Source organism: Mesorhizobium sp. 1B3 (genome assembly GCF_050958605.1).
Taxonomy (GTDB): domain Bacteria; phylum Pseudomonadota; class Alphaproteobacteria; order Rhizobiales; family Rhizobiaceae.
On the sequence record NZ_JBJHDO010000018.1, the window covers coordinates 57,523 to 104,961 of the forward strand.

The window sequence follows — 47,439 nt, forward strand, 5'->3', positions numbered from 1 at the left end:
TTGAGGGGGAGATGTCCGGCAGGACAGAGGGGGGTGCGAAGGAGTGCAGCCATCTCAAACAGATAAACCCGACAACCGCCCCGCACTACTTCCTCGCCTCCGCGCGCAGGCACTCAAGCGCCATCAGCACGCGTTCCGGGGTGGCTGGCGCGTCGAGGCGCGGGCAGATCTTGTGATCGGCCACGCTCGCCACGGCATCGGACAAAGCGTGCAGCACCGACATGGCCAGCATGAAGGGCGGCTCGCCCACGGCCTTGGAACGGTGGATGGTCGGCACGTGCGCCTCCGGCCAGTCGGCCAGCGTCACGTTGAAGATCTTCGGCCGGTCCGACGCGAGCGGGATCTTGTAGGTCGAGGGCGCGTGGGTCCTCAGCCTACCCTTCTCGTCCCACCAGAGTTCTTCCGTGGTGAGCCAGCCCATGCCCTGGACGAAGCCGCCTTCGACCTGCCCGAGATCGATGGCGCGGTTCAACGAGCGGCCGGTCTCGTGGAGAATATCGGTCCGCTCGACCATGTATTCGCCGGTCAGCGTGTCGACCGAAACTTCCGAGCAGGACGCGCCATAGGCGAAATAATAGAAAGGATGGCCCTCGCCCGTGTCGCGGTTCCAATGGATCTTCGGGGTCTTGTAGAAGCCGGCCGCCGAAAGCTGGATGCGAGCGAGATAGGCCTGTTTCACCAGGTCGTCGAACGCGATCTCCTGATTGCCGACGCGCACCCGGTTGGGCAGAAACACGATCTGGTCGGCGGGAACCTGATATTTGTCGGCGGCGAAGTCGGCGAGGCGCCTGCGAATCTGGCGCGCCGCATCTCTCGCGGCCATCCCGTTGAGATCCGATCCGGAGGAAGCAGCCGTCGCCGACGTATTCGGCACTTTTCCGGTCGTCGTGGCGGTGATCTTCACCCGGTCGAGGTCGATCTGGAACTCTTCGGCCACGACCTGCGCGACCTTGACGTAGAGCCCCTGCCCCATCTCCGTGCCGCCATGGTTCAGATGCACGGAGCCATCCGTGTAGACATGAACCAATGCGCCGGCCTGGTTGAAATGGGTCGCCGTGAACGAGATCCCGAACTTCACCGGCGTCAGCGCCAGGCCGCGCTTGATGAAGCGGCTGTTGTTGTTGAAGGACTGGATCTGCCTGCGCCTCCTCGCATAGTCCGAGCTTTCCTCGAGCTCAGCCACGATCCGATGAATGATATTGTCCTCGACCGTCTGGTGGTACGGTGTGACATTGCGATCGCCGGTGCCGTAGAAGTTCCGTTTGCGGATTTCGAGCGGGTCCTTACCCGTGGCGAAGGCCACCTCGTCGATGACACGCTCGGCGCCCACCATCCCCTGCGGTCCGCCGAATCCTCTGAACGCCGTATTTGACACCGTGTTGGTGTAAAGCGGTGCCGAGCGCGCATGGACGGCCGGATAGAAATAGGTGTTGTCGCAATGGAACAGGGCCCGGTCGGTCACCGGACCGGAAAGGTCCGACGAGAAGCCGCAGCGCGCCGCGTAGGTGTAGTCGACGCCGAGGATCGTGCCCTCGTCGTCGAAGCCCACCTCATAATCCACCACGAAGTCGTGCCGCTTGCCGGTTGCGGTCATGTCGTCGTCGCGGTCCGGCCTCAATTTCACCGGCCGGCGGAGCTTCTTGGCCGCGATGGCAGCGACCGCGGCGAACTGGTTCGACTGCGTTTCCTTGCCGCCGAAGCCGCCGCCCATGCGCCGAACCTCGATGGTCACGGCATGGCTCGGCACGCCGAGCGCATGGGCCACCATGTGCTGCACCTCGCTGGGGTGTTGCGTCGAGGAATAAACCGTCACGTCGCGGTCCTCGCCGGGCACGGCCAGCGCGATATGGCCTTCGAGATAGAAATGATCCTGGCCGCCGATCCGCATCCGCCCCTTCAGCCGGCGCGGCGCTTGTGCGATCGCCTGGGCGGCATCGCCGCGCCTGAGTGTCAGCGGCGGCGTGACGAGCTTGTCGTTGATGGGATCGAGCCCCTCTATCTCGATGATCGCCGGCAACTCGTCATATTCGACCACTGCGAGCCGGCAGGCGCGCCGCCCCTCCTCGCGCGTCCTGGCGACGACGGCGAAGATCGGCTGCCCGTGGAATTGGACCCTGCCTTCGGCAAGCACCGGCTCGTCATCGCGGCCGCTCGGCGAAATGTCGTTGTCACCGGGCACGTCCTCGGCGGTGAGCACCGCGACCACGCCTTTCGCCGCGCGCACGGCGGCAAGATCGAGTTTCCGGATCGTCCCGTGGGCGACGGTCGAAAGCCCGAGGCACGCATGCAGCGTGCCGGCAGGCTCCGGCATGTCGTCGATATAGACGGCCTCGCCGGTGACATGCTTATGCGCGGAATCGTGGCGCTGATCGGTGGCGACGCCGCCCCTGATTTTCGCGGCTTTCAGATCGGCGCTGGCGTGCTTGTTCATGATCTGACCCTCACGCCGGCTCGTAGCGCGACACCTGGATTGGCTCGCTCGTGCCGCTGGTTTCCGCAAGGAAACGGCGCAGCAGGTTCTTCGCCGCGAGCGCCCGGTATGCGGCGGTCGCGCGCATGTCGGTGAGCGGTGTGAAATCCTCCTCGTATCGAGGCAACGCGGCCTCGACCGTCGCTTCGTTCCATGGCCGGCCGATCAACGCCGCCTCGACCGCGGCCGCCCGTTTCGGCGTCGCCGCCATTCCGCCATAGGCAATGCGGACAGCGGCAACTGTGCCGTCACCCGCCAGCATCAGGTGAAACGCCCCGAGCGCCGACGTGATATCCTCGTCGCGGCGCTTCGACACCTTGTAGATGGCGAAATAGCTCGACTTGTTCGGCAGAGGAACACGCACCGCCTCGACGAATTCGCCGGGCTGACGGTCCTGCTTGCCATAGGCGATGAAGAAATCCTCGAGTGGGATCGTGCGGCGCGTCTTGCCCCTGCGCAGCGTGAGCATCGCCCCGAGAGCGATCAGGGGCGGCGGCGTATCGCCGATCGGCGAACCATTGGCGATGTTGCCGCCGATCGTCCCCATATTGCGGACCTGGTCGCCGCCGATGCGGTCGATGAGGGCCCCGAGCGCCGGGATCCTTCCCGACAACGCGGCAAAGGCTTCGGTGTAGGTCACGCCCGCGCCGATCGTCACCACACCGTTCTCCTCGGAGATGGTCCGCAATTCGTCGAGCCCGCCGATGAAGACGGCCGGCGAGATCGAGCGCATGAACTTCGTCACCCAAAGGCCGACATCGGTCGAGCCCGCGACGACGGTCGCCTTGGGCTCGGCCTCCAGCACCGTGGCGAAATCGTCGACATCAGCCGGCACGACGAGGCGTCGTTCGCCCGTGCCAATCTCGACGCGCGCACCATCCGCGAGCGCTGCGAGCCGCGACCCGACCGCCTGGCGCTCGGCGGCCAGCGGGTCCTTCTCGGTGTCGCCGTAGCTGGAGACGGCGCGCGCGGCGCGGATGATCGCCTCGTAGCCCGTGCAGCGGCAGAGATTGCCCTGCAGCGCCTTTTCTATCGCCTGATCGGATGGCCGAGGATTCTCCATCCACAAAGCATAGAGCGACATGACGATGCCCGGCGTGCAGAAGCCGCATTGCGAGCCGTGGAAATCGACCATCGCCTGCTGGACGGGATGGAGCTTTCCGTCGGCGCCCTTCAGGTGCTCGATGGTCACCACATGGGTGCGGTCGAGCGAGCCGAGGAAGCGGATGCAGGAATTGACGCCTTCATAAACGAGCTTGCCGCCGACAAGCTTGCCGACCAGTACGGTACAGGCGCCGCAATCGCCCTCGGCGCACCCTTCCTTGCTGCCACGCAGCGAGCGGCGCAGGCGCAGGAAATCGAGCAGCGTCTCGTCAGGCGCGACGTCGGTCAACGCAACATCTTCGCCATTCAGGATAAAATGCAGCTCGTTACGGATCTTGGCCATGGCTCAGCTCCCGCGATACGTCGAGTAGCCATAGGGCGAGAGGAGCAGCGGCACGTGGTAGTGAGCCCCTTCCGCCATACCGAAGCGGATCGGCACCACATCCAGGAAGGCCGGCGACGGCAAGTCGACACCCTGGCCGCGCAGATAGTCTCCGGCGGCGAAGACGAGCTCGTATTCGCCTGGCTTGAACTCGGCCCCCTGCAGCAGCGGCGCGTCGCAGCGCCCGTCGTCGTTGGTCGATACCGTCTTCAGATGTGTGCGGGTTTCGCCCTGCAGCCGATAGAGCGCAATGGAAAGTCCCGCCGCCGGCTTGCCCGACGCGGTGTCCAGCACATGGGTCGTCAGGCGCCCGCTCTTCTCCGTCGACATTCAGCCTCCCCATTTCAATCGCGAACGGTCAATCTTGCGCCATTTGGCGGCCGTGCATAAGACCCGGTGAGGCGAAGCGCCACAAAAAGACTTTCAAATTTTTTCGGGGGAATGCCCGTAGTCCCCTTTGATATCCTTCACCCTGCCTGTCGGGCATGGCCGAAACCCAGGGAATTTCATGCGTTACGTCAGAGACATGCGCGGCTACGGCGCCAATCCTCCCGATCCGAAATGGCCGGGGGATGCTCTCGTCGCCGTGCAGTTCGTGGTGAACTACGAGGAAGGCGGCGAGAACTGCGTGCTCCACGGCGACGCGGCGTCCGAAGCCTTTCTTTCCGAGATCGTCGGTGCCCAGCCATGGCCGAGCCTGCGCCACTGGAACATGGAATCGATCTACGAATATGGCGCCCGGGCCGGTTTCTGGCGGCTCTACCGCATATTCACCGAAGCAGGCGTACCGGCAACCTGCTACGGCGTCGCCTCGGCGCTCGCCCGCTCGCCCGACCAGGTGACGGCCATGCAGGAAGCTGGCTGGGAGATCGCCTCCCACGGCCTGAAATGGATCGACTATCGCGAGCACACGCCGGAGAGCGAACGCCGCGACATGATGGAGGCGATCCGCCTTCATGCCGAGGTCACCGGGGAACGCCCGGCGGGCTGGTATACCGGCCGCACCTCGGCAAACACGGTCCGGCTCGCGGCGGAGGAAGGCGGCTTCGCCTATATCTCCGACACCTATGACGACGATCTGCCCTATTGGCTGGACCATGACGGCCACGGCAATCCGATCGAGCCGCAGCTCATCATCCCCTATACGCTCGACGCCAACGACATGCGTTTCGCAACGCCTCAAGGTTTCAGCTCCGGCGACCAGTTCTTCTGCTATCTGAAGGACAGCTTCGACACGCTCTACGCCGAGGGCAAGGCAGGTCGCCCGCGCATGATGAGCATCGGCCTGCACTGCCGTCTGGTGGGTCGTCCCGGTCGGGCAGCCGCGCTCAGGCGCTTCATCGACTATGTAAAGAGCCACGACAATGTCTGGCTGCCGCGCCGCATCGATATCGCCCGCCACTGGCGGGAACATCATCCGTACAGGGCCCCGGGACTGCGCCCGTCGCGCATGGCCCGCGACGAGTTCGTCGCGAAATTCGGCGGCATCTTCGAGCATTCGCCATGGATCGCGGAGCGCGCCTACGAGTTGGAGCTTGGCCCGGCACATAACAGCGCGGGCGGGCTGCACAATGCGCTCTGCCGTGTGTTCCGCTCGGCCGGCGAGAGCGAACGGCTCGGCGTGCTCAAGGCGCATCCCGACCTCGCAGGCAAGCTTGCCCAGGCCAAGCGCCTAACAGCGGAATCGGCGAGCGAGCAGGCCTCGGCCGGTCTCGATGCGCTGACCGACCAGGAGCGCGAGCTCTTCTCAAAGCTGAACACCGCCTATGTGAGCACCTTCGGCTTCCCCTTCATCATCGCGGTCAGGGGAAAGACCAAGGCCGAGATCCTGGCGGCATTCGAAACGCGAATCGGCAACGACCGCGCCACCGAATTCGCGACCGCCTGCGGCCAGGTGGAGCGCATCGCGCTTCTGAGGCTTCGGGATATCCTTCCCCTCTAGGAATCTACCATGAGCTACTACGCGCCCAAGGGCGGACATCCCTCGCAGACCCAGCTGCTGACCGATCGGGCGGTGTTTACCGATGCCTACGCAGTGATCCCCAGGGGCACGATGCGCGACATCGTCACCAGTTGCCTTCCCTTTTGGGAAGGAACCCGGCTTTGGGTATTGTCGCGACCCCTGTCGGGTTTCGCGGAGACCTTCTCGCAATACATAATGGAAGTCGCGCCGGGTGGCGGCAGCGACCGCCCGGAACTGGACGATGGTGCAGAAGGCGTGCTGTTCGTCGTGGAAGGCGAGCTGACCGTCGCCATTTCAGGCAAGAAACATGTCATGCGGCCCGGGGGCTTCGGTTTCATTCCGCCGGCCAGCCGCTGGTCGGCGCGCAACGAAGGTCTCGAAACGGTTCGTTTCCACTGGATCCGCAAGGCCTATGAATTCGTCGACGGTCTCGATGCGCCCGAAGCCTTTTTCGTCAATGAGGCCGCCATCGAACCCTCGCCCATGCCGGGCACAGAGGGCAGATGGGCGACGACCCGCTTCGTCGATCCGGCCGACATGCGCCACGACATGCATGTGACGGTAGTCACGTTCCAACCGGGCGCCGTCATTCCCTTCGCCGAGACCCATGTCATGGAGCACGGCCTCTACGTCCTGGAAGGCAAGGCGGTCTACCGGCTCAACCAGGACTGGGTCGAGGTCGAGGCCGGCGACTATATGTGGCTGCGCGCCTTCTGTCCGCAGGCCTGTTACGCCGGCGGTCCCGGCCGCTTCCGCTATCTCCTTTACAAGGACGTGAACCGGCATATGAAGCTCGGCGGTGTCCGCAGGCCGGGGGCTTGAGCGCCATGCGTCGGGTCGTCGCAAAGCTCCTGACACGCGAGAACTTCACCGAATTCGGCGATGTCATCGACACCGACACCGATGCGCATTATCCGATCAACAACGGCAAGACCGAACGTTTCCACGCCCTTGCCAGACCCGAGGCCGCCGGGCCAAACGGTCATGTCCTGATCAACATCTTCAAGGGGACGCCTTACGACTTCCCGCTGAAGCTCACCATGGTCGAACGCCATCCTTATGGCAGCCAGGCTTTCATTCCGCTGTCGCCACGGCCGTTTGTGGTCGTCGTCTGCCATGACGGCCCGGATGGCCCGTCGACGCCGCACGCCTTCCTGACCAAACCCGGACAGGGCGTGAACTATCGGCGCAACCTCTGGCACGGTGTGCTCACCCCGGTTGGGGAGCCTCAGGATTTCATTGTGGTCGATCGCGGCGGCGACGGATCGAACGTCGAGGAGTTCCACTTCTCCCACCCCTATGAAATCAATTTGCCGGAGAAGTGACATGGCCGAAGCTTCGCTGATCGACCGGCTGTTCGATGTGATCGAGAAAGATATCGTGCCGAAGACGACCGAGGGCGTGGCCCGTGGCAACAAGCTGTTCGGTGCGGCGCTGCTCAGGAAGGACGACCTGTCGCTCGTCATCGCGGAGACCAACAACGAACTCGAGAATCCGCTCTGGCACGGCGAGATGCATTGCCTGAAGCGATTCTACGAGCTGCCGAAGACCGACCGGCCGGACACGAAGGACTGCATCTTCCTCAGCACGCACGAGCCCTGCTCGCTATGCCTCTCGGCCATCACCTGGGCCGGCTTCGACAACTTCTACTATCTGTTCAGCCATGAGGATTCGCGGGACTCCTTCGCGATCCCGCACGACCTGAAGATCCTGAAGGAGGTCTTCACCCTCGATCCCGGCGGCTACAACGCCGAGAACGCCTATTGGAAGAGCTATGCGATCCGCAAACTGATCCGGCAACTGCCGGCGGGCGAGCGGGAAAGGCTGGAAGGAAGGTCCCGTCGGATCGAAGAGACCTACGAACGCCTGTCGCAAGCCTATCAGTCTGGGAAAAGCGGGAATGACATCCCGTTGAATTGAGGCCATTTATCCGGCGTGTCATGCAACCGGCTCCAATGTTCAACGGACGGCTTCGCCCCTCACTGTCCTGCCGGACATCTCTCTCCGCAAGCGGGGCGAGAGACGCCGGCCGCTCGACTTTTCGCAAACCGGCAACGCTGGCGATTGCCGAAGCTGGAGACGACAGCGTCCTTCTTCCCGTCGTGACCTGTCGCATTCACACATCTGGAAAGGTGTCTTTCCTGATTGCTTGGAGGGTTTCCCCCTCTCCGTCTCGGCTTCGCCGAGCCACCTCTCCCCCACGCTGCGCGTAGGGGAGAGGAATCGTCGGCCGCACTCGGCGCCCTTCCTCTTCCCCACGAAGTGGGGGAGAGGTGGCTCGGCGAAGCCGAGACGGAGAGGGGGGCCTGCCGTCCGAGCCACGTTCATCTGCAGAAGATTGGCCGCCAAGCAACCGCGCAGGAAGTGTGAATCCAGTAGCCGTCGTGACGAGGAGAAGGTGCCGGCAGACGGATGAGGGGCCCGCCAAGAACGGCCCTGCCAGACAACCTACCCCGCATACCGCCTCAGGAACGGCATGAGATGCGCGAGCGTCTCCGTCGGGTTCTCCTCGACGACGAAGTGTCCTGCATCGATCCCGGCACCGGCAACGTCCTCGCACCAGTCGCGCCATGTGTCGAGCGGACCCGACGTTTCGCTGGGGAAGCCCATGTCACCCCACAACGCCAGCGCCGGGCAGGCGATCTTGCGATCCGCCGCCCGGTCCGCCTCGTCCGCCGCGCGATCGAAGGTCGCGCCGGCGCGGTAGTCGTTGCACATTGCGTGGATATGCGCCGGCGGGGCGAAGCTTTCGCGATAGGCGTCGAGTGCGCGCGGGTCGAAGGCAGACAGATCCTTCGCCTTCGACCAGCTCGCGATGGTGTAGTCGATCCAGGCAACGGGCGCCTTTTCGAGCAGCATTTCGGGCAATGGCGCGGGCTGCGCCAGGAACAGCCAGTGATAGGTCTTCATCGCGAAGTCCACGGTGAACTCGCGCCACATCACCGAAGTCGGCACGATGTCGAGCACGCAAAGACAGGTCGGCACCTCGGGACGGTCGAGCGCCAGGCGATAGGCCACCCGGCCGCCGCGATCGTGGCCGACCACGGCGAAGCGCGAATGGCCGAGCGAATCCATGAGCGACACCATGTCTTCAGCCATCGCGCGCTTGGAGTAGGCGGAGTTGTCCGATGTGTTGGGGGGGCAGGACGATGCGCCGTAGCCGCGCAGATCGGGCATCACGCAGGTGAATTGCTCCATGAGCGCCGGCGCGACCGCGTGCCACATCGCATGGGTCTGCGGGAAGCCGTGCAGCAGGAGCAGCGGCGGCCCCTCGCCGCCCACCAGAGCGAAGATTTCCGCCTCCTTGCCGCGGTGGCGATGTTCGCGCGTCCCGTTGAAAAGCGCTGCCATCGCGCTCAGTTCCCGGAGCGCATGGCGGCTGTGGCAAGACCGGCGCCGACCAGAAGCGTGCCGCCGGCCCGGTTGAAAACACGGATCGCGCGCGGGTTGCGCACGAACTGGCGAGCACGCGAGGCGACCAGCGCGTAGCCGAAAGCATTGGCGAAGGCGAGCGCGAGGAAGGTCGTTTCGAAGATCAGCATCTGGGTGAGGAAGGCCCCATGTCGATCGATGAACTGCGGCAGGAAGGCCACGAAGAAGGTGATGCTCTTGGGGTTGAGCGCGGTGACCAGCCAGGCATGGGCCATCATCTTCAGCGGCGGCGTCGCGTCGGTGCGGGGTTTCGCCTCCAGCGTCCCCCCAGCGCGGAAGAGCTTGATGCCGAGATAGACGAGATAGGCGGCGCCCAGCCATTTCAGAACCGTGAACACGGTGGCCGAGGCCATCAGCAGTGCGCCGATGCCGAGCATCGAAAGCGTCATGGCCGTGAAGTCACCGAGCGCCACGCCGACTGCCATCGGCAGGGCCGTACGCCAGCCTTGGCCGAGCGCATAAGAAACGACCAGCAGGATGGTGGGCCCCGGAATGATCAGCAGGATTGCGGAGGCCGCAACGAAAGCGGCCCAGGTTTCAACGGCCATGATCCTCTCCCGGACGCGGGAGGTATGAAGCTCCGTCCAGCGGGCAAAGTAAAGAGCGAAAAGGGGGCGGCCGCGACCGTGCGCCTGCCGATGTTGACAAGCCCTGCCATGAGGCGTAACGGGGGCCTGTCCTGCCGCGAAAGATCGTGGCCGGGCGTTCCGCAACAACCGAAACCGAAACGATGGACAGCTACCCTAGTCGCTTGGCGACTGTCGCATTGCGGCATGTCGCCGGCCTCGAACATCAGATCGAAAAGATCGCGTCCGGCATGTCGCGGCCGGTGGGCGTCCGTCAGGCAGGCTAGCCTGTCCGCTCACCTCCGGGTCTCTGCCGGGCCCGACATGGAGGTGAGCCATGAACAACATCTTCAATCTCGCTAGCGTTCGCGCAACCCGCGTTGTGGCACCCAAGCGCCGCCCGCTGCTCGATGCCGTCGCCAAGGTCGTGACATTTCCCGTCCGTGACCGCATGCCCGCCGACAAGGGGAACGGCTCCGAGCGGCTCGTGGCCGGCTGGCATGTCGACGATGCTACCCGCCGGCTCGTCTGCCGCTGGCGGCGGGAAAACAATGCGGAGCCCTCCAGTCCCTGCATCACCTCGTCCCGACTGTTGCGCGCGACGTTGATCGGGATCCGGTCGCGCGCCGCATAAGCCGCCGACCACTCAAAACACCTAAGGTCGAAAGAACGTCCGGTGCGACCGCACCGGCGACCGTCAATGCGTGAGCCGATGCCATGGTCAGGAAGACAGCACCCGAAGCCAAGAAGCCCTCGCTCGAGCGCGAGGTGATCTCCGCCGTCACGATCCTTTATGCGCTGATATGCGCGGCGATGCTGGCGACCCACTATCTCCAGCCGGACGGACAGGAGACGGTGACATCCTCGATGTCGCCCGCGCATGGCGGTTTCAGCACGAGCGGCGGTAGTGCCGAGGCCGGGCAGCCGCTCACCCTTGGTGCCGCCTACGACCGGCTGGCTCGGCAGGGTTATGACCGGCCGCGTGACATGCGGATCGCAGGCTTCGTCATCGAAGGCGACGCGACACGGGATGGCCAAGACGTCCGATTTTCCATCGACACGCGGACCGGCACGATCACGTCGCTTCCGGTTGTCACAGAATAGTCAACGACACGAATTGAAGGGATCGCCCCCATGGCCAACACTATCCTGCCCCGCGCTTCCTCGCTTTCTCCTGCCACCGACCTCGATCGTGTCTGGATCCGCCTGCGTGCCGACGATGCGGAAGGCATCGCCAGGATCCGCGATGCGCACGGGCTCGAATTCACCGACACGCTTCAGGGCGTCGGTGAGGACGACGATGCGATCTATCTCTCCGTGACGCTCGTCATCGCCGCGCAAGACGAGTTCCGCCAGGAAACCGTTGCCTTCGCGCTGAACGGCAACGTCGTCGTCACGGTCGAATCGCCGGATGGCTTCAAACCCTTCGATGTCGCTCGTGCCCGCTTCAAGCGACATCCCGGCCACGCGCGCTCGTCGGCCGCCGCGATGCGGCTCCTCCTGCAGGTGATGAACGACGCGGCCGCACAGTCCATCGAGCTGGTCAGCGTATCGCTGGAAGCCATGAACGACCAGATCGGCCGCATCACCAGCGGCCTGAGCGAGAACGGGCGGGAGATCGGGGTGTCCGACATCAGCGACACGATGCTGGAGCTCAACGAGCGGGAGGAGCTGGTTTCGCGCTGCCAGGAAGCCCAGCTCCTTCTCGCCAGGGCAGCGCGCTACCTGCGCATGGAGGCCGATGCGTCCGACATCGAGCTGCGGCAACTGATCGATACGCTGATCTTCGACATAGACGGGGTCAAGCAGCATGCCAGCTTCGAGCACGAGAAGGTGCGCTACCTCCAGCAATCCGTGATGACATCGCTCAACGTGAAGCAGAACCAGATCGTGAAGGTCTTCACCATCATTACTGCGGTGTTCCTGCCGCCGACTTTGGTAGCGACATTCTACGGAATGAATTTTTCGGTCATGCCGGAGCTGGCCTGGAAACATGGCTTCACCGCGACCATCATCCAGACGCTGCTCGCCGCACTCCTGCCGCTGCTCTACATCAAGCGGAAAGGGTGGCTACGGTAGGACTTCGATCCCGTCGAGATAAGCTCGGGCGATGGCACACGTGCGCCCGGGCGGATCGGCATGCCTGCCCCTACAGCGCGTCGCGTGAAAAAGGATTCACGCGACGCGCTGTGGGTTCTTGATTTAGCGCATGTCTTTCTCCCGAAACCGATGCACACTTTCGGGAGACATGCTTTAAGCTTCCATTTCCGGCGATTCAGTCTTTATCAACCATGTTTTGCGATCTCTTGTAGGGTAGCAATGTGGGATCTGTCGCGTGTCGCGTATGTCAGCCTCCTCCTCGAAACCGGGCTCCTGCTCCGATGAAGCTCCGCAACCGACCCGACGCACCGCGTTGCTCGGCATGGCTGCGCTGTCGCTGACGGGCCTGGCAGCCTGCACACGGTCGTTGGAGCTTCCGGAATTGCAGCTCGACGATGTCACGACCGGCTCGATAAGGCCGAAGATCAGCGTCGACCGGCAGGTGACGAGTCCCGACCTGATGTATGCTGCCTTCACCGATGAAGGCTTCGCCCTTCCTGCCATCCCCTATGACAAGGTGGAGCCGAAATATCGCCGCCAGATCGTTGTCGACCCGACCGGCGAAGCGCCCGGCACGATCGTCGTGCGACTGCAGGAACGTTTCCTCTATCTGGTCCAGCCCGGGGGCGACGCGATCCGTTACGGGGTCGGCATCGGGCGAGACGGCTTTCGCTGGTCGGGCCGCGCCAACATCCAATACGGCAAGAAATGGCCGACATGGACGCCGCCGCCTGAAATGATAGCGCGCAAGCCGGAATTGGTGAAATGGCGCGGCGGGCAGCCTGGTGGCCTCGACAATCCGCTGGGCGCCCGCGCGCTTTACATCTTCCAGAATGGCCAGGACACCGGCTATCGCGTCCACGGCTCGCCCGAATGGTGGACGATCGGCCAAGCCATGTCTTCAGGCTGCGTGCGGCTTATCAACCAGGACATCATCGATCTCTACAATCGCGTGAACGGGAAAACTCCGATCCTGGTGGCGTGAAGCTGGTAGAATAGTGAATGGATGACATTCACTTGCCATTTTACCATTCACTACTTCACCCTCACTAAGGAGTCCCATCATGGCCGGCACGTTCGTTATCGCTCAGGGCGGCGGACCGACCGCCGTCATCAACCAGACCATGGCGGGCGCGGTCACCGAGATCCGCAAGCGACAACCAGGCGCCCGCATCCTTGGTGCGCTGCACGGCGTGCGCGGCATCCGCGACGGCAACTATATCGATTTCGCCGATGTACCGGATGAACGGCTGGCTCAAGTCGCGGCTACTCCGAGCGCGGCGCTTGGGTCGACACGCGACAAGCCAGACGCGGCCTATTGCGAGGCTGTCCTGAAGGGTCTGCAAACGGTCGGAGCCGACGCCTTCCTCTATATCGGTGGCAACGATACGGCCGGCACGCAGGAGATCCTCGCCGATGCGGCCGCCGGAAGAATGAACTTCGTCCATGCGCCCAAGACTATCGACAATGATCTTGTCGAAAACGATCACACTCCCGGCTTTATCTCGGCTGCCGAATTCGTGGCGGGAGCCTTCCGCAGCATCGACCTCGATTTCCGCGCCCTGCCCGGCGTCTATGTCGGCATCGTCATGGGTCGCCACGCGGGTTTCCTCACCGCCGCCGCGGCGACCTGGCGGGACGAAGCGGATGACGGACCGCATCTCCTCTACGTCCCGGAACGCGCCTTCTCCGTACCCCGCTTCGTCGACGACGTGCGTTCGACGCTCGATCGTCACGGCCGCTGCGTCGTCGCCATCTCCGAAGGCGTCGCCACCGAGGACGGCCGCTCGCTGGTGGAAGTCCTGATCCCCCCGGACCGGCTGGAGCGCGACGCCCATGGCAACGTCAAGCTCTCCGGCGGCGATCTCGGCCTTGCCTTCGAACACGCCCTGCGCGACGGACTTCCGGGAAAACGCGCCCGCGTCGACACGTTCGGCTACCTGCCCCGCGGCTATGTCGGGGCGATCAACCAGACCGATTCGCGGGAAGCCTTCGAAGCCGGCGCCTTCGCCGCGGCCGCCGCGATGCAGGGCAACGGGTCGGTCGCCCTGCAGTATGATGGGGAAAAGACCGCGCCGACGCTCGTTGCGCTCGCGGCCGTCGCTGGCAAGACGCGGCATATGCCGGAAGACTTCCTGTTGCCGGATGCCGGCGCGTTGTCGCCCCAAGGTATCGCCTATTTCGATCGGCTCGTGCCGAGGAAGTACACGATCGGCCGGCCGTTCGTATAAGAGCGTGGTTGCCCCTCACTGTCCTGCCGGACATCTCTCCCCGCACGCGGGGAGAGAGTCGATGGCGTCGCTGCTTTCGCCAATCTTTTGCGTTGCCGATTGGCGAAATCCGAGCGGCCAGCGTCTCTCTCCCCGCGTGCGGGGAGAGATGTCCGGCAGGACAGTGAGGGGCAGGCGCGAACGGCCAATAGCGGACAGCGTCACACCTCCACGATCAGCAATTCGAAGGTGACGCAGACCGTATTGCGACCACGCAAGATCTCCCCCTCGAAGATTCTGCCATTGATGTCGACGATCGCAATATCCAGCGATGCCACCGGCTCACCGTTCTCGCGCCGGACCGAGCCCCGCCTAATGAACAGCTCCGAGGCGATCGAGGCCATGTGCTGGCCGTCGGCGAAATCGCAGCCGACCAGGCTGCCGACGCCGTGCAGGCTGGCGCGCTCGATGCCATGTTCCTTAACCGTATGCTCGATGGACGAGCAGATTTCTTCATTCGGCTTCACACGGCAGAGCACGGCCCGTCGGCTCTCCTGGCTCCACCCGCCATGCACCACCGGCGTGAACAGGCGGAATTCGGTCTCCGAATCCTCGAGCTGATCCAGGATCGCGCCGGAGAGCGCGACGACGGTGGCTTCCACCGGCTCGGCGAAACAGGCTTCGCCAGGCATCAGATGGCCGGCGCGGCGCTGTCCATCGGCATGACGCCAGACGCCATGACAGTGGAGGAACGGCTCGCCGTCGCGACGGCCATAGGTGAAGCTGAGGGCCTCGATCTCAGCCCTCCCCTCCGGCGCATGGGTCTCGCTGTACCAGGCGGCATGCACGCCGTCGTCCGATTCGGCCGGCATCACATAGACCAGCGGATCGAATGCCCCGCCGCTGATCTCGACGACCGCACTTTCGATTCCGAGCGGCGTTAGCGCTTGCGACACCGAGCTGAGCACGCTGACACCCGGCCGGAACGTCACCCCCAACCTGCGCGCGCGACAGGGCACAGCGGGCACGCGCGGCTCGAGCGGCTCGCCGGGATGACGGATCGTCCTCATGCGGCGTCCCGCGCCGACAGGCCCGCATTGACGAAACCGCCATCGACTGCGAGCACCTGGCCGTTCACATAGGCGGCATCATCCGAGACCAGGAAGGCTACCGTCGTGGCGATCTCGCGCGCGGTTCCGTAGCGGCCCTGCGGGATGCGCTCGTACCATTGGGCGCGCACATCCTCGGTATGCACCGCCCGCGACATCGGTGTGTCGACCGCGCCGGGCGCCACGGCGTTGACACGGATGTTCCTGCGTCCGAGCTCGGTGGAGAGGATCGCCGTCAGCATGTTGACCGCGCCTTTGGAAGAGCCGTAAGCGCTGCGTCCCTTGTTTCCGATCATGCCCGACACCGACGAGATGTTGACGATCGAGCCGGGCTGGCTGTTGGCGATCCAATGGCGCGCCGCGGCTCGCGCAACCACGAAGGTGCCGGTCAAGTTCACATCTATGATGCGACGAAATTCCTCGACGCTGGTCTCGACCGCCGGCTTGTCCATGCCAATGCCAGCCGAGTTGACCACCGCACCAAGCGGGCTATCGGCTGCGGCTCGTGCGATGGCCGCCTCGACCTCGTTTTCGTCCGTTACGCTGCAGGCAATGGCGTGGTTCTCCCCAAGGCCGAGATTTGAGCAGGCCTCGCGCAGGGCATCGGCGTTGCGGTCGAGGAGGTAGACCATCCACCCCCTCTCCTTGAGCACGGCGGCGATCTCGAAGCCTATTCCGGAAGCGCCGCCGGTGACGACGGCCGACCTGCTGTTCTCTTCCATGGCGAGCTCCCTGTCAGGCGGTGGATTTTTCGAGAGGTTCGAGAAGTTCACCGCGCCGTTCCAGCTCTTCGCGGATGAGCTTCTTGGCGATCTTGCCGTAAGCGGATTTGGGCATCTCCTCCCAGAACACGAACTTCTTGGGCAGCTTGTAGCGGGACACCTTGCCGTCGAGCCAGGCGTGAAGCTCGCGACCGTCGACACGGGAACCCGGTCTCAGCGTGCAGACCGCGATGCCCACCTCGCCCCAGAACGGGTCGGGCACGCCCACGATCGCCACCTCGCTCAGGGCGGGATGCGTGAGCAGCTTCTCCTCGACCTCGCGCGGATAGACGTTCGAGCCGCCGGAGATATACATGTCGGAGGCCCGCCCGGTGATATAGAGGAAACCCTGCTCGTCGACATGGCCGAGGTCGCCGGTGCGGAACCACCCGTTGCGGAACGACTTCGCATTGGCCTCGGGGTTGTTGTAATAGCCGGCGAAAACGGCCGGGCCGATGGCGCAGATCTCGCCCGTCTGCCCCACCGGCAACTCGTTGCCGTCGTCGTCCTGGATCTGGAGCTGCATGCCCGTGCGCTCGAACCCGCAGGTCCCGACGCGCGCCTCCGGCCCGTCCTCCAGCCTGTGCCAGGCGGGCGGCAGCACGGTGATGGCGCCAGTCACCTCGCCGAGCCCGAAATATTGTACGAGGACTGCACCCAGCTTTTCCAGCGCCTTCTTCTGATCGGCCCGGTACATAGGCGCGCCGGCATAGATGACGTAACGCAGCGAGGAATGGTCATACCGGTCAGCCGCGGGATCCTCGACGACCATCTTGACGATGGTGGGCACGGTGAAGAGGTTCGTGACCTTCCAGCGCTCCACCAACCTCCAGAAAGCATCGATGTCGAACCTTTCCGACGGCATCAGGATGGTGGTCACGGCGCGCGCGACCTGGCAGAGCTGGTGTACGCCGGCGCCATGCGAAAGGGGGGCCACGACGATGGACCGATCCTCATGCGTGGTGCCTGGAAAGAGATCGGCATTGTGGTTGGTTATCACGAAGGCCATCTGGCCATGTGTCAGCACCGCTGCCTTGGGCCGGCCGGTCGTGCCGGAGGTATAAAAGAACCAGCACGGATCGTCCCGGTCGACCGCGGCAGCAGGCGTGACCTTTCCGAGATTGCGTTCGACGACCGCGTCGTAGTCCTCGCCGAAGTCGGACGCGCCGATCGATACGACATGGCGGACATTGCCCGTAGCCTCACGACAAATACGGGCGTGACCCGGAAACGCCGCCTGGCAGATCATCAAAGTCGCGCCGCTCGATGCAGCGAGATAGGCTACCTCGTCCGGAGTCTGCCGGAAATTGGCGGGCACCCACACCGCGCCCACGCGAAACGCCGCGAACATGCTTTCGAACATCTGATTGCAATTGGCGGACTGCACCAGGATGCGATCGCCCCTCTCGACGCCGAACTCGTGCACGAACGCATGGGCCATGGCGTTGACCCGCGCCTCCATCTCTCGCCACGTCCACTGCCGCTCGCCCCAGACCAGGGCGAGACCCCCCGGGTGTCGGCGCGCCGCCTGCGTGAGGAAGTTAGACAGGTTCATGACGCGCGTGGTGCAAGGCGTCACGCCGCCCTTGGGATTGGCTGACGTCACTTCACGCGCTCCATGATCGAGACGTAGTTGGCGACCGCGGCTCCGCCCATGTTGAAGATGCCGGCAAGCCGGGCATCGGGAACCTGCATGTCGCCCGCCTCGCCCATGAGCTGCATGGCCGCAATGACATGCATGGAGACACCGGTCGCGCCGATGGGATGTCCCTTGGACTTCAGGCCCCCTGACGGATTGACCGGCAGGCGGCCGCCCTTGGCCGTGGTGCCGTCGCGCACGATCTTGTAGCCCTCGCCCGGCGCCGCAAGGCCCATCGCCTCATATTCGATCAGCTCGGCCACGGTGAAACAGTCGTGGGTCTCGACGAAGGACAGGTCGTCCAGCGTGACGCCGGCCTCCTGAAGCGCTGCCTGCCAGGCGCGGCGCGGACCTTCGAAATCGATCATGTCGCGCCGGCTCAAGGCGAAAACGTCATTGACGTGCTTGCGGGCGCGAAAGCCGATGGCGCGTTCGAGTGTCGCGGCCGTTTCCGCATCGGCCAGCACGAGTGCCGCCGCGCCGTCCGACACGAGCGAGCAGTCGGTCCGCCGCAGGGGCGCCGCGACCAAGGGATTCTTCTCCGAAACGGTGTTGCAGAAATCGAAGCCGAAATCCTTGCGCATATGGGCGAATGGATTGGCGACGCCGTTGGCGTGGTTCTTCGCCGCGATCATGGCAAGCTCTTCCGAGCGGTCGCCGTAGCGCTGGAAATAATGTTGCGCGATGCGGCCGAAGACGCCGGCGAAGCCACCCTCCACGTCAGCCTCCTCCTTTCGGTAGCTGCCGCCGAGCAGGATATCGCTCACCTCGGCGGTCGGCACCGCCGTCATCTTCTCCGCGCCGACGACGAGAGCGATACGGCCGCGCCCGGATTCGATGAAGTCCATGGCCGTGTAGATCGCCGCCGAACCGGTGGCGCAGGCGTTCTCCAGCCGCACCGACGGCGCCTGCGCCAGTTCGGGCACCGCCATGCCCACCAGCGCGCCCTGGAATTCCTGCTTGGAGAACCCGCCATTCATCACGCCGACGAAGATGCCGTCGACCTGACTCGCCTCGACGCCCGCATGGGCAAGAGCTGGGGCCACGACAGAAGCCATCAGAGCCTCAGTGTCGGGATAGTCGGTCTTGCCGAACTGGGAATGCGCCCAGCCGACGATCTGCGCTTTCGTCATCTCGCAATTCTCCTCGTATTCAAACGAACAGGGGCGCGCGGCCTGGTCCTTTCGGCATTCCGCTCGGTCGTCCCGCGCATGAACATGTCCGCCAGCTTCGTCTCGACGCGCGCCGCCTCCTCGCGCAGGATGGGAGCGAGCTCGAGTTGGCGCTGCTCCTGCATGCGGCTGTCGATGGCTGCGATGCTGAGCGCGCCGGCGAGCCTGCCGTCGGGGTATCTGAGCGCGACGCCCATGCCCCAGGAATTGGCATAGACGAGACCGGGATTAACCGAATAGCCGCGCGCCCGCGTGGCGCGGACGTCGCGCCGTATCTGATCGGGCGGCAGCCGCGGATACTCCTCTTCCAGGATCGTGGCGTTGCGGGCGATCACCACCTCGATCTCGTCATCGCTCAGCGCCGCCAGCATGGCGAGGGAGCCGGCGCCAACGCCGAGGGGATGTTCGAAACCCGCCTGCAGTGCATGGGTACGGATCGGATAAGTACCCTCCTCGCGATGCAGGCAGATCGAATGCGTGTCCCGCCGGATCGACAGGAAGGTGGAATCCTCGGTCTTCCGCGACATTCGGATGAGGCTTTCCATCGACATCTGCAGCAGGCCGAACCGCGTGGAGGCGAGCGAGCCCAGCACATAAGCCTCCTCGCCGATGTAGTAGCGCCGATCCGCCGGATCCTGCTCGATGAAGCCGGCGCGCATCAGGGCAAGAAGCAGCCGCCTGGTCGTCGGCTTGTTGAAGCCCCCTTCCGCCACGATCTGGTTGAGGGCCATGCCGCGTTCCGCCTGGCGGCCGACGAGCGAAAGGAGCCTCAGCGCGCGATCCACGCTCTGGGAACCAGTCATGTCCTTTTCCGAAACGACGGGCTTCAGCGACATCAGCGCAGCCCCGCGACGGTGCAGCTCTGACCGCCATCGACCGGCAGGCAGACGCCATTGATGAATTTCGCCTCGTCGGATGCGAGGAAGAGCGCGGCATGCGCGATATCCCAGGCGTCGCCCATCTTGCCGCCGGGAACGGCGGCGCTGCGCGCTGCTACCATTTCCTCCACGGAAGCGTATTGCGACGAGATCTGCTTGTAGATGAGCGGGGTGTCGATGAGACCCGGCATCACGCAATTGGCACGGATGCCCCGCGACGCATATTGGATGGCGATGGCCACAGTGGCCTGATTCACCGCAGCCTTGGTCGCGTAGTAGGCGAAATAGGGATAGCCGGTCCACCGGATTCCAGCGAGTGAGGAGATGTTGACGATCGCGCCTTCGCCCGCTTCGACCATCTGCGGGATGACCGCCTTGGTGGTGCGGTAGACCGAGCCCAGATTGAGGTCGACCGAAAGCTGGAACTGCTCTTCGCTGAGGTCCGCCGGTCCGCCCATGTGGGTTACGCCGACATTGTTGTGCAGGATGGAGATCGTTCCGAGAGCTTCGGACGTCGTTTCCACGGCCTTCTCCACCGAGGTTGGGTCGGTCACGTCGGCGGCGACGGCAATCGTCCTGCCACCCTCCCCGGCAATGATGCCAGCGGTCTCTTCGGCCGCTTTCGCGTGGAGATCGACGCAGGCCACCGCCGCCCCCTCCCTGGCATAGAGAACGGCTGCCGCCTTCCCGTTGCCCCAGCCTGGCCCCGACGAGCCGGCGCCGAAGACGATGGCGACTTTTCCTTTCACACGGTCAGGCACGGTTTCCCTCAGGTGCAAGAGAGTATCCGCCGCGCCGGAGCGCGGCGGTTCTGGTTCTTCCGGTTTGGGCGGAGGAAGGATCAGCCCAGGCTTGCGCCGACCGCCTTCTCCAATATGGCCCAGGCGTCGTCGCCGAACTTGCCTTTCCAGTCCGCATAGAAGCCGGCCGATTTCAGCGTCTGGCGGAACGCGTCCTTGTCGGGGTCCGTGAAGGACATGCCGTTCTTCGTCAGCTCTTCCCGAACCGTCTCGTTGAGCTTCTCGGTATCGGCACGCTGGTCGACAGCAGAAGCGTTGAGGTTCTTGGCAACGATCTCACGGATATCCTCGGGCAGGGTCTCCCAGGCCGTCTTGTTGGCCAGGAACCAGAAGCCGTCCCACATGTGATTGGTCATCGCGCAATGCTTCTGCACCTCATAGAGCTTCGAGGTGGAGGCGATGGCCAGCGGGTTCTCCTGCCCGTCCACGATGCCGGTCGAAAGGGCGGTGTAGACCTCCGCGAAATTGATCGTCGTCGGCGACGACCCGAAGGCAGTGAACATGGATTGCCACAGCGGGCTCGGCGGGACGCGGATCTTGAAGCCCTTCAGATCCTCGGGCGAGTTGATCGGTTTGTTGGAGCTGGTGATCTGGCGGAAGCCGTTGTCCCAGATCTTCTCCATGGGCACGAGGCCCTTCTTCTCGATCTCGGCGCGCGAATAGGCGCCGAGCTCGCCGTCCATCGCCTTCCAGACCGTCTCATAATCCGGGAAGGCGAAGCCGATGCCGCTGATGGCGGCATTGGGCACCAGCGTCGATAGGATAAGCGGCGACAGTGAGAAGAACTCCGTCGCGCCGTTGCGCAGCTGCGACAGCGTCTCGGTGTCGTTGCCCAGCTGACTGGCGGGAAAAACATTGATCTGCAACCGGCCGCCGGTTTCCTCGAGAATCTTGGCGGTGGCCTCCTGGAGCCGCACGTTGAGCGGGTGTGCCGGCTGCAGGTTGTTGGCGAATTTGTAGGTGAATTCGGCCGCACGGGCCTTGGTGTGGATGGCGGCGCCCAGCGCGATCGCGCCGGTGCCGACCAACATGGTGCGGCGGGTGATGTTCATTCCTGAGGTCTCCTCCTTGTTGAATGTCTTCTCGTTTTCGCCGGTCTATAGGAAGGCCAGCGAGAACCACGGCACGGCGGCGATCGCCAACAGGCCGACCACCATCGCGGCGAGATAGGGCCAGATCGCGCCCATGGCCTCGTCGGGCGACACGTTGCCGATCTTGCAGGCGATGTAGAACCCGACGCCGATGGGCGGAGCCATCAGGCCGATGTTCATCGCGGTGACGATCACCATCGAATAGTGGATGTCGTTGATGCCGACGGCCCGCGAGATCGGGAACATGATCGGCGCCAGGAGAACGATGGCCGGGAGCCCCTCGAGCACGCAGCCGAGCAGCAAGAACAGCCCGATGGACACGAGCATGAAGGTGAACCAGCCGCCGGGCAGCCCACTCAGCATGTCGCGCAGCTGGAAAGCGAAGCCGGTCTGGGTGAGCGCCCAAGCCATGGCGGCGGCCGTGCCGAGGATCAGCAGGATCGCCCCGCTCATGGCCGCCGTCTCGACCAGCATGGCGTAGAGCTTGCGCAGGCTGATGCCGCCATAAAGCACGACACCGATGATGAAGGCATAGAGCACTGCGATGGTGGACACTTCGGTGGCGGTCGCCGCACCGCTACTCACCGCACTGCGAATGATGAAGGGCAGCACCAGGGCGGGCGCGGCGATGAGCGCGGTCTTGCCGATCACCGCCATGGAGGCGCGGCGCATGTCGCCGACATTCTCGCCCTGCGCCTTGAAGCGGGCCAGAACCGCCAGAACGAGCAGGAGGACGATGGCGATCGCGAAGCCGCTGGTAAACAGCGCCGCGATCGAGACGCCCGCCACGGAGCCGAGAACGATGAGCACGATGCTGGGCGGCACGGTGTCGGCCATGGCCGCACCGGTCGCGAGCTGCGCGATCATCTCCTTGGGCTTGTGGCCGCGACGCTTCATCTCCGGAAAGAGCGCAGGCGCGACGGTCGCCATGTCGGACACTTTCGAGCCGGAGATGCCGGACACCAGAAACAGCGAGCCGAGCAGCACGAAGGACATGCCGCCCTTCACATGACCGAGCAGCGAGGCGAGAAAGCCGACAATGGCCTTGCCCATGCCGGTTGCATCGAGGATGCAGCCGAGAAGGACGAAGACCGGCACCGACAGCAGGATCAGGCTCGACATCCCCTCGTCCATGCGGCTGATCATGACAACCAGCGGCATCGACGTGGTGAAGCCGAGAAAGAGGAGGGTCGCGATGCCGAAGCAGAAGGCGATGGGCACGCCCAGCATCAGACAGAGCGCGGCGCCGCCGATCAGGAAGATGAGGATGTTGAGGTTGCCGAGTGACTTCAGCGCCGGCGACAAAAACCAGAGCGTGGCAGCAATCAGGGCTACGATCGCGACGGCGCCGGCCAAGTCGGAGAGTTTGGCCGATTTTACGACCTGTGAGCAGACCAGCGCCAGCATGAGCGCCATGCCGATAGCGATGGCTGAAACCCGGTAGCCGACGGGGATGTTGAGCGCCGACGACGTTATCTCCATCTCGCCTACCGCATATTCGTAGCCGGCCGGCAACAGGACGAGGATGAAGGCGCCGATCAGCACCAGGCCGAGCGTCTCGGCGAACTGTCGCTTGCGTTCGTCCAGCAAGCCCAGGAACATGGTGAGCCTGAGATGCTCGCTGCGGTCGATGGCGATCGCCGTGCCCAGCATGGCGAGCCACAGGAAGGCGATGGACGAGGCCTCGTCGATCCACACGATCGGCCGCGAAAAAACGTATCGGGAAACCACGCCCGTCAGCAGCATGCCGATGATCGACACAAGAAGCCCGGCTGAGATCACCTCGACCGGCTTCATGAGTGCCGAGCCCGGCTTCGCCTCCAGCGTCTCCGCCGGAACGGCGAAGTCATTTATCTCGTCCGTGGCTGCGTTCATGCGTGTCTCCTCCGTCGAAACGGCAGCCTGTCCACTCAGCGCGACCTCGAACGGACGCACTGGCTCCTTCCAAGCAGGCGCAGGCTGCGATTTTCGGCACTCCCCTAGGGTGCGTCGAGATAGTCCACAATACAGATCAATGATTTTAGACGCGCAACTGTTTTTTTTAAACATTTGATACTGCTAGCTTTATGAGATTTTCATAGGTCCACATAATGGATCATGTTGATCTATGCCGATCTACATGGGAGCTTCTGGACACGCCATGGCCCGCCTCTGGCTGCGGCGTTTTGCGTGTGCCTGAACCCGACGGAGAAGGTCTATCCACCTTGAGACTCGCATCCGTTTCATTTAACGACGAGACCTCCCCATGTTGCATTGCGAAGACATTTTGCGCATCGCACAATCCAAGCAGGAGCCGTCATGTCGTTCATCAACACTCCCATCAAGCCATTCAAGGCTCAGGCTTTCAAACAGGGTAAATTCATCGAGGTGACGGACACCGACGTGATGGGCAAGTGGGCCGTTTTCTTCTTCTACCCGGCCGACTTCACCTTCGTCTGCCCGACCGAGCTGGGTGACGTCGCCGACCACTATGGCGAATTTCAGCGCCTCGGCGTCGAGATCTATTCGGTCTCCACCGATACGCACTTCACCCACAAGGCCTGGCACGACAGCTCCGAGACGATCGGCAAGGTGCAGTACACCATGATCGGCGACCCGGCCGGCGTGATCACCAACAATTTCGGCGTCATGCGCGAGGGCCAGGGCCTTGCCGACCGGGCCACCTTCGTGGTCGATCCCGACGGCATCATCCAGGCCATGGAAGTGACGGCGGAGGGCATCGGCCGTGACGCCACGGATCTGTTGCGAAAGGTCAAGGCCGCCCAATATGTGCGTGCCCATCCGGGCGAGGTCTGCCCCGCCAAGTGGCAGGAAGGCGAGAAGACGCTCGCCCCTTCGCTGCAGCTTGTCGGCAAAATCTGACCGCTTGCCCGGCCGGCCAGGCGCCATGCCTGGCGAGGCGGCCTGAAGCCTTCACCGTCATCGCCGTACGCGGAGATCCGACCTCGCGTGCGGCGAAACAAGAAACAAGAATGGCAGCTCCGGCGCCGCCCCGGCAGGTGGCTCGATCCCGCCGCGGACCGCCGTCGCCGGGACGCCGTCGGACATGGAGCCTGACGATGCTGGACGACGCCCTCAAGACGCAGCTCAAAACCTATCTCGAAAACGTCGTCCGCCCCGTGCGGATCGTGGCCAATGTCGACAGCGGCGCCAAGTCGCGGGAGCTGATGGAACTGCTTCAGGCACTGCCCGCACTGTGCGACAAGATCGAGGTCGTCGAGGAGCGCCAACCCGACGAACGGGCGCCCTCCTTCGCCCTCACCAGCCCTGGTCAGGACATCGGCCTGCAATTTGCTGGCGTGCCGATGGGCCATGAATTCACATCCCTCGTGCTGGCGCTCCTGCAGGTGGGCGGCCATCCTCCGCGCGTCGAGCAAGCCGTGATCGATCAGATCAAGCGCCTCGAGGGCGAGTTCCGCTTCGAGACCTATTTCTCGCTATCGTGCCAGAACTGCCCCGATGTGGTGCAGGCACTGAACCTGATGGCGGTGCTCAATCCCAACGTGACGCATATCGCAATAGACGGTGCGGTCTTCCCCGAGGAGGTGGCCGAACGCCAGATCATGTCGGTGCCATCAGTCTATCTCAACGGCGAGATGTTCGGTCAGGGCCGCATGGAAGTCGAGCAGATCCTCGCCAGGATCGACACGGGCGCCTCCAAACGCACGGCGGAGAGGCTGAACAGCCAGGAACCCTTCGACGTCCTGGTCGTAGGCGGTGGACCCGCCGGAGCGGCGGCCGCCATCTATGCCGCGCGCAAGGGTATCCGCACCGGCATCGCTGCGGAGCGGTTCGGCGGCCAGGTGCTCGACACGATGGCGATAGAGAACTTCATCTCCGTCCCTCATACGGAGGGGCCGGCCTTCGTCACGGCGCTCGAACAGCATGTGAAGGACTATCCGGTCGAGGTGATGAACCTGCAGCGCGCCGAAAAGCTTTCGGTCGGAGGCGAGCTCTTCGAGGTCGAGCTCACCAGCGGCGCTACGCTCAAGTCGAAGACTGTCATTTTGTCGACCGGCGCGCGCTGGCGGCAGATGAACGTCCCGGGCGAGGAGCTCTACAGGAACAAGGGCGTCGCCTATTGTCCGCATTGCGATGGCCCGCTGTTCAAGGGCAAGCGCGTGGCGGTCATCGGCGGCGGCAATTCGGGCGTCGAGGCGGCGATCGATCTCGCCGGCATCGTCAGCCATGTCACACTCGTCGAGTTCGACGGCAAGCTGCGCGCCGACGACGTGCTGCAGCGCAAGCTGCGCAGCCTGCCCAATGTCACCGTCATCACCTCCGCGCGCACGACCGAAGTGCTGGGCGACGGCGGGCGGGTGACCGGCCTCAACTATGAAAGCCGTGGTGACGGCCGTATGCACGCGCTCGCGGTCGAAGGTATCTTCGTGCAGATCGGGCTCCTGCCCAACACCGAGTGGCTGAGGGGGACCCTCGAGCTCTCGCCGCGCGGCGAGATCGTCGTGGACCAGAACGGACAGACCTCGGTGCCCGGTGTGTTCGCCGCGGGCGACTGCACGACCGTGCCCTACAAACAGATCGTGATCGCTGTCGGCGAAGGCGCGAAGGCCTCGCTTTCAGCCTTCGACCACCTGATCCGAACCTCGGCGCCCGAAGAGCAGACTCAAGCTGCGTGACGCTGCTCCAGCTCTTACTGCTGGAACAGCTTCATGATGCCCTGAACGGCGCTATTGGCGATGGACAGCGCCTGGATGCCGAGCTGCTGCTGGACCTGCAAGGCCTGAAGGCGGGTCGACTCCTCGTTCATGTCGGCGTCGACCAAGGTGCCGACGCCGCGGTCGATGGCGTCACGCAGGGCGCCGATGAACTCGTCCTGCAGGTCTATGCGCGTCTTGGCCGCGCCAAGCGTGGCCGCAGAAGTCTCCAAGGCTCTCGACGCGGCATTGATGTGGTTGAGCATGTCGTCGACGGAAGCCGCCCCAGTGGCGGTGATATCGAAGTCGACAACGGAGAAAGCCACGCCTGTCGACGGCGAGACCTGCTTGTCGAGCAATCCTTTCTCGTCGTTATCGGCATTCTTGTCGAACAGTTTGGAGGCATTCACATCGACCGTCAGCATGCCGACGCTGATATTGCCGTTGGCGCCGCGGGTGAAGGAGGCGACGATCTGCCGCTCGGGATTGAAGTCGGCCGTCGAATCGACCGACAGCCAATTCTCGCCGGAGAATGACGCCGAATCGGCGATGCTCTTCAACTGATCCTGAAGCTGATCGATTTCGCTTTGGATCTTGGTCTTGTCCATCCCCGGCGTTTTGGCCGAGAGGAGCTTGTCCTTGATCTGGTTGACGACCTTGAGGGCGGCGTTGGTGCCAGTATAGGCCGTGTCGACGAGGGCGCCTCCGAAGCCGAGCGCGTCCTTCACTGTCGACAGCGAAGAGTTGTCGGAACGCATCGAGGTCGCGATCGACCAATAAGCGGCGTTGTCCTTGGCCTCGGCGACGCGCAGGCCCGTCGAGATGCGCGACTGCGTGGTCTCCAGCGCCTTGTTCGTCGCCTGAAGGCTGGCCAGCGCCGTCATCGCCGAGACGTTGGTCAAAATGCTCGTCATATATGCAATGCCTTTTGGGGATCCGGCCCGACATGGCCGGCAGAGCGACCGACCCAGACATGGCCGGCACGAAATCAGGCCTCGCCCGGCTACTGAATTGCCCCGGCGAGCACATCTAACCCTAAGCAGGCATGGTTAACAAAACGTTTACGGGCAACGCCGGGCGGAACGGAAACTTAACCCCTGGTGGCGAACTCAGAAAGATATCACGCAATGAACCGGGCCGGCATTGCTGCGGCCCGGTTCCAATTTACCTGTAAGCTTACTGGAAGAGCCTCATGACGCTCTGGACGGCGCTGTTGGCGATGGACAGCGCCTGGATGCCGAGCTGCTGCTGGACCTGCAGCGCCTGAAGCCGGGTCGACTCCTGGTTCATGTCGGCGTCGACCAGCGTGCCCACGCCGCGATCGATGGCATCGCGCAGCGACCCGATGAACTCGTTCTGCAGGTCGATGCGGGTCTTGGCCGCGCCCAAGGTGGCGGCGGAAGTCTCGAGCTTTCCGGCGACCTTGACGACTTCATTGACGACTGCTTCGAGCGCGTTCGGATCGATCGCCGAGACGTCCAGCGTGGCGATCGAGAAGGTGAAGGCGCTGTATGCCGGCGGACTGCCGGCATCGGCAACAGAGATGTCGGAATCGAGCAGGCCCTTGACGACTCCCGACCCCGTAGCGGTGGTGGCGTCGAACAGCTTGGTCTGGCTCGTGTCGATCGTCAGCGTGCCGACGGAGATGTTTCCACCCGCACCGCGCGTGAAGGAAGCGACGATCTCCTTGCTGGCAATGTAGTCGGTCTCGTCGGACTTCACCGACAGCCAGTTCTCGCCAGCGAAGGAGGCGGAATCGGCGATGCTCTTGAGCTGCCCCTGCAGTTCCTCGATCTCGCTCTGGATCTTGGCCTTGTCCAGGCCGGGCGCCATGGCCGAGATGATCTTGTCCTTGATCTGCGTGAGGACCTTGTGGGCGGCATTGGTGCCGGTATAGGCCGTGTCGACCTGGGCGGCGCCGAAGCCGAGCGCATCCTTCACCGTCGACAGCGAAGAGTTGTCGGAGCGCATCGAGGTCGCGATCGACCAATAGGCGGCATTGTCCTTGGCTTCCGCGACGCGCAGGCCGGTCGAAATGCGGCCCTGTGTCGTCTCGAGATTCTTGTTGGTAGACTGAAGGCTCTGGAGAGCCGTCATAGCCGACACGTTGGTCAGGATGCTCGTCATGATAGTTCCTTGCCTGGAAGTCCGGGCCCATCATGGCCGGCACTCGACCCGGCCGCCTCATGGCCGGTAAAAACACGGTCGCCGGGCAAACGACATGGGCCGGCGAACGAGTTTCAAGGTAAACGAGCTTGGTAAACAAAGCGTAACCCGACCAAATCGGATCGGTGCACATGCGGCTGCGAAACCATCCGGCAATACGGTGGAGCCTCGGCTTGACGCACCCGGATCCCGCGATGAGAATTCCCGCTCCACCATCGGGACCCGGAGCCATCATGAAAGCCAGCGATGTCATGACCACGAAGGTCGTCACGGTCACGCCCGACCATAGCGTCCGCCACGCGGCGGAGATCATGCTCGACAATCATGTCAGCGGCCTGCCGGTGATCGATGACAGCGGCGAGCTGGTCGGCATCATCAGCGAAGGCGATCTGCTGCGCCGCTCCGAACTTGGGCTCGATGCGCTTGCCGGCCATCGCCGGTCGCCCGAGGAACAGGCGCGCGCCTATGTGAAGGCCCATGCCTGGAAGGTCGGCGACGTGATGAGCGATCGGCTCGTCGTCGTGGACGAGGATACGGATCTGGCGCGCGTTGCCACCTTGATGGAGGAGAACGATATCAAGCGCGTTCCGGTCGCGCGGGACGGCCGGCTTGTCGGCATCGTCAGCCGCGCCGACCTGTTGCGCGCCGTGGCATCCGCGAGGCTCGACGCCACTGCTCCCGGAGACGAGGCGATCCGCCGCAGCATTCTCGCCCGCCTGGACGAAAGCACCGGCCTTGCCAGGATGAACATCTCCGTCACCGTCGCCGACGGGCTGGTCCACCTGTGGGGAAATGTCGAGGGAGAAGATTGCCGCAAGGCGGCCCGAGTCGTGGCCGATGGCGTGCGCGGCGTGAAAGGCGTAATCGAGCATTTCGCGGACGCGGAGTGAAATCTACCGCAACGCCCTCAGAGCATTCAGTATGACCGCGATGTCGATAGCCTCCTGCGTCAGCGCGCCCGCGACCGGCGGCAGGTAGCCGAAGGCCGCGATCACCATCGCGGCAACCGACAGGCCAAGCCCGACCAGGACGCTTTGCATCGCGATGCGCCGCGTACGATGCGCGACACGCACCGCCATTGTCAGATTGTCGAGGCGGTCGACGAGGAGAACGATGTCGGCGCTTTCCGACGATGCCGCCGAGCCGCGCGCGCCCATGGCGACGCCCACATCGGCGCTGGCCAGCGCCGGCGCGTCGTTGACGCCGTCGCCCACCATCATAACCGTCGCCCGCTCGCGTTCCTTGCCCACTACCGCGACCTTCGCCGCTGGGTCCAGCTCGCCATGCGCCTCTGCGATGCCAAGCTGGCGCGCAATGGTCGCGACCACATCCTGTCTGTCACCGGAGGCGAGCACCACCCGCTCGATCCCCGCTTCGCGGAACGCGGCCAGCATGGCCGGCGCGTCGGGTCGGATACGGTCGGCAAGCACGATGATCCCTACCACAGCGCCGTCGACGGAGACCGCTACAACGGCGGCGCCTTCGGGAACGCCCTGGCGCAGCGCGTAGGGGTCGCCACTCCTGCTGCGGTCGCGTACGAAACGGCTGCCGCCGATGATTAAGGCACGCCCGTCGACAATGCCGGAAACACCCGTGCCCGCCTGCTCGCTCACTTTCGTGGGCCGCGACAATTGTAGCCCGCGCCGACGCGCATCGGCCACCAGCGCCTCGGCGACCACATGATTGGAAGCCTGGTCGAGCGATGCCGCGAGCCGCAGCATCTCGTCGCCGTTCCAGCCTTCGATCGTCCTGATGTCGCTGATCGTCGCCTGACCGAAAGTAAGTGTCCCCGTCTTGTCCAGGATGGCGGTGCGGACCTTGGCGAGCGCCTCGATCGCGCCGCCGCTCTTGATGAGAACCCCGAACTTGGCTGCTCGCGACATCCCCGAGATGATCGCAACCGGCAGGGCGAGGATCAACGGGCACGGCGTCGCAACAACGAGCACGGCAAGCGCCCGGATGCGGTCGCCAGACGCCCACCAGGCGACGCCGGCGATGACAAGCGTCAGGAGCAGGAACCATATCGCGTAACGATCTGCGATGCGGACGCTCGGCGCCTTGCTTTCACGTGCCTGCTCCACCAGGCGCACGATGTTGGCATAGGTGCTTTCCGCGGCAGGTCGCGAAGTATCGAGCTCGAACGCGTCGCCGACATTCGTAGAGCCGCTGAGTATTTCGTCTCCCGCCTTTTTGCCCACCGGCACGCTTTCCCCGGTCAGGGCCGATTGGTCGACGAGGGCATCGACCGACGCCAGCACCCCGTCCACCGCCGCGACCTCGCCGTGACGTACGAGGATACGATCGCCAACGACGAGCTCCTCGATAGGAACCTCCTCCAGCGTCTCGCCTGTCCGCCTCATGGCGGTGCGGGCCACGCGCCCGAGAAGCGCCGTCATCTCCCGCTGGGCTCGCCTTTCGGCATAGGCCTCGAGCAATTGGCCGCCCGCATACATGAGCGCCACCACATTGCCTGCAAGCGGCTCGCCGAAAGCCAGGGCCGCCGTCATGGAAAGCGCGGCGACGAGATCGAGCCCCACTTGCCCTCTGCTCAGGCTGACGACGATCTCGCCGATCAATGCCACGAGAACGGGAACCGTGCCGGCGGCCCAAATCCAGCCGGCCCAATCCGGCCGTCCCGCGATCCAGGAGAGTGCACCGGCCGCCAGCCCGACGACTGCGACCGCGACGAGGAGGCTCCTGAAGTTGAGCACGGCCGATAGTGGAACTCGCATGTCGTCCTCTCCGTCCGCGCCCCAACCCGGCGCAGCGGCAATAAACCACGAAAAATGGAAAAGACCTATCGAATGCCCGCGCCTTTACGCCCCGAGGAAGCTTCGGCTACAGTTTCCCCAAACAGGGGTGAACAGGCTCAACGAGGACATGAGAACGCACGAGCGACGATGGACAAACCGACCCCAGCCGCACGCCGAAACGCCTTGGTAGAGGGCCGATCAGACTTCCATTCGCGCAGCATCGATGAAGTTCTTGGCGATGTAGCAAGCAGCGCGAATGGCCTGACGACGGAGGAAGCCCAGCAGCGCCTCGCCCGCTACGGTCCCAACGAGTTGAAGCAGGCGACCGGGCGCCATCCGCTCCTGCGCTTCTTCTCTCAGTTCAACAATGCCCTGATCTATTTCCTGCTCGCCGCCGCGGCCACCGCTTTCTTTCTGGGCCACCATGTGGACGCAGCCGTCATCGTCGCGGTGGTCCTGGTCAATGCAATCGTCGGTTTCGTCCAGGAAGGCAGGGCCGAGAAGGCTCTCGACGCCATCCGCGGACTAGTGTCTCCTCATGCCCACCTGTTGCGGGACGGGCGCCGCGTCAGCCTGCCGGCCGACACCCTCGTGCCGGGCGACGTCGTGCTCCTGGAAGGCGGCGACCGCGTGCCCGCCGACCTTCGTCTGGTGGATACCCACGCGCTGCTTGTCGAGGAGGCGATCCTGACGGGCGAGTCCGTCGCCGCGGAAAAGCAGGCTGCCCCTGTGCCGGCCGATGCCGCGCTGGGCGACCGCCGTTCGATGGCCTATTCGGGCACCCTTGCCGCCGCCGGTCAGGGCATCGGCGTCGTCGTGGCCACTGGCGCCAGCACCGAAATCGGGCGCATCAGCACGCTGCTCAGCGACGTTCAGCCCATGACGACGCCGCTGCTTCGCCAGATCAACCGCTTCGGCAGGCAGATCACCTGGCTGGCTATTGCCGCAGCTGCCACTCTCTTCGTCTTCGCAGTCGCGCTTCGCGGCTATGATCCCACCGACGCTCTCATCGTGGTGGTTGCACTTGCCGTGGGCGTCGTTCCCGAAGGCTTGCCCGCCGTCATCACGATCACGCTCGCCATTGGCGTGCAGCGTATGGCGCGGCGCAACGCCGCCATTCGCCAATTGCCTGCGGTGGAAACGCTCGGCGCGACATCGGTCATATGCTCGGACAAGACCGGCACGCTGACGCGCAACGAGATGACGGTGCGACGCCTGGTGCTTGCCGACGGGACGGTGACGGTGTCCGGCACCGGCTACGAGCCTGCCGGAAACCTCGAGCACTCGCCTGACGAGGGCGCGGCTGACGACCTGGGCGTGGCCGCTCGCGAGCTCGCGCTTGCAGGCCTCCTCTGCAACGACGCCGAGCTTCGGCACGATCACGACGCGTGGACTGTGGCGGGCGATCCCATGGAAGGCGCGCTAGTCGTTCTCGCCGCCAAGGCCGGCCTCGACGCCGACACCACGCGCGCCCGCTGGCCCCGGCTCGATGCCATTCCCTTCGACGCCAGGCATCGCTTCATGGCCACGTTGAATCAGGCAGCCGACGGAAGCCGGCGGGTTTTCGTCAAGGGCGCGCCGGACGAACTCCTCCGTCTGTGCCGGCTGGAAGCCGATCGCCGGGGTCCGATCCCGCTCGATGAAGCCTATTGGCACGAGCAGATCGCGGCCGCCGCTCGGGAAGGCGAACGCGTGCTCGGATTTGCGACGAAGCGGGTCGCACGCTTGACCCGGCGGATAGACTTTCCGGACATGGACGAGGGGCTGGTCTTCCTCGGCCTCGTCGGTATCATCGACCCGCCGCGCGACGAGGCGATCGCGGCAATCGCCGAATGTCACGCAGCCGGCATTGCCGTGAAGATGGTCACAGGCGACCACGGTGAGACCGCCGCCGCGATCGCACGCCAGCTCGGGCTCGACGAGGACCCTCATGTCCTGACCGGTCGCGATCTCGACGCCATCTCCGACGCCGATCTATCCGATGTGGTGACCGGCACGGCGGTGTTCGCTCGCACCAGCCCCGAACACAAGCTGCGCATCGTGCGGGCCCTACAGTCGACCGGCGCGGTGGTGGCGATGACCGGGGACGGCGTCAACGATGCGCCGGCCCTGAAGCAGGCCGATGTCGGCATCGGCATGGGGCACAAAGGCACCGACGCGGCGCGCGAAGCTGCCCAGATGGTGCTTCTCGACGACAATTTCGCTTCGATCGTCGCGGCGGTCCACGAAGGCCGGGTCGTTTATGACAACATCCGCAAGGTGACCGCCTGGACCTTGCCCACCAATGGCGGCGAGGTGTTGACGGTGATCGCTGCCATCCTGTTGAACTTCACGCTGCCGATGTCGGCTGTCCAAATTCTGTGGATCAATCTGCTTTTGACGGCGACGCTCGGCCTTGTCCTCGCCTTCGAACCGGCCGAGCCGAACGTGATGCGTCGCAAGCCGCGGTCGGCCGGCCAGGGATTGCTCACGTCCTTCATGATCTGGCGCGTGGTTTTCGTCTCGTTCCTGTTCCTGGTGATCTCGCTTGCGATCTTCTTCTACGCACTCCACCGGGGCTACGACGTTGAGACGGCCCGCACCATGGTCGTGAACACCATCGTCGTCCTGGAGATCTTTTACCTGTTCAACGTGCGCTATCTCCACATGACCTCGTTCAACTGGCGCGGCGCGCTCGGAACGCCGGCGGTGCTGGCGGCGATCGCCGTCGTGGTCGTGGCGCAGCTCGCCTTTACCTATCTCCCCTTCATGCACGAACTCTTCGACAGCCGGCCCGTTGCTTTTGTCGACGGCGTCCTGATCGTGGCCACCGGCGTGGTGATGATGATCGTTCTGGAAATCGAGAAGCAGATCGCGCGGCGGATGGGCTGGCTCCAGCTTTGATGGTGGCATCGACCTTCTTCCGTTCGTGCCGCCACAAATCGCGGAAACCTGACGCGTCTCAGCCCTGCGCCTCGTCCTTCTTGCGTAGCCCGAGAACGTCGCCGGGCGGGACTTCCGGGCTGTTCTCCGCGCGATCGCGGTAGAGCGCGGCGCGGCCAAGCAGCATGAGAGTCACCGGTGTCGTGGCCGTAACGAAGATGCCAATCAGGAACTCGTGCAGGATCGGGCGCGATTCCAGCATCGTGAACAGGATCATCGAGGCCATGACGATCCCGGCCGTTCCCCAGCTTGCGCCGAGTGTCGGCGCGTGGATTCGGTCGTAGAAACTGCGCAGCCGCACGAGGCCAATGCAACCGAGCAGCGTCAGGCCGGAGCCCAGAACGAGAAAGAACGCAACCAAAATAGCGCCCCAGAGGGGAAGGTCCGCGGCATGAATCATTCGATCACCTCGCCACGCATCAGGAATTTGGCAAGAGCCACGGTTGCCACGAACCCGAGCACCGCGATGATGAGGGAAGCTTCGAAATAGATCGTGCTTTCGCTTCGTATACCGAAAACCAGAAGCTGGAGCATGGAATTGAGATAAAGCGCGTCGAGGCCGAGCACACGATCCTGCGCGCGTGGGCCGCGCAGCATGCGGTAAAGCGCGAGCCCCATCGCGAGCCCCAGCGCCACATGCGCGAACATAACAGCCCAGAAAAGGATGACGGCGCTCATTGGAAGATCTCCAGCAGCAGCCGCTCGTATCGCTGCTTGATCAGCATGCGCCAGCCCTGCTCGTCGACGAGATCGAAGACGTGAAGGAGAAGCGTGCCACGTGCCGAATTGTAATCGATCCAGGCGGTGCCCGGCGTGCTGGTGATGATCACGCCGAGCACTGCGAGGCCCATCGGACTGCGCAATTCGAGCGGGATCGTAAGGAAACCGGAAACACGGCGATGACCGCCTTCGCTCAGGATCAGCCGCGCGACCGCGATATTGGATCGTATGATGTCGTAAAGCACGATGACGACCAGCTTGGGTAGCAGGCCCCAGCGTCGGATCCTGGGCTTCGCCGGATTGAGCGCGGCCATGCCCTGTGCGGCGAGCAGCGCAACTCCGGTGCCGACGATGAGCTGACCAGGCGAGAAGCTGGTCAGCAGCAGCCACATGACCACGAGCGAGACGATCAACAGCGGGTAAGGAAAGACCTTGCTCATGGCCGCGCCTCTCTTGGTATCCTCGGCGCCTCCATCACCCCTTCCACATAGGCGGGGTTCTGCAGGCTCGCAGCTGTCGCCTCCATGAAGCGCATCGTTGGTCCGGCCCCGACAGTGAGCGCCACGGTGAGCGCCAGCAGCGCCGCCACAGGCACGAATTCGATGATCTGCACCCGTGGCGCGGTCGCTTCGACCGGCGCCCAGAAGGCGCGGATGCCGGCACGGCTCATTGCGATCAGCGCCGATACGCCCGACAGGATGATGAGGGAGACCACCCACCATGAGATCGCGGGAATGATGCCGCCCTCCCCTTGCGGAGCGAGCATTGCCGAAAGCATGGCGAATTTGGCGACAAAGCCCGACAGCGGGGGTAGGCCGGCAAGCAGCATGCCGCAGGCCGCGAACCCGATGCCGAGAGCGGCAATCGTCCCGGGGAAGGCCTGGCCCACCTCTTCCTCCTCGTCCTCCTCGTCACCCTCGCCATAGACCTCCATGGTAACGGCAAGCACGTTGGCGACGGCATCCTGTCCACGCTCGACGAGCTCGATGAGCAGAAAGAAGGCACCAATAGTGAGAGTTGAACTGACGAGATAGAACAGGGCGCCGGCAGTGACGCCGCTCTGCGATAGTCCGATGGCAGCAAGCAGCGTGCCCGAGGAAACCAGGATGGAGAAGCCCGCGAGCCGCCCGAGCGCCTGCGAGGCGAGCACGCCGATCATGCCGAACGTAATCGTCGCCATGCCGCCGAACAGCAGCACATCGGAGCCGAAACCGGCCGAAGCTCCGGCATTCTCGCCGAAGAAGAGCTGGGAAAGGCGCAGCAGCGTGTAGACGCCGACCTTGCTCAATATGGCAAAGACCGCGGCCACCGGCGCCGCCGCCGCGGTATAGGCGGTCGGCAGCCAGAAGCTCAGCGGCCACATACCGGCCTTCACCAGGAAAGCGACGCCGAGGATCGCGGCGCCGGCCTCCAGCATCATGCGGTTTTCCGCCGTCACCTGAGGGATGCGCAAGGCGAGATCGGCCATATTGAGCGTGCCGGTCACCCCGTAGATAAGCGATACCCCGACCAGGAACAGCAGCGAGGCCGCAAGATTGACCGCGATGTAGTGCAGTCCGGCGCGGACTCGAAAGGGGCCTGAACCGTGCAGCACCAGACCGTAGGAGGCCGCAAGCATGACCTCGAAGAAAACGAACAGGTTGAAGAGGTCGCCGGTCAGGAATGCGCCATTCAGCCCCGTCAGCAGGAACAGGAACAGCGTGTAGAAATGCGGACCTGCCTTGTGCCAGCGGGCGAAAGAAAAGACCAGCGCGGGGATCGCGAGCACCGACGTCAGCGCCAGCATCATCGCTGACAGCCTGTCCAGCACCAGGACGATAGCGAATGGTGGCGGCCAGTTGCCGAGCAGGTAGACGGCTATCCGACCTTTCTCGAAATGGGCGGTGCGCAGGAGCAAGATCGATACGCCGAGCAACGCCACTGTCGCCATGACGGAAATGGTCGCCTTGAGCCGCCTTTCCCGGTCGTCGAAAAACAGGAGAAGGGTTCCCGCCAACAGCGGGATGATGACCGGGGCGATGACAAGATGTTGCGGAGCCAGATTCATCTTTCGGGCTCCTTGCCATCGACGTGATCCGTGCCGGTCAGGCCGCGCGATGCAAGCAGCACAACGAGGAAGAGAGCCGTCGTCGCGAAGCTGATGACGATGGCCGTCAGAACAAGAGCCTGAGGCACCGGATCCGCGTAGGCGCTGGGATCGACCGGGACGCCTGGTTCGACCACGGCGGGCGCGTTCGACCACAGCCGGCCCATGCTCAGGATGAAAAGATTGACGGCATAGGACAAGAGAGCGAGCCCGATGATGACCTGATAGGTGCGCGGCCGCAGCAGCAGCCAGACACCCGACCCGACCAACACACCTATTCCGAGCGAGAGCACGAGTTCCATCAGCGCTGCTCCTCGGCCTTGGAGGCATCGCGGACGCGGTAGCTGCGCAGCGACTGGTGGGCGATGGCGACCAGCATCAGCACCGTGGCGCCGACCACCAGGAAGAACACGCCGAGATCGAACAGCAGGGCCGAAGCCATCGGCACCTTGCCGATCAGCGGCAGTTCCAGGTAGCGGAAATAGGAGGTGAGGAACGGCAGGCCGAACAGCCAAGCTCCGATGCCCGTCAACGCCGAGAGCATGAGGCCGAAGCCGATCCAGCGCACGGGCAGGATGCGAAGGCGGTCCTCCACCCAGCGCGCGCCACCCGCCAGATATTGCAGAATGAAGCCGATCGACATGGCCACGCCCGCGGCGAAGCCGCCGCCCGGCAGGTCGTGACCGCGTAGGAGCAGAAAGACGGCAAGCGTGATGATCACCGGGAACATCCACTGCATGATGACCGACGGCACCATCAGGTATTCACGCAGGGTTTCGCCGATCTCGCGATCGGGTTCGGCGTCGTCGAACTTGTTCTGGTCGCGCTGCTGCTCTGGCACCTCGATACTGTCCGCCGCCGGCCGGAAACGACGCAGCAGCGCGAAGACGGTGAGTGCCACGATAGCGAGAACGGTGATTTCGCCCATCGTGTCGAAACCTCGGAAGTCGACAAGGATGACATTGACGACATTCGCGCCGCCGCCTTCCGGATAGGACCGTTCGAGGAAGAAGTCGCCGATCGTCTGCGGCACCGGGCTGGTCATCATCACATAAGCGATGACGGCCACGCCTACGCCGCTGACTATCGAGAGCAACGCATCCCGATAGCGGCGCAACCGGCCGGCAATACTGATCACGGTGTCGACCCTTTCAAGCCGCTTCGGCAGCCAGCGCAGGCCGAGCAGAATGAGAATCGTGGTGACGACCTCAACGAGAAGCTGCGTCACGGCAAGATCGGGCGCGGAGAGCCAGATGAAGGTGATGCAGGTGACGAGACCCGCGCCGCCCATCAGGATCAACGCCGCCAGCCTGTGGTATTTGGCCTGCACCGCAGCGCCGACCGCGCAAGCGATGCCGACCACCCAGATTATGGCGAAGACCGGATCGAAGCCGGCGACGGCCGGCAATTTGAGCGCGAGACCGCTTGTCAGGATCGGCCACGCCCCGGCTAGCAAAGCGGCGGCCACAAGCAGGCGCAACTGCGGTTGCAGGCGGCGGGTCCCGAGATGCGTCTCCACCCAGCGCGCCCAGCGCCAGGAGACGGTGACAAGGAGGCGCTCGAAGATGCGTTGGCCCTTGAGGCCGCGCACGCCCGGCGGGTCCGGCTCGCAATAAGCGAGGTAACGCCGCAGGAGCGCGTAGAGCAACAACCCACCGACCATGGCGATGATGCTCATGATCAGCGGCAGGGTGAAGCCATGCCAGACGGCGAGACTATATTGCGGCGTCCTGTCACCGAGGACGGAGACCACCGCCGTGTGCAGGAACGGGCCGATGGAAAGGCCGGGGATGATTCCGACGACAAGGCACGCGAGCACCAGAGCTTCGATGGGGAAGCGCATCCAGTGCGGCGGTTCGTGGGGCTCGTGCGGCAGATCGACCGGCTTTGGCCCGAAGAACACGGTATGAATGAACCGCACCGAATAGGTGACGGCGAAGGCGCCCGCGATGGTAGCGACATAGGGCGTGATCGTGTCGAGCAGCGAGGCCCGATGTGTCTCGACCGCCTCGGCGAAGAACATCTCCTTGGACAGGAAGCCGTTGAGCAGAGGCACTCCGGCCATGGCGGCGCTTGCCACCATGGCCAGCGTAGCGGTGATCGGCATAGAGCTGAACAGGCCGCTCAAGCGACGCATGTCGCGCGTTCCGGCCTCGTGGTCTATGATGCCGGCAGCCATGAAGAGCGATGCCTTGAAGGTGGCGTGGTTGATCATATGGAAGATCGCCGCCACAAGGCCCAGCGGACTGCCGAGGCTGAGGAGCATGGTGATCAGGCCGAGGTGGCTGATCGTAGAATAGGCAAGCAGCCCTTTGAGATCCTGCTGAAAAATCGCGAAATAGGCGCCGAGCACCAACGTGACCATGCCTGCGACGCCGAGAATGAAGAACCATTGGTCCGTGCCGGCCATGACCGGCCAGAACCGGGCAAGCAGGAAAACACCCGCCTTCACCATCGTCGCGGAATGCAGATAGGCCGATGCAGGCGTCGGCGCTGCCATCGCGTTGGGAAGCCAGAAATGAAACGGGAACTGCGCGCTTTTTGTGAGGGCCCCCAGGAAGATCAGAAGCAGCGCCGGCGTGTAGAGCTCGTGCGAACGAATCCGGTCGCCGGCCGCCAGCACCACGTCCAGATCATAGCTGCCGGCGATGTGGCCGACGAGAATGAGTCCGACCAGCAGGCAGAAGCCGCCGATGCCGGTGATCGTCAGCGCCATGCGCGCTCCATCGCGGGCTGAAGCGTTCTGATACCAGTAGCCGACAAGCAAGAAGGAAAAGATGCTGGTCAGTTCCCAGAAAATCGACAGCAGGATGAGATTGCCGGAAATCACCACTCCCAGCATTGATCCCATGAAGGCGAGCAGGAAGGAGAAGAAGCGCGGCACCGGGTCCTTGGGCGACATGTAGTAGCGGGCGTATAGCACCACCAGGAAGCCGATGCCGGTGACCAGCATCGAGAACAGCCAGGCAAAGCCGTCCATGCGCAGCGTGAAATTCAACCCCAGCTCGGGCAGCCACGCGATCTCGCGACGCACCACTGTTCCCGAGGAAATTGTGGGATAGAGGAACGCTGCCGCCGCGAATGCCAACGCAGAAACGAATCCTGAAAGCCAAGCCTCCGTGTTGCGGGCGTTTGCCGAAAGCATTGCGGCGAACGCACTTCCCAGAAACGGCAGAAAAATCAGCAGCAGGAGGAGGTTTTCATCGATCATTCGTCGGGACGGTCACCCAAGTGTTTCATATGCGGAGCGCAATACGGCGCGGAGAGACCCACCTGCCGCAAGAGCCGGGTCCGCCAGAGGAGACACTCCTGGCCGACAACAGCATTTTGGAGGCGATTCGGCGCAGCCATGCGAGTCAGGCCGATCACGAAAGGTATCAAACGCACACCCGCACCCCTCGTCAACCAGAACCCGGTTAATAAACCGCTTCCGCAGGGGCGGTATGACGCCGCATTCTCCCCTTGCCGCTCCGACCGGCCGCCCCAGATTGATAGGACGCGGGCCCCCATTGGAGAAAAAACGACATGGCGAGTACTGTTACGTTGACGGACCACGAGGAAATTCGGGATTGGGCGGCTGCGCGCATGGGCTCCCCTGGCGTCGTCGACGTATCGGCGGAGAGCGGCACGCAGCCTATGCTGCGGATCGTGTTCGACCAGGCCGCCTACCAGGATCAGGACCGGCCCGAACGCGCACCCAATACCGGCGGCATAGAGTTGGTCGAATGGAATGAATGGTTCGAGATCTTCGATAGGAACCAGCTTGCGCTGGTCGTCGCGGTGGATCGGCCGGGTGTCCGGGAAAACTTCCACGAAATTATCCGGCGCGACGAAGCGCCGGAAATCAAAGAATAATCAAACCGGCTATCAGCACGGTCAATACCAGCGTAGCCGGAACGGCGATCAGCCAAGCGGCTTCCATGACGCTATCGCGGGGACCGAAATCATACTTCATGTGACGCATTCCGTTTTAAGCCGGGGCATCCAACTCTTGAACGCGCCGTCACCGGGGTGGTTCCTTCCTGCGTGTTCCTCCGTCGCCACGGATGCGCAGCCAGCCTTCTTCCTTTGCGCCACAGGTAGACATTCAAGGCGGGTCTCATAACCTGACGTTCGCGATCGACGCCAACCCGCAAAAGACGGGCGACATCACCCGCTGGACGAAGGGCTATTTGGAGGCCATCCCACCCTTACTCGGATCGCGGCGGCTACGTGAACTTCTTGATGGACGATGAGGACGATAGTCGCCTCAGGGCTACCTATGGCGACAACTACGACCGCCTCGTTTCCTTGAAAGGCAAATGCGACCCGGCCAACTTGTTCAGCGTGAACCAGAATATCAGGCCGGGCTGACGCCTAGGGCGTGCGTGAAAAAGGATTCACGCGACACGCTGTAGGTTCTTGATCTGTGCATGTCTTTTCCCGAACCCCCTGCACACTTTCGGGAGACATGCTTTTAAGTCTGGATTGGGCGCACAAACGGCCATCCAACCCAAATCACGGACCGCGCGATCAACTGCGGAGGCCGGGCGCCTCCTGCCCCGTGCGCTCGACATATTCTATGTAGCCGCCGCCATAGGTGTGGATACCGTCAGAGGTAAGTTCGAGAACCCGATTCGACAGCGCGGCAAGGAAATGGCGGTCATGCGAGACGAAGAGCATCGCGCCCTCGAAGCGCGACAGCGCCTCGATCAACATCTGCTTGGTGGCGATGTCGAGATGGTTGGTCGGCTCGTCGAGCACGAGGAAGTTCGGCGGATCGAAGAGCATCTTCGCCATCACCAGACGCGCCTTCTCGCCGCCCGAGAGCACCCGGCATTTCTTCTCGATCTCGTCGCCGGAGAAACCGAAGCAGCCAGCAAGTGCCCGTAGAGGCGCCTGCCCAGCCTGCGGAAACGAATCCTCGAGCGTTTCGAGGACGGTACGCTCCCCGTCGAGCAGTTCCATGGCGTGCTGTGCGAAATAGCCCATCTTGACGCTCGGGCCGCGCACGGCCGTGCCGTCGTCGGGTTCCGATGCGCCAGCGACAAGCTTCAGCAGGGTGGATTTGCCCGCCCCGTTGACGCCCATGACGCACCAGCGCTCGCGTCGGCGGATTTGAAAGTCGAGCGATTCATAGATCCTGCGGCTGCCATAACTCTTGTGGACGTTTTTCAGCGTGGCGACGTCTTCGCCCGAGCGTGGCGCGGGCTGGAACTCGAACCGAACCGTCTGTTGGCGCTTGGGCGGCTCGACCTTTTCGATCTTGTCCAGCTTCTTGACCCGGCTTTGCACCTGGGCAGCGTGCGATGCCCGCGTCTTGAACCGCTCGATGAAGGCGATCTCCTTGGCGAGCATCGCCTGCTGGCGCTCGAATTGCGCCTGCTGCTGGACTTCGGTGATCGCCCGTTGCTGACGATAGAATTCGTAGTCGCCCGAATAGCACGTGAGGGAACCGCCATCGATCTCTATGATCTTGCCGACGATGCGGTTCATGAACTCCCGGTCGTGTGAGGTCATGAGTACCGCGCCATCGAACCCTTTGAGGAAACTCTCGAGCCAGATCAGGCTTTCGATATCGAGGTGGTTGCTTGGTTCGTCGAGAAGCATCACGTCGGGCCGCATCAGCAGGATCTTGGCGAGAGCAACGCGCATCTTCCAGCCTCCGGAGAGCTTGCCGACATCGCCGTTCATCATCTCCTGGCTGAATCCCAGGCCATCCAGGACCTCACGGGCGCGACCGTCCAGCGCATAGCCATCAAGTTCGTCGAAGCGGCCCTGCACCTCGCCATAGCGGGCGATGACCTCGTCCATCTCGTCGGCACGGTCGGGATCGCCCATGGCCAGTTCGAGTTCGGCCATCTCCGCCGCTAGCGCGCTGACGGGGCCGACGCCGTCCATGACCTCGACGACCGCGCTTCGCCCGGCCATGTCGCCGACATCCTGGCTGAAATACCCGATGGTGACGCCACGATCGATGGCGACCTGGCCCTCGTCGGGATGTTCCTCGCCGGTGATCATGCGGAACAGTGTGGTCTTGCCCGCGCCGTTCGGGCCGACAAGGCCGACTTTCTCACCTCGCTGTATCGCGGCCGAGGCCTCGATGAAGACGATCTGCTTTCCGTTCTGCTTGCCGATGTTTTCGAGACGGATCATGAGTTTCCAGCCTGGGATTTCGTCGGCAACTGCATGTTGGTCGCGACTTTTGGGAGCCCGGCCTTAGACCATCGCTCCTGCGCTCGCGCAAGAGTTCCCGGTGTCACAGCGCGCTTGCCAGAAACGAGGCGAGGCAGGAAGTCTCCCTCAGCCGAGCGGCCGATTGGCGTAACCCGCCGAGAGGATCGCGCCGGACAACCGGTCTCCCTCGGCCTGGGTGCGGACCGCAATCTCCTTCCTGGCGAGGTCGACCGTGATCTCGGCCTGTGGATCCACGTCCTTCACCGCCTTTTCGATCCGCCCGGCGCAATGCCCGCAAGTCATCTCGGGAACGCTGAAACGATGCATGTTGGTCTCCAAAATGTGTTCGACGACAAGAGCCGTAAACCTTCCAGTGATAGGAAGGTCAACACCCAGTTCGGCATGATCGCGAAAAGACCAGTGGGGTACGATCGGCTTGTTCTCGCCCTTGACCTTCCCATCACTGGAAGGTTTATCTGAAGCGGCAGTTGACGAAAAAGGGACGTGAACCAATGGAGACTGCAAAAGGAAAGACCGGCGAATCGCGCGTCGGCGCGGCCCGATCAGCATCCGGATCGAGGGGATGACATGCGCATCCTGTGTCGGACGCGTCGAGAGGGCGATTCGTGCTGCGCCGGGAATTGCTTCCGCCTCGGTCAATCTCGCGACCGAACGCGCCGACGTCTCCTTCGCCGGAGTTCCGAATCCGCAGGCGGTGATCCGCGCTATCGAAGACGCCGGCTACGAAGCGTCATTGGAAACCGTCGAACTCGGCATCGAGGGCATGAGCTGCGCTTCCTGTGTCGGCCGCATCGAGGCGGCGTTGAAGGCAGTGCCCGGCGTCACCGAGGCGACCGTGAATCTTGCCACCGAGAAGGCTTCCGTTCAGGTGGCCTCAGGTGTTGCCGGCGTGGCGGATCTGGAAGCAGCCGTGCGCCGAGCCGGCTACGAGACGCGCCGGATCGCCCATGCCGATACACGTGATCGTCAGGCCGAAGCTCGAGCGAAGGAACTGACTGACCTGCGCCGTGCACTGCGCTTTGCCGCGCTGCTGACCCTGCCGGTGTTCGTGCTGGAGATGGGCTCCCATTTCGTGCCGGCCATCCACATGTTCGTCATGGAAAACATCGGCATGCAGCGGAGCTGGTACTTGCAGTTCGCGCTTGCCACGCTGGTGCTCTTCGGGCCGGGCCTGCGCTTCTTCCGCAAGGGCGTGCCTGCTCTGCTGCGCGGCGCCCCCGACATGAACTCGCTGGTCGCGGTGGGAACGGCGGCGGCATGGGGCTATTCCGTGGTCGCGACCTTCGTTCCGCAGGTTCTGCCCGAAGGCACGGCCAATGTCTATTACGAGGCCGCCTCGGTCATCGTCACTCTCATCCTGCTCGGCCGCACGCTGGAGGCGCAAGCCAAGGGGCGCACCAGCGAGGCGATCAGGCGGCTTGTCGGGCTGCAGGCCAAGACAGCACGGGTCCAGCGCAATGGCGAGGCCGTCGAACTGTCGCTCGACCAGGTCGTGGTCGGTGACGTCGTGCTCGTGCGCCCCGGCGAAAAGGTGGCCGTCGACGGCAAAGTCGTTGAAGGCTCGTCTTATGTCGACGAATCCATGATCACGGGGGAGCCGGTGCCGGTCGCGAAGGGCGTCGGAGCCGAAGTCGTCGGCGGCACACTGAACAAGACGGGCTCCTTCTCCTTCCGCGCCACCAAGATCGGCGCCGATACGGTTCTTGCCCAGATCATCCGGATGGTAGAAGCCGCGCAGGGCTCCAAGTTGCCGATACAGGCGCTGGTCGACAAGGTCACGACCTGGTTCGTGCCGGCGGTGATGGCAATCGCCGGCGCCACCTTCCTGATATGGCTTGCTTTCGGCCCCGACCCAGCGCTCGCCTTTGCGCTCGTCAACGCGGTCGCCGTGCTGATCATCGCCTGCCCTTGCGCAATGGGCTTGGCGACGCCGACCTCGATCATGGTCGGCACCGGCCGCGCCGCCGAGATGGGCGTCCTTTTCCGCAAGGGTGAAGCGCTGCAGGAGCTGCAAGGCGTCGAGATCATTGCGGTCGACAAGACAGGAACGCTCACCAAGGGGCGCCCAGAACTGACCGACCTGATCACCGCCGACGGCTTCGACCGTGAAGAGGTGCTGTCGATGGTCGCAGCCGTCGAGACGCATTCCGAGCACCCGATCGCCGAGGCGATCGTCAAAGCGGCCAGGAGCTCCGACCTGACGGTTTCATCCGCCCAAGAGTTCGAGGCGGCACCCGGCATGGGCGTCAGGGCGAAGGTAGGCGGCCGTCTGGTCGAGGTGGGTGCCGACCGCCTCATGGCGGCGCTCGGTATCGACGTCGCTCCCTTCGCGAAGGCCGCTGCGGATCTCGGCAATGAGGGCAAGTCGCCGCTTTATGCTGCCATCGACGGAAAGCTGGCTGCGATCCTGGCGGTTGCAGATCCGATCAAGGAGACAACGCCGCAGGCGATCGCCGCGCTCCACACGCTCGGCCTGAAGATCGCGATGATCACCGGTGACAACCGTCATACGGCGGCGGCGATCGCGCGCAAGCTCGGTATCGACGACGTCGTGGCGGAAGTCGTGCCCGACGGCAAGGTCACAGCGCTGGAACGCCTCGGCCAGGGCGGCCGCAAGCTGGCCTTCGTCGGCGACGGCATCAACGACGCGCCGGCGCTGGCCAGGGCCGATGTCGGCATCGCCATCGGAACCGGCACGGATGTGGCGATCGAAAGTGCCGATGTCGTGCTCATGTCGGGTGACCTGCTCGGCGTGCCCAACGCCATTGCGCTGAGCCGCGCGACGATCGGCAACATCAAGCAGAACCTGTTCTGGGCATTCGCCTACAACGCGGCGCTGATCCCCGTCGCGGCCGGTGCGCTCTACCCCGCCTATGGCATACTGCTGTCGCCGATCTTCGCAGCCGCCGCCATGGCATTGTCGAGCGTGTTCGTGCTGGGCAATGCCCTGAGGCTAAAAGCATTTCGCCCACCTGTCACCGCAGAGGTTCGGGAGGAAGTGCCGGCCGGACAATTTCGGCTCGCCCCGGCGGAGTGACAGTTCGGGGGCGGCCTGCACCGCAGTCCGCCCCTTCGATCGGCCAGGGGACCGACGGCTCGGCTATTCAACATATAAGTTCGGCGAAGAGACCTGGATCGACATTCCCACCGGTCATAACGACCACCACCGTTTGGTCCCTGACGTCGAGGCGCTTGCTCAGCAAGGCAGCCAGTGCAGCCGCTCCGGACGGCTCCACGACCAGCTTCAGTTCACGAAACGCAAACGCAATAGCCCGCTTGACCTCTTCCTCCGACACGACCAGTCCTCCGGCGACGTGCTGCTTGTTGATTGCAAAGGTGAGTTCACCCGGCATCTGGGCCAATAATCCATCACAAAGCGAGCCGGAGGTTTTCCGATTGGCAAGTCGTTCGCCTGCGACAAACGACCGGGCGTGGTCGTCAAACTCTTCCGGCTCCACCGAATAGAGCTTTGTCGACGGCGCCTGCGCGTGGACGGCCAATGCGATTCCGGCGAGCAGCCCGCCGCCTCCGCAGCAGACAAGAACCGCGTCGGGCGTGAGCTTCGACTTCGCCAGATCCTCGACAATTTCGCGACCGACCGTGCCCTGCCCGGCGATGATGAAGAAGTCATCATATGGCGGTACGACGACCGCACCGCGCTCCCCAGCGATGACGTGAGCCATGGCGACACGGTCGTCCTTGTCGCGATCGAACAGCACGATCTCCGCACCCGCGGCCGCCGTGCGCTCCCGTTTCACAGCGGGGCTGTCAGTGGGCATCAGGATGGTTGCGCGGACACCGAGCAAGTTGGCGGCCGTAGCGACGCCGAGCGCATGATTTCCCGAGGACATTGCCACGACACCGGCCGATTTGCCGCTGTCGGGGATACGGGAGAGACGGTTATACGCGCCGCGAAATTTGAATGCACCGCCTCGTTGCAGCATCTCCGGCTTCAGAAAAACCCTGGCACCGGTGACGGCATCAAGCGCGGGAGAGGTCAGAAGCGGCGTCCGAAACGCCACACCGGCAATCGCGCGGGCCGCGTCGCCGACATCTGCCGATGTAGGTAAGCTGACCACTGGGGCCCCCCTCTCCTAACCATGCCTTTCGCTCACAGTAAGAGATTGAGCGGCGATCGCAAGCTTGGAAGCTCCCTCGGGCGGATGTCGCCGAGTGCCGGTGAACATCGTGCCGAAACGCAAAAAAGGGCCGCGATATGCGACCCTAGGCAGATAGTGTTAACCGATGCTGTTCAGCCGGCGGTCGAAAGAGAAGCGATCATT

At 63.8% G+C, this 47,439-nt stretch carries 41 protein-coding genes; 16 read left to right on the plus strand and 25 right to left on the minus strand.

Annotation, left to right across the window (positions count from 1 at the left end):
- Window positions 1-85 precede the first annotated feature (85 nt).
- Genes xdhB through uraH form a run of 3 tightly spaced genes read right to left on the minus strand, consistent with a single transcriptional unit; the run spans window position 86 to window position 4,286 of the window.
- The gene (gene xdhB, locus ACCO56_RS30720; protein WP_433644758.1) at window positions 86-2,431 is read right to left on the minus strand and encodes a xanthine dehydrogenase molybdopterin binding subunit; all 2,346 of its coding nucleotides are present in this window, start codon (window positions 2,429-2,431) and stop codon (window positions 86-88) included.
- A 10-nt stretch (window positions 2,432-2,441) separates the two neighbouring features.
- A complete protein-coding gene (gene xdhA, locus ACCO56_RS30725) occupies window positions 2,442-3,917 on the minus strand; it encodes a xanthine dehydrogenase small subunit (protein ID WP_433644759.1) in 1,476 nt (491 codons plus the stop codon).
- A gap of 3 nt (window positions 3,918-3,920) precedes the next feature.
- Window positions 3,921-4,286: a hydroxyisourate hydrolase gene (gene uraH / locus ACCO56_RS30730; protein ID WP_433644760.1), complete on the minus strand. Its 366-nt coding sequence runs from the start codon at window positions 4,284-4,286 to the stop codon at window positions 3,921-3,923.
- Window positions 4,287-4,464: 178 nt separating this feature from the next.
- Here uraH and puuE point away from each other — a divergent pair, with 178 nt between their 5' ends.
- Genes puuE through ACCO56_RS30750 form a run of 4 tightly spaced genes read left to right on the plus strand, consistent with a single transcriptional unit; the run spans window position 4,465 to window position 7,839 of the window.
- Window positions 4,465-5,898, plus strand: a complete 1,434-nt coding sequence (gene puuE / locus ACCO56_RS30735) for an allantoinase PuuE (RefSeq protein ID WP_433644761.1) — start codon at window positions 4,465-4,467, stop codon at window positions 5,896-5,898.
- Window positions 5,899-5,907: 9 nt separating this feature from the next.
- A complete protein-coding gene (locus ACCO56_RS30740; protein WP_433644762.1) occupies window positions 5,908-6,741 on the plus strand; it encodes a bifunctional allantoicase/(S)-ureidoglycine aminohydrolase in 834 nt (277 codons plus the stop codon).
- A 5-nt stretch (window positions 6,742-6,746) separates the two neighbouring features.
- Entirely contained in the window at window positions 6,747-7,244 is a 498-nt protein-coding gene (locus ACCO56_RS30745; protein WP_433644800.1) for an ureidoglycolate lyase, read from the plus strand.
- A 1-nt stretch (window position 7,245) separates the two neighbouring features.
- The gene (locus tag ACCO56_RS30750; RefSeq protein WP_433644763.1) at window positions 7,246-7,839 is read left to right on the plus strand and encodes a nucleoside deaminase; all 594 of its coding nucleotides are present in this window, start codon (window positions 7,246-7,248) and stop codon (window positions 7,837-7,839) included.
- Between the two features lie 528 nt (window positions 7,840-8,367).
- Here the strand turns inward: ACCO56_RS30750 and ACCO56_RS30755 are convergent.
- Together ACCO56_RS30755 and ACCO56_RS30760 are read right to left on the minus strand one after the other, a co-directional pair.
- A complete protein-coding gene (locus ACCO56_RS30755) occupies window positions 8,368-9,270 on the minus strand; it encodes an alpha/beta fold hydrolase (RefSeq protein WP_433644764.1) in 903 nt (300 codons plus the stop codon).
- Between the two features lie 5 nt (window positions 9,271-9,275).
- Window positions 9,276-9,899, minus strand: a complete 624-nt coding sequence (locus tag ACCO56_RS30760; RefSeq protein WP_433644765.1) for a LysE family translocator — start codon at window positions 9,897-9,899, stop codon at window positions 9,276-9,278.
- A 355-nt stretch (window positions 9,900-10,254) separates the two neighbouring features.
- Here ACCO56_RS30760 and ACCO56_RS30765 point away from each other — a divergent pair, with 355 nt between their 5' ends.
- The 5 genes from ACCO56_RS30765 to ACCO56_RS30785 all read left to right on the plus strand — a co-directional run bounded on the left by ACCO56_RS30765 (window position 10,255) and on the right by ACCO56_RS30785 (window position 14,248).
- Window positions 10,255-10,551 (plus strand): hypothetical protein, encoded by a 297-nt coding sequence (locus ACCO56_RS30765; RefSeq protein ID WP_433644766.1) that lies wholly within the window; start codon window positions 10,255-10,257, stop codon window positions 10,549-10,551.
- Window positions 10,552-10,634: 83 nt separating this feature from the next.
- A complete protein-coding gene (locus ACCO56_RS30770; protein ID WP_433644767.1) occupies window positions 10,635-11,021 on the plus strand; it encodes a hypothetical protein in 387 nt (128 codons plus the stop codon).
- A gap of 30 nt (window positions 11,022-11,051) precedes the next feature.
- On the plus strand, window positions 11,052-11,996 hold the full coding sequence (locus ACCO56_RS30775) for a CorA family divalent cation transporter (protein WP_433644768.1): 945 nt from the start codon (window positions 11,052-11,054) through the stop codon (window positions 11,994-11,996).
- 265 nt (window positions 11,997-12,261) lie between these two features.
- Window positions 12,262-13,002 (plus strand): L,D-transpeptidase, encoded by a 741-nt coding sequence (locus ACCO56_RS30780; RefSeq protein WP_433644801.1) that lies wholly within the window; start codon window positions 12,262-12,264, stop codon window positions 13,000-13,002.
- 79 nt (window positions 13,003-13,081) lie between these two features.
- Window positions 13,082-14,248 carry a diphosphate--fructose-6-phosphate 1-phosphotransferase gene (locus ACCO56_RS30785; protein ID WP_433644769.1) on the plus strand — a complete coding sequence of 389 codons (1,167 nt, stop codon included), beginning with the start codon at window positions 13,082-13,084 and terminating at the stop codon, window positions 14,246-14,248.
- A gap of 200 nt (window positions 14,249-14,448) precedes the next feature.
- Here the strand turns inward: ACCO56_RS30785 and ACCO56_RS30790 are convergent, their stop codons facing one another.
- From ACCO56_RS30790 to ACCO56_RS30825, 8 genes are all read right to left on the minus strand, one after another.
- The gene (locus tag ACCO56_RS30790; RefSeq protein WP_433644770.1) at window positions 14,449-15,297 is read right to left on the minus strand and encodes a PCC domain-containing protein; all 849 of its coding nucleotides are present in this window, start codon (window positions 15,295-15,297) and stop codon (window positions 14,449-14,451) included.
- A complete protein-coding gene (locus ACCO56_RS30795; protein WP_433644771.1) occupies window positions 15,294-16,058 on the minus strand; it encodes an SDR family NAD(P)-dependent oxidoreductase in 765 nt (254 codons plus the stop codon). Before ACCO56_RS30795 ends, ACCO56_RS30790 begins: the two co-directional genes overlap by 4 nt.
- A 13-nt stretch (window positions 16,059-16,071) precedes the next feature.
- Window positions 16,072-17,703 carry an acyl-CoA synthetase gene (locus tag ACCO56_RS30800; protein WP_433644772.1) on the minus strand — a complete coding sequence of 544 codons (1,632 nt, stop codon included), beginning with the start codon at window positions 17,701-17,703 and terminating at the stop codon, window positions 16,072-16,074.
- Window positions 17,700-18,869: an acetyl-CoA acetyltransferase gene (locus tag ACCO56_RS30805; RefSeq protein WP_433644773.1), complete on the minus strand. Its 1,170-nt coding sequence runs from the start codon at window positions 18,867-18,869 to the stop codon at window positions 17,700-17,702. The genes ACCO56_RS30800 and ACCO56_RS30805 overlap by 4 nt, the downstream gene beginning before the upstream one ends.
- Window positions 18,866-19,711, minus strand: coding sequence for an IclR family transcriptional regulator (locus ACCO56_RS30810; RefSeq protein WP_433644774.1), 846 nt, complete (start codon window positions 19,709-19,711; stop codon window positions 18,866-18,868). The genes ACCO56_RS30805 and ACCO56_RS30810 overlap by 4 nt, the downstream gene beginning before the upstream one ends.
- A 32-nt stretch (window positions 19,712-19,743) precedes the next feature.
- Entirely contained in the window at window positions 19,744-20,547 is an 804-nt protein-coding gene (locus tag ACCO56_RS30815; protein ID WP_433644802.1) for an SDR family NAD(P)-dependent oxidoreductase, read from the minus strand.
- An 80-nt stretch (window positions 20,548-20,627) separates the two neighbouring features.
- Window positions 20,628-21,638 (minus strand): TRAP transporter substrate-binding protein, encoded by a 1,011-nt coding sequence (locus ACCO56_RS30820; protein ID WP_433644775.1) that lies wholly within the window; start codon window positions 21,636-21,638, stop codon window positions 20,628-20,630.
- A gap of 45 nt (window positions 21,639-21,683) precedes the next feature.
- The gene (locus tag ACCO56_RS30825; RefSeq protein ID WP_433644776.1) at window positions 21,684-23,552 is read right to left on the minus strand and encodes a TRAP transporter large permease subunit; all 1,869 of its coding nucleotides are present in this window, start codon (window positions 23,550-23,552) and stop codon (window positions 21,684-21,686) included.
- 423 nt (window positions 23,553-23,975) lie between these two features.
- On the opposite strand from ACCO56_RS30825, the gene ahpC reads away from it, so the two are divergent.
- Both ahpC and ahpF read left to right on the plus strand, forming a co-directional pair.
- Complete coding sequence (gene ahpC, locus ACCO56_RS30830; protein ID WP_433644777.1) at window positions 23,976-24,539, plus strand: alkyl hydroperoxide reductase subunit C; 564 nt, start codon at window positions 23,976-23,978, stop codon at window positions 24,537-24,539.
- Window positions 24,540-24,736: 197 nt separating this feature from the next.
- Window positions 24,737-26,314 carry an alkyl hydroperoxide reductase subunit F gene (gene ahpF, locus ACCO56_RS30835; RefSeq protein WP_433644778.1) on the plus strand — a complete coding sequence of 526 codons (1,578 nt, stop codon included), beginning with the start codon at window positions 24,737-24,739 and terminating at the stop codon, window positions 26,312-26,314.
- 14 nt (window positions 26,315-26,328) lie between these two features.
- Here the strand turns inward: ahpF and ACCO56_RS30840 are convergent, their stop codons facing one another.
- Window positions 26,329-27,246 carry a flagellin gene (locus ACCO56_RS30840; protein WP_433644779.1) on the minus strand — a complete coding sequence of 306 codons (918 nt, stop codon included), beginning with the start codon at window positions 27,244-27,246 and terminating at the stop codon, window positions 26,329-26,331.
- A gap of 262 nt (window positions 27,247-27,508) precedes the next feature.
- Window positions 27,509-28,459, minus strand: a complete 951-nt coding sequence (locus tag ACCO56_RS30845) for a flagellin (RefSeq protein WP_433644780.1) — start codon at window positions 28,457-28,459, stop codon at window positions 27,509-27,511.
- A 272-nt stretch (window positions 28,460-28,731) separates the two neighbouring features.
- On the opposite strand from ACCO56_RS30845, the gene ACCO56_RS30850 reads away from it, so the two are divergent.
- Entirely contained in the window at window positions 28,732-29,388 is a 657-nt protein-coding gene (locus ACCO56_RS30850; RefSeq protein ID WP_433644781.1) for a CBS domain-containing protein, read from the plus strand.
- 3 nt (window positions 29,389-29,391) lie between these two features.
- On the opposite strand, the gene ACCO56_RS30855 is transcribed toward ACCO56_RS30850, so the two are convergent.
- On the minus strand, window positions 29,392-31,230 hold the full coding sequence (locus ACCO56_RS30855; RefSeq protein ID WP_433644782.1) for a heavy metal translocating P-type ATPase: 1,839 nt from the start codon (window positions 31,228-31,230) through the stop codon (window positions 29,392-29,394).
- Window positions 31,231-31,398: 168 nt separating this feature from the next.
- Here ACCO56_RS30855 and ACCO56_RS30860 point away from each other — a divergent pair, with 168 nt between their 5' ends.
- Window positions 31,399-34,134, plus strand: a complete 2,736-nt coding sequence (locus ACCO56_RS30860; protein WP_433644783.1) for an HAD-IC family P-type ATPase — start codon at window positions 31,399-31,401, stop codon at window positions 34,132-34,134.
- A 58-nt stretch (window positions 34,135-34,192) separates the two neighbouring features.
- On the opposite strand, the gene mnhG is transcribed toward ACCO56_RS30860, so the two are convergent.
- From mnhG to ACCO56_RS30890, 6 genes are read right to left on the minus strand one after another with little or no spacing between them, the layout of a single operon-like run.
- Entirely contained in the window at window positions 34,193-34,573 is a 381-nt protein-coding gene (mnhG, locus tag ACCO56_RS30865) for a monovalent cation/H(+) antiporter subunit G (protein ID WP_433644784.1), read from the minus strand.
- Complete coding sequence (locus ACCO56_RS30870) at window positions 34,570-34,851, minus strand: K+/H+ antiporter subunit F (protein WP_433644785.1); 282 nt, start codon at window positions 34,849-34,851, stop codon at window positions 34,570-34,572. The genes mnhG and ACCO56_RS30870 overlap by 4 nt, the downstream gene beginning before the upstream one ends.
- A complete protein-coding gene (locus ACCO56_RS30875) occupies window positions 34,848-35,333 on the minus strand; it encodes a Na+/H+ antiporter subunit E (protein ID WP_433644786.1) in 486 nt (161 codons plus the stop codon). The genes ACCO56_RS30870 and ACCO56_RS30875 overlap by 4 nt, the downstream gene beginning before the upstream one ends.
- Window positions 35,330-36,940, minus strand: coding sequence for a monovalent cation/H+ antiporter subunit D (locus ACCO56_RS30880; RefSeq protein WP_433644787.1), 1,611 nt, complete (start codon window positions 36,938-36,940; stop codon window positions 35,330-35,332). Before ACCO56_RS30880 ends, ACCO56_RS30875 begins: the two co-directional genes overlap by 4 nt.
- Entirely contained in the window at window positions 36,937-37,281 is a 345-nt protein-coding gene (locus ACCO56_RS30885; protein ID WP_433644788.1) for a Na+/H+ antiporter subunit C, read from the minus strand. The genes ACCO56_RS30880 and ACCO56_RS30885 overlap by 4 nt, the downstream gene beginning before the upstream one ends.
- Window positions 37,281-40,190 carry a monovalent cation/H+ antiporter subunit A gene (locus ACCO56_RS30890; RefSeq protein WP_433644789.1) on the minus strand — a complete coding sequence of 970 codons (2,910 nt, stop codon included), beginning with the start codon at window positions 40,188-40,190 and terminating at the stop codon, window positions 37,281-37,283. The genes ACCO56_RS30885 and ACCO56_RS30890 overlap by 1 nt, the downstream gene beginning before the upstream one ends.
- A gap of 314 nt (window positions 40,191-40,504) precedes the next feature.
- Here ACCO56_RS30890 and ACCO56_RS30895 point away from each other — a divergent pair, with 314 nt between their 5' ends.
- Window positions 40,505-40,834 (plus strand): hypothetical protein, encoded by a 330-nt coding sequence (locus tag ACCO56_RS30895; RefSeq protein ID WP_433644790.1) that lies wholly within the window; start codon window positions 40,505-40,507, stop codon window positions 40,832-40,834.
- Window positions 40,835-41,191: 357 nt separating this feature from the next.
- Window positions 41,192-41,332, plus strand: coding sequence for a BBE domain-containing protein (locus tag ACCO56_RS30900; RefSeq protein WP_433644791.1), 141 nt, complete (start codon window positions 41,192-41,194; stop codon window positions 41,330-41,332).
- 159 nt (window positions 41,333-41,491) lie between these two features.
- Here the strand turns inward: ACCO56_RS30900 and ACCO56_RS30905 are convergent, their stop codons facing one another.
- Window positions 41,492-43,114, minus strand: a complete 1,623-nt coding sequence (locus ACCO56_RS30905) for an ABC-F family ATP-binding cassette domain-containing protein (protein WP_433644792.1) — start codon at window positions 43,112-43,114, stop codon at window positions 41,492-41,494.
- A gap of 147 nt (window positions 43,115-43,261) precedes the next feature.
- The gene (locus ACCO56_RS30910; RefSeq protein ID WP_433644793.1) at window positions 43,262-43,462 is read right to left on the minus strand and encodes a heavy-metal-associated domain-containing protein; all 201 of its coding nucleotides are present in this window, start codon (window positions 43,460-43,462) and stop codon (window positions 43,262-43,264) included.
- A 256-nt stretch (window positions 43,463-43,718) separates the two neighbouring features.
- Here ACCO56_RS30910 and ACCO56_RS30915 point away from each other — a divergent pair, with 256 nt between their 5' ends.
- Window positions 43,719-46,193 carry a heavy metal translocating P-type ATPase gene (locus ACCO56_RS30915; RefSeq protein WP_433644794.1) on the plus strand — a complete coding sequence of 825 codons (2,475 nt, stop codon included), beginning with the start codon at window positions 43,719-43,721 and terminating at the stop codon, window positions 46,191-46,193.
- 67 nt (window positions 46,194-46,260) lie between these two features.
- Here the strand turns inward: ACCO56_RS30915 and ACCO56_RS30920 are convergent, their stop codons facing one another.
- A complete protein-coding gene (locus ACCO56_RS30920; protein ID WP_433644795.1) occupies window positions 46,261-47,235 on the minus strand; it encodes a threonine ammonia-lyase in 975 nt (324 codons plus the stop codon).
- Between the last annotated feature and the right edge of the window lie 204 nt (window positions 47,236-47,439).

Bases quoted from the DNA above. Each gene is read 5' to 3' on its own strand.
- xdhB (WP_433644758.1), bottom strand. From the start codon at position 2,431: ATGAACAAGCACGCCAGCGCCGATCTGAAAGCCGCGAAAATCAGGGGC.
- xdhA (WP_433644759.1), bottom strand. From the start codon at position 3,917: ATGGCCAAGATCCGTAACGAGCTGCATTTTATCCTGAATGGCGAAGAT.
- uraH (WP_433644760.1), bottom strand. From the start codon at position 4,286: ATGTCGACGGAGAAGAGCGGGCGCCTGACGACCCATGTGCTGGACACC.
- puuE (WP_433644761.1), top strand. From the start codon at position 4,465: ATGCGTTACGTCAGAGACATGCGCGGCTACGGCGCCAATCCTCCCGAT.
- ACCO56_RS30740 (WP_433644762.1), top strand. From the start codon at position 5,908: ATGAGCTACTACGCGCCCAAGGGCGGACATCCCTCGCAGACCCAGCTG.
- ACCO56_RS30745 (WP_433644800.1), top strand. From the start codon at position 6,747: ATGCGTCGGGTCGTCGCAAAGCTCCTGACACGCGAGAACTTCACCGAA.
- ACCO56_RS30750 (WP_433644763.1), top strand. From the start codon at position 7,246: ATGGCCGAAGCTTCGCTGATCGACCGGCTGTTCGATGTGATCGAGAAA.
- ACCO56_RS30755 (WP_433644764.1), bottom strand. From the start codon at position 9,270: ATGGCAGCGCTTTTCAACGGGACGCGCGAACATCGCCACCGCGGCAAG.
- ACCO56_RS30760 (WP_433644765.1), bottom strand. From the start codon at position 9,899: ATGGCCGTTGAAACCTGGGCCGCTTTCGTTGCGGCCTCCGCAATCCTG.
- ACCO56_RS30765 (WP_433644766.1), top strand. From the start codon at position 10,255: ATGAACAACATCTTCAATCTCGCTAGCGTTCGCGCAACCCGCGTTGTG.
- ACCO56_RS30770 (WP_433644767.1), top strand. From the start codon at position 10,635: ATGGTCAGGAAGACAGCACCCGAAGCCAAGAAGCCCTCGCTCGAGCGC.
- ACCO56_RS30775 (WP_433644768.1), top strand. From the start codon at position 11,052: ATGGCCAACACTATCCTGCCCCGCGCTTCCTCGCTTTCTCCTGCCACC.
- ACCO56_RS30780 (WP_433644801.1), top strand. From the start codon at position 12,262: ATGTCAGCCTCCTCCTCGAAACCGGGCTCCTGCTCCGATGAAGCTCCG.
- ACCO56_RS30785 (WP_433644769.1), top strand. From the start codon at position 13,082: ATGGCCGGCACGTTCGTTATCGCTCAGGGCGGCGGACCGACCGCCGTC.
- ACCO56_RS30790 (WP_433644770.1), bottom strand. From the start codon at position 15,297: ATGAGGACGATCCGTCATCCCGGCGAGCCGCTCGAGCCGCGCGTGCCC.
- ACCO56_RS30795 (WP_433644771.1), bottom strand. From the start codon at position 16,058: ATGGAAGAGAACAGCAGGTCGGCCGTCGTCACCGGCGGCGCTTCCGGA.
- ACCO56_RS30805 (WP_433644773.1), bottom strand. From the start codon at position 18,869: ATGACGAAAGCGCAGATCGTCGGCTGGGCGCATTCCCAGTTCGGCAAG.
- ACCO56_RS30810 (WP_433644774.1), bottom strand. From the start codon at position 19,711: ATGACTGGTTCCCAGAGCGTGGATCGCGCGCTGAGGCTCCTTTCGCTC.
- ACCO56_RS30820 (WP_433644775.1), bottom strand. From the start codon at position 21,638: ATGAACATCACCCGCCGCACCATGTTGGTCGGCACCGGCGCGATCGCG.
- ACCO56_RS30825 (WP_433644776.1), bottom strand. From the start codon at position 23,552: ATGAACGCAGCCACGGACGAGATAAATGACTTCGCCGTTCCGGCGGAG.
- ahpC (WP_433644777.1), top strand. From the start codon at position 23,976: ATGTCGTTCATCAACACTCCCATCAAGCCATTCAAGGCTCAGGCTTTC.
- ahpF (WP_433644778.1), top strand. From the start codon at position 24,737: ATGCTGGACGACGCCCTCAAGACGCAGCTCAAAACCTATCTCGAAAAC.
- ACCO56_RS30840 (WP_433644779.1), bottom strand. From the start codon at position 27,246: ATGACGAGCATTTTGACCAACGTCTCGGCGATGACGGCGCTGGCCAGC.
- ACCO56_RS30845 (WP_433644780.1), bottom strand. From the start codon at position 28,459: ATGACGAGCATCCTGACCAACGTGTCGGCTATGACGGCTCTCCAGAGC.
- ACCO56_RS30850 (WP_433644781.1), top strand. From the start codon at position 28,732: ATGAAAGCCAGCGATGTCATGACCACGAAGGTCGTCACGGTCACGCCC.
- ACCO56_RS30855 (WP_433644782.1), bottom strand. From the start codon at position 31,230: ATGCGAGTTCCACTATCGGCCGTGCTCAACTTCAGGAGCCTCCTCGTC.
- ACCO56_RS30860 (WP_433644783.1), top strand. From the start codon at position 31,399: ATGGACAAACCGACCCCAGCCGCACGCCGAAACGCCTTGGTAGAGGGC.
- mnhG (WP_433644784.1), bottom strand. From the start codon at position 34,573: ATGATTCATGCCGCGGACCTTCCCCTCTGGGGCGCTATTTTGGTTGCG.
- ACCO56_RS30870 (WP_433644785.1), bottom strand. From the start codon at position 34,851: ATGAGCGCCGTCATCCTTTTCTGGGCTGTTATGTTCGCGCATGTGGCG.
- ACCO56_RS30875 (WP_433644786.1), bottom strand. From the start codon at position 35,333: ATGAGCAAGGTCTTTCCTTACCCGCTGTTGATCGTCTCGCTCGTGGTC.
- ACCO56_RS30880 (WP_433644787.1), bottom strand. From the start codon at position 36,940: ATGAATCTGGCTCCGCAACATCTTGTCATCGCCCCGGTCATCATCCCG.
- ACCO56_RS30885 (WP_433644788.1), bottom strand. From the start codon at position 37,281: ATGGAACTCGTGCTCTCGCTCGGAATAGGTGTGTTGGTCGGGTCGGGT.
- ACCO56_RS30890 (WP_433644789.1), bottom strand. From the start codon at position 40,190: ATGATCGATGAAAACCTCCTCCTGCTGCTGATTTTTCTGCCGTTTCTG.
- ACCO56_RS30895 (WP_433644790.1), top strand. From the start codon at position 40,505: ATGGCGAGTACTGTTACGTTGACGGACCACGAGGAAATTCGGGATTGG.
- ACCO56_RS30905 (WP_433644792.1), bottom strand. From the start codon at position 43,114: ATGATCCGTCTCGAAAACATCGGCAAGCAGAACGGAAAGCAGATCGTC.
- ACCO56_RS30910 (WP_433644793.1), bottom strand. From the start codon at position 43,462: ATGCATCGTTTCAGCGTTCCCGAGATGACTTGCGGGCATTGCGCCGGG.
- ACCO56_RS30915 (WP_433644794.1), top strand. From the start codon at position 43,719: ATGACATGCGCATCCTGTGTCGGACGCGTCGAGAGGGCGATTCGTGCT.